63 protein-coding genes and 5 pseudogenes (1 of these 68 running past the window's edge) are annotated in these 53,633 nt (G+C 57.7%); 46 read left to right on the top strand and 22 right to left on the bottom strand.

The genetic code is table 11. The features are described from left to right. A protein-coding gene (locus KVQ82_RS30935; RefSeq protein WP_011475355.1) for a type II toxin-antitoxin system RelE/ParE family toxin crosses the window boundary here: on the bottom strand, positions 1 to 224 show its 5' portion. It extends 79 nt beyond the left edge of the window; the window shows 224 of its 303 coding nt (coding positions 1-224); it begins with the start codon at positions 222 to 224; its stop codon lies off the left edge, out of view. A gap of 209 nt (positions 225 to 433) precedes the next feature. Here KVQ82_RS30935 and KVQ82_RS30930 point away from each other — a divergent pair, with 209 nt between their 5' ends. The 16 genes from KVQ82_RS30930 to KVQ82_RS30855 all read left to right on the top strand — a co-directional run bounded on the left by KVQ82_RS30930 (position 434) and on the right by KVQ82_RS30855 (position 8,599). Next, entirely contained in the window at positions 434 to 652 is a 219-nt protein-coding gene (locus KVQ82_RS30930) for a hypothetical protein (protein WP_222019487.1), read from the top strand. A 59-nt stretch (positions 653 to 711) separates the two neighbouring features. After that, positions 712 to 873 carry a hypothetical protein gene (locus KVQ82_RS30925; RefSeq protein ID WP_169880999.1) on the top strand — a complete coding sequence of 54 codons (162 nt, stop codon included), beginning with the start codon at positions 712 to 714 and terminating at the stop codon, positions 871 to 873. A gap of 2 nt (positions 874 to 875) precedes the next feature. Beyond that, the gene (locus tag KVQ82_RS30920) at positions 876 to 1,028 is read left to right on the top strand and encodes a hypothetical protein (RefSeq protein WP_155511824.1); all 153 of its coding nucleotides are present in this window, start codon (positions 876 to 878) and stop codon (positions 1,026 to 1,028) included. 38 nt (positions 1,029 to 1,066) lie between these two features. Beyond that, a complete protein-coding gene (locus KVQ82_RS30915; RefSeq protein WP_155511825.1) occupies positions 1,067 to 1,363 on the top strand; it encodes a hypothetical protein in 297 nt (98 codons plus the stop codon). A 5-nt stretch (positions 1,364 to 1,368) separates the two neighbouring features. Beyond that, positions 1,369 to 1,671 (top strand): hypothetical protein, encoded by a 303-nt coding sequence (locus KVQ82_RS30910; protein ID WP_222019486.1) that lies wholly within the window; start codon positions 1,369 to 1,371, stop codon positions 1,669 to 1,671. A gap of 134 nt (positions 1,672 to 1,805) precedes the next feature. Next, complete coding sequence (locus KVQ82_RS30905) at positions 1,806 to 2,048, top strand: hypothetical protein (protein ID WP_172693471.1); 243 nt, start codon at positions 1,806 to 1,808, stop codon at positions 2,046 to 2,048. Positions 2,049 to 2,099: 51 nt separating this feature from the next. Next, positions 2,100 to 3,782, top strand: coding sequence for a DNA cytosine methyltransferase (locus KVQ82_RS30900; RefSeq protein WP_172693472.1), 1,683 nt, complete (start codon positions 2,100 to 2,102; stop codon positions 3,780 to 3,782). 81 nt (positions 3,783 to 3,863) lie between these two features. Next, complete coding sequence (locus tag KVQ82_RS30895; protein ID WP_172693473.1) at positions 3,864 to 4,082, top strand: hypothetical protein; 219 nt, start codon at positions 3,864 to 3,866, stop codon at positions 4,080 to 4,082. 11 nt (positions 4,083 to 4,093) lie between these two features. Then, positions 4,094 to 4,360 carry a hypothetical protein gene (locus KVQ82_RS30890; RefSeq protein WP_172693474.1) on the top strand — a complete coding sequence of 89 codons (267 nt, stop codon included), beginning with the start codon at positions 4,094 to 4,096 and terminating at the stop codon, positions 4,358 to 4,360. Positions 4,361 to 5,001: 641 nt separating this feature from the next. Beyond that, positions 5,002 to 5,388 (top strand): hypothetical protein, encoded by a 387-nt coding sequence (locus tag KVQ82_RS30885; protein WP_222019485.1) that lies wholly within the window; start codon positions 5,002 to 5,004, stop codon positions 5,386 to 5,388. 50 nt (positions 5,389 to 5,438) lie between these two features. Continuing rightward, positions 5,439 to 5,960: a single-stranded DNA-binding protein gene (locus tag KVQ82_RS30880; protein ID WP_054076652.1), complete on the top strand. Its 522-nt coding sequence runs from the start codon at positions 5,439 to 5,441 to the stop codon at positions 5,958 to 5,960. A 198-nt stretch (positions 5,961 to 6,158) separates the two neighbouring features. Continuing rightward, positions 6,159 to 6,986 carry a DUF932 domain-containing protein gene (locus KVQ82_RS30875; protein WP_222019484.1) on the top strand — a complete coding sequence of 276 codons (828 nt, stop codon included), beginning with the start codon at positions 6,159 to 6,161 and terminating at the stop codon, positions 6,984 to 6,986. Positions 6,987 to 7,040: 54 nt separating this feature from the next. Continuing rightward, the gene (locus tag KVQ82_RS30870; protein ID WP_172693476.1) at positions 7,041 to 7,463 is read left to right on the top strand and encodes a hypothetical protein; all 423 of its coding nucleotides are present in this window, start codon (positions 7,041 to 7,043) and stop codon (positions 7,461 to 7,463) included. Between the two features lie 23 nt (positions 7,464 to 7,486). Then, positions 7,487 to 7,816 (top strand): TrfB-related DNA-binding protein, encoded by a 330-nt coding sequence (locus KVQ82_RS30865; protein WP_054076655.1) that lies wholly within the window; start codon positions 7,487 to 7,489, stop codon positions 7,814 to 7,816. Further along, entirely contained in the window at positions 7,809 to 8,081 is a 273-nt protein-coding gene (locus KVQ82_RS30860) for a hypothetical protein (RefSeq protein ID WP_054076656.1), read from the top strand. The genes KVQ82_RS30865 and KVQ82_RS30860 overlap by 8 nt, the downstream gene beginning before the upstream one ends. 254 nt (positions 8,082 to 8,335) lie before the next feature. Next, positions 8,336 to 8,599 carry an antirestriction protein ArdR gene (locus KVQ82_RS30855; RefSeq protein WP_081003825.1) on the top strand — a complete coding sequence of 88 codons (264 nt, stop codon included), beginning with the start codon at positions 8,336 to 8,338 and terminating at the stop codon, positions 8,597 to 8,599. Between the two features lie 738 nt (positions 8,600 to 9,337). Here the strand turns inward: KVQ82_RS30855 and KVQ82_RS30850 are convergent. The 4 genes from KVQ82_RS30850 to KVQ82_RS30835 all read right to left on the bottom strand — a co-directional run bounded on the left by KVQ82_RS30850 (position 9,338) and on the right by KVQ82_RS30835 (position 11,835). Next, a complete protein-coding gene (locus tag KVQ82_RS30850) occupies positions 9,338 to 10,141 on the bottom strand; it encodes a SprT-like domain-containing protein (RefSeq protein ID WP_054076658.1) in 804 nt (267 codons plus the stop codon). 132 nt (positions 10,142 to 10,273) lie between these two features. Then, positions 10,274 to 10,660, bottom strand: a complete 387-nt coding sequence (locus tag KVQ82_RS30845; protein WP_172693477.1) for a hypothetical protein — start codon at positions 10,658 to 10,660, stop codon at positions 10,274 to 10,276. A 3-nt stretch (positions 10,661 to 10,663) separates the two neighbouring features. Beyond that, positions 10,664 to 11,383, bottom strand: a complete 720-nt coding sequence (gene stbB / locus KVQ82_RS30840) for a StbB family protein (protein WP_054076660.1) — start codon at positions 11,381 to 11,383, stop codon at positions 10,664 to 10,666. Beyond that, positions 11,380 to 11,835, bottom strand: coding sequence for a conjugal transfer protein TraD (locus KVQ82_RS30835; protein WP_172693478.1), 456 nt, complete (start codon positions 11,833 to 11,835; stop codon positions 11,380 to 11,382). Before KVQ82_RS30835 ends, stbB begins: the two co-directional genes overlap by 4 nt. Positions 11,836 to 12,262: 427 nt before the next feature. On the opposite strand from KVQ82_RS30835, the gene KVQ82_RS30830 reads away from it, so the two are divergent. The 10 genes from KVQ82_RS30830 to KVQ82_RS30785 all read left to right on the top strand — a co-directional run bounded on the left by KVQ82_RS30830 (position 12,263) and on the right by KVQ82_RS30785 (position 23,997). Continuing rightward, positions 12,263 to 12,655 (top strand): hypothetical protein, encoded by a 393-nt coding sequence (locus KVQ82_RS30830; protein ID WP_017124989.1) that lies wholly within the window; start codon positions 12,263 to 12,265, stop codon positions 12,653 to 12,655. Beyond that, complete coding sequence (locus KVQ82_RS30825; protein ID WP_017124988.1) at positions 12,648 to 14,204, top strand: type IV secretion system DNA-binding domain-containing protein; 1,557 nt, start codon at positions 12,648 to 12,650, stop codon at positions 14,202 to 14,204. Before KVQ82_RS30830 ends, KVQ82_RS30825 begins: the two co-directional genes overlap by 8 nt. A 10-nt stretch (positions 14,205 to 14,214) precedes the next feature. After that, positions 14,215 to 17,160, top strand: coding sequence for a MobF family relaxase (gene mobF / locus KVQ82_RS30820; protein WP_222019483.1), 2,946 nt, complete (start codon positions 14,215 to 14,217; stop codon positions 17,158 to 17,160). A 162-nt stretch (positions 17,161 to 17,322) separates the two neighbouring features. Next, the gene (locus tag KVQ82_RS30815) at positions 17,323 to 19,074 is read left to right on the top strand and encodes an ATP-dependent endonuclease (RefSeq protein ID WP_260688137.1); all 1,752 of its coding nucleotides are present in this window, start codon (positions 17,323 to 17,325) and stop codon (positions 19,072 to 19,074) included. Positions 19,075 to 19,214: 140 nt separating this feature from the next. Continuing rightward, on the top strand, positions 19,215 to 20,195 hold the full coding sequence (locus tag KVQ82_RS30810) for an IS5-like element ISPre1 family transposase (RefSeq protein ID WP_222019482.1): 981 nt from the start codon (positions 19,215 to 19,217) through the stop codon (positions 20,193 to 20,195). A 557-nt stretch (positions 20,196 to 20,752) separates the two neighbouring features. After that, positions 20,753 to 21,592, top strand: a complete 840-nt coding sequence (locus tag KVQ82_RS30805) for an MBL fold metallo-hydrolase (protein WP_260688136.1) — start codon at positions 20,753 to 20,755, stop codon at positions 21,590 to 21,592. Positions 21,593 to 21,606: 14 nt separating this feature from the next. Continuing rightward, positions 21,607 to 21,909 (top strand): hypothetical protein, encoded by a 303-nt coding sequence (locus tag KVQ82_RS30800; protein WP_222019481.1) that lies wholly within the window; start codon positions 21,607 to 21,609, stop codon positions 21,907 to 21,909. Next, on the top strand, positions 21,906 to 22,739 hold the full coding sequence (locus tag KVQ82_RS30795) for a DUF692 domain-containing protein (protein WP_222019480.1): 834 nt from the start codon (positions 21,906 to 21,908) through the stop codon (positions 22,737 to 22,739). The genes KVQ82_RS30800 and KVQ82_RS30795 overlap by 4 nt, the downstream gene beginning before the upstream one ends. Then, entirely contained in the window at positions 22,736 to 23,419 is a 684-nt protein-coding gene (locus KVQ82_RS30790; protein WP_222019479.1) for a hypothetical protein, read from the top strand. The genes KVQ82_RS30795 and KVQ82_RS30790 overlap by 4 nt, the downstream gene beginning before the upstream one ends. Next, positions 23,407 to 23,997: a DoxX family protein gene (locus tag KVQ82_RS30785; RefSeq protein ID WP_222019478.1), complete on the top strand. Its 591-nt coding sequence runs from the start codon at positions 23,407 to 23,409 to the stop codon at positions 23,995 to 23,997. Before KVQ82_RS30790 ends, KVQ82_RS30785 begins: the two co-directional genes overlap by 13 nt. A 264-nt stretch (positions 23,998 to 24,261) precedes the next feature. On the opposite strand, the gene KVQ82_RS30780 is transcribed toward KVQ82_RS30785, so the two are convergent. The 3 genes from KVQ82_RS30780 to merR (KVQ82_RS30770) form a co-directional block, all read right to left on the bottom strand. Then, the gene (locus KVQ82_RS30780) at positions 24,262 to 25,134 is read right to left on the bottom strand and encodes a LysR family transcriptional regulator (RefSeq protein WP_222019477.1); all 873 of its coding nucleotides are present in this window, start codon (positions 25,132 to 25,134) and stop codon (positions 24,262 to 24,264) included. 127 nt (positions 25,135 to 25,261) lie between these two features. After that, positions 25,262 to 26,242, bottom strand: a complete 981-nt coding sequence (locus KVQ82_RS30775) for an IS5 family transposase (RefSeq protein ID WP_096144393.1) — start codon at positions 26,240 to 26,242, stop codon at positions 25,262 to 25,264. Positions 26,243 to 26,326: 84 nt separating this feature from the next. Continuing rightward, complete coding sequence (merR, locus tag KVQ82_RS30770) at positions 26,327 to 26,761, bottom strand: Hg(II)-responsive transcriptional regulator (protein WP_005303925.1); 435 nt, start codon at positions 26,759 to 26,761, stop codon at positions 26,327 to 26,329. Positions 26,762 to 26,832: 71 nt separating this feature from the next. Here merR (KVQ82_RS30770) and KVQ82_RS30765 point away from each other — a divergent pair, with 71 nt between their 5' ends. The 9 genes from KVQ82_RS30765 to KVQ82_RS30725 all read left to right on the top strand — a co-directional run bounded on the left by KVQ82_RS30765 (position 26,833) and on the right by KVQ82_RS30725 (position 34,927). Continuing rightward, on the top strand, positions 26,833 to 27,183 hold the full coding sequence (locus KVQ82_RS30765; protein WP_001294663.1) for a mercuric transport protein MerT: 351 nt from the start codon (positions 26,833 to 26,835) through the stop codon (positions 27,181 to 27,183). A gap of 13 nt (positions 27,184 to 27,196) precedes the next feature. Next, entirely contained in the window at positions 27,197 to 27,472 is a 276-nt protein-coding gene (gene merP, locus KVQ82_RS30760) for a mercury resistance system periplasmic binding protein MerP (protein WP_000732292.1), read from the top strand. Positions 27,473 to 27,507: 35 nt separating this feature from the next. Next, positions 27,508 to 27,930, top strand: a complete 423-nt coding sequence (merC, locus tag KVQ82_RS30755; protein ID WP_001340589.1) for an organomercurial transporter MerC — start codon at positions 27,508 to 27,510, stop codon at positions 27,928 to 27,930. Positions 27,931 to 27,981: 51 nt separating this feature from the next. After that, the gene (merA, locus tag KVQ82_RS30750; RefSeq protein ID WP_000105636.1) at positions 27,982 to 29,676 is read left to right on the top strand and encodes a mercury(II) reductase; all 1,695 of its coding nucleotides are present in this window, start codon (positions 27,982 to 27,984) and stop codon (positions 29,674 to 29,676) included. Between the two features lie 17 nt (positions 29,677 to 29,693). Next, entirely contained in the window at positions 29,694 to 30,056 is a 363-nt protein-coding gene (gene merD, locus KVQ82_RS30745) for a mercury resistance co-regulator MerD (protein WP_001277456.1), read from the top strand. Continuing rightward, positions 30,053 to 30,289 carry a broad-spectrum mercury transporter MerE gene (merE, locus tag KVQ82_RS30740; RefSeq protein ID WP_000993386.1) on the top strand — a complete coding sequence of 79 codons (237 nt, stop codon included), beginning with the start codon at positions 30,053 to 30,055 and terminating at the stop codon, positions 30,287 to 30,289. The genes merD (KVQ82_RS30745) and merE (KVQ82_RS30740) overlap by 4 nt, the downstream gene beginning before the upstream one ends. Then, positions 30,286 to 31,272, top strand: coding sequence for a DUF3330 domain-containing protein (locus KVQ82_RS30735; RefSeq protein WP_016240397.1), 987 nt, complete (start codon positions 30,286 to 30,288; stop codon positions 31,270 to 31,272). Before merE (KVQ82_RS30740) ends, KVQ82_RS30735 begins: the two co-directional genes overlap by 4 nt. A 125-nt stretch (positions 31,273 to 31,397) precedes the next feature. Continuing rightward, complete coding sequence (locus tag KVQ82_RS30730; protein ID WP_000147567.1) at positions 31,398 to 31,958, top strand: recombinase family protein; 561 nt, start codon at positions 31,398 to 31,400, stop codon at positions 31,956 to 31,958. Positions 31,959 to 31,960: 2 nt separating this feature from the next. Beyond that, entirely contained in the window at positions 31,961 to 34,927 is a 2,967-nt protein-coding gene (locus tag KVQ82_RS30725; RefSeq protein ID WP_222019476.1) for a Tn3-like element TnAs3 family transposase, read from the top strand. A gap of 80 nt (positions 34,928 to 35,007) precedes the next feature. Here the strand turns inward: KVQ82_RS30725 and KVQ82_RS30720 are convergent, their stop codons facing one another. Beyond that, positions 35,008 to 35,517, bottom strand: a complete 510-nt coding sequence (locus tag KVQ82_RS30720) for a deoxycytidine deaminase (RefSeq protein ID WP_260688135.1) — start codon at positions 35,515 to 35,517, stop codon at positions 35,008 to 35,010. A gap of 529 nt (positions 35,518 to 36,046) precedes the next feature. Here KVQ82_RS30720 and KVQ82_RS30715 point away from each other — a divergent pair. Together KVQ82_RS30715 and KVQ82_RS30710 are read left to right on the top strand one after the other, a co-directional pair. Beyond that, positions 36,047 to 37,570 carry a UvrD-helicase domain-containing protein gene (locus KVQ82_RS30715; RefSeq protein WP_222019474.1) on the top strand — a complete coding sequence of 508 codons (1,524 nt, stop codon included), beginning with the start codon at positions 36,047 to 36,049 and terminating at the stop codon, positions 37,568 to 37,570. 216 nt (positions 37,571 to 37,786) lie between these two features. Then, positions 37,787 to 38,542, top strand: coding sequence for a hypothetical protein (locus tag KVQ82_RS30710; protein ID WP_254170384.1), 756 nt, complete (start codon positions 37,787 to 37,789; stop codon positions 38,540 to 38,542). A 322-nt stretch (positions 38,543 to 38,864) separates the two neighbouring features. Here the strand turns inward: KVQ82_RS30710 and KVQ82_RS30705 are convergent, their stop codons facing one another. Continuing rightward, entirely contained in the window at positions 38,865 to 39,467 is a 603-nt protein-coding gene (locus KVQ82_RS30705; RefSeq protein ID WP_222019473.1) for a hypothetical protein, read from the bottom strand. 57 nt (positions 39,468 to 39,524) lie between these two features. Between KVQ82_RS30705 and KVQ82_RS30700 the strand changes: the two genes are divergently transcribed. Together KVQ82_RS30700 and tnpC are read left to right on the top strand one after the other, a co-directional pair. Next, positions 39,525 to 42,542: a Tn3 family transposase gene (locus tag KVQ82_RS30700; RefSeq protein ID WP_026140367.1), complete on the top strand. Its 3,018-nt coding sequence runs from the start codon at positions 39,525 to 39,527 to the stop codon at positions 42,540 to 42,542. Next, positions 42,542 to 42,904: a Tn3 family transposase post-transcriptional regulator TnpC gene (gene tnpC, locus KVQ82_RS30695; RefSeq protein WP_017849612.1), complete on the top strand. Its 363-nt coding sequence runs from the start codon at positions 42,542 to 42,544 to the stop codon at positions 42,902 to 42,904. The genes KVQ82_RS30700 and tnpC overlap by 1 nt, the downstream gene beginning before the upstream one ends. Positions 42,905 to 43,197: 293 nt before the next feature. Here tnpC and KVQ82_RS30690 read toward each other — a convergent pair whose 3' ends face one another. From KVQ82_RS30690 to merT, 8 genes are all read right to left on the bottom strand, one after another. Further along, positions 43,198 to 43,410 carry a DUF3330 domain-containing protein gene (locus KVQ82_RS30690; protein WP_032805095.1) on the bottom strand — a complete coding sequence of 71 codons (213 nt, stop codon included), beginning with the start codon at positions 43,408 to 43,410 and terminating at the stop codon, positions 43,198 to 43,200. 161 nt (positions 43,411 to 43,571) lie between these two features. After that, complete coding sequence (gene merE / locus KVQ82_RS30685) at positions 43,572 to 43,808, bottom strand: broad-spectrum mercury transporter MerE (RefSeq protein ID WP_017849613.1); 237 nt, start codon at positions 43,806 to 43,808, stop codon at positions 43,572 to 43,574. Beyond that, positions 43,801 to 44,163 carry a mercuric resistance transcriptional repressor MerD gene (merD, locus tag KVQ82_RS30680; protein WP_017849614.1) on the bottom strand — a complete coding sequence of 121 codons (363 nt, stop codon included), beginning with the start codon at positions 44,161 to 44,163 and terminating at the stop codon, positions 43,801 to 43,803. The genes merE (KVQ82_RS30685) and merD (KVQ82_RS30680) overlap by 8 nt, the downstream gene beginning before the upstream one ends. Next, positions 44,160 to 44,579, bottom strand: a complete 420-nt coding sequence (locus KVQ82_RS30675; protein WP_017849615.1) for a hypothetical protein — start codon at positions 44,577 to 44,579, stop codon at positions 44,160 to 44,162. Before KVQ82_RS30675 ends, merD (KVQ82_RS30680) begins: the two co-directional genes overlap by 4 nt. Before the next feature lie 20 nt (positions 44,580 to 44,599). Beyond that, on the bottom strand, positions 44,600 to 46,279 hold the full coding sequence (gene merA / locus KVQ82_RS30670; RefSeq protein WP_031633059.1) for a mercury(II) reductase: 1,680 nt from the start codon (positions 46,277 to 46,279) through the stop codon (positions 44,600 to 44,602). A gap of 32 nt (positions 46,280 to 46,311) precedes the next feature. Then, complete coding sequence (gene merC, locus KVQ82_RS30665) at positions 46,312 to 46,746, bottom strand: organomercurial transporter MerC (protein WP_003131881.1); 435 nt, start codon at positions 46,744 to 46,746, stop codon at positions 46,312 to 46,314. A gap of 12 nt (positions 46,747 to 46,758) precedes the next feature. Next, positions 46,759 to 47,037, bottom strand: a complete 279-nt coding sequence (gene merP, locus KVQ82_RS30660) for a mercury resistance system periplasmic binding protein MerP (RefSeq protein WP_003131880.1) — start codon at positions 47,035 to 47,037, stop codon at positions 46,759 to 46,761. 13 nt (positions 47,038 to 47,050) lie between these two features. After that, positions 47,051 to 47,401, bottom strand: coding sequence for a mercuric ion transporter MerT (gene merT / locus KVQ82_RS30655; RefSeq protein ID WP_017849617.1), 351 nt, complete (start codon positions 47,399 to 47,401; stop codon positions 47,051 to 47,053). Between the two features lie 71 nt (positions 47,402 to 47,472). Between merT and merR (KVQ82_RS30650) the strand changes: the two genes are divergently transcribed. Beyond that, entirely contained in the window at positions 47,473 to 47,913 is a 441-nt protein-coding gene (gene merR / locus KVQ82_RS30650; RefSeq protein ID WP_003131870.1) for an Hg(II)-responsive transcriptional regulator, read from the top strand. Between the two features lie 162 nt (positions 47,914 to 48,075). Here merR (KVQ82_RS30650) and KVQ82_RS31840 read toward each other — a convergent pair whose 3' ends face one another. Further along, a complete protein-coding gene (locus KVQ82_RS31840; RefSeq protein ID WP_017849619.1) occupies positions 48,076 to 48,291 on the bottom strand; it encodes a co-regulatory protein PtrA N-terminal domain-containing protein in 216 nt (71 codons plus the stop codon). 195 nt (positions 48,292 to 48,486) lie between these two features. After that, positions 48,487 to 48,603, bottom strand: a pseudogene (locus KVQ82_RS31790) (type II toxin-antitoxin system RelE/ParE family toxin); the annotation flags it as partial. A gap of 262 nt (positions 48,604 to 48,865) precedes the next feature. Between KVQ82_RS31790 and KVQ82_RS30645 the strand changes: the two are divergent. The 5 genes and pseudogenes from KVQ82_RS30645 to KVQ82_RS30630 form a co-directional block, all read left to right on the top strand. Beyond that, positions 48,866 to 49,123, top strand: a pseudogene (locus tag KVQ82_RS30645) (MerR family DNA-binding protein); the annotation flags it as partial. Between the two features lie 43 nt (positions 49,124 to 49,166). Further along, positions 49,167 to 49,412, top strand: a pseudogene (locus KVQ82_RS30640) (transposase); the annotation flags it as partial. Positions 49,413 to 49,434: 22 nt separating this feature from the next. Beyond that, a pseudogene (locus KVQ82_RS31785) lies at positions 49,435 to 49,880 on the top strand (DDE-type integrase/transposase/recombinase); the annotation flags it as partial. A 314-nt stretch (positions 49,881 to 50,194) separates the two neighbouring features. Further along, entirely contained in the window at positions 50,195 to 50,527 is a 333-nt protein-coding gene (locus tag KVQ82_RS30635; protein WP_033979951.1) for a DUF2790 domain-containing protein, read from the top strand. A gap of 159 nt (positions 50,528 to 50,686) precedes the next feature. After that, positions 50,687 to 51,447: pseudogene (locus KVQ82_RS30630) on the top strand (OprD family outer membrane porin); the annotation flags it as partial. 36 nt (positions 51,448 to 51,483) lie between these two features. Here the strand turns inward: KVQ82_RS30630 and KVQ82_RS30625 are convergent. Both KVQ82_RS30625 and KVQ82_RS30620 read right to left on the bottom strand, forming a co-directional pair. Beyond that, positions 51,484 to 51,753, bottom strand: a complete 270-nt coding sequence (locus KVQ82_RS30625; RefSeq protein ID WP_033979952.1) for a hypothetical protein — start codon at positions 51,751 to 51,753, stop codon at positions 51,484 to 51,486. Between the two features lie 135 nt (positions 51,754 to 51,888). Further along, positions 51,889 to 52,938, bottom strand: a complete 1,050-nt coding sequence (locus tag KVQ82_RS30620; RefSeq protein WP_011154388.1) for a DNA-binding protein — start codon at positions 52,936 to 52,938, stop codon at positions 51,889 to 51,891. A gap of 186 nt (positions 52,939 to 53,124) precedes the next feature. Between KVQ82_RS30620 and KVQ82_RS30615 the strand changes: the two genes are divergently transcribed. Then, the gene (locus KVQ82_RS30615; protein ID WP_260688134.1) at positions 53,125 to 53,541 is read left to right on the top strand and encodes a hypothetical protein; all 417 of its coding nucleotides are present in this window, start codon (positions 53,125 to 53,127) and stop codon (positions 53,539 to 53,541) included. The last annotated feature ends 92 nt before the right edge of the window (positions 53,542 to 53,633 follow it).

The raw sequence follows: 53,633 nt of genomic DNA, 5'->3' as shown, positions 1-53,633 counted from the left end.
CAGAGCAATAGGACCAACTGATCGCCGCGCTGCTGGAAATACACCCGGTAGCCGGGGCCATGATGAATTCGCAACTCACTGACGCCTTGACCAACTGGCTGCACGTCACCGAGCAAGCCGTGGGCAACTCGCAACACCCGCGCCGCGATAATCAGTTTGGCCTTCTTGTCACGCAGTTTGCGTTCCCAAGTCATGTAAGTGGCGGTTTGGATAATCGTTTTCATGGGGTAAAGTGTATTATATATGTGACAGTCGGTCAAGCGGATTCACTGTTTCTCGCATGCGAGAAAGTAAATTATTAGTCTCATTCGATGATACTAAAGGTTGACTATGGTTTGAGATGTTGAGATAATTTCTCCGTCGAAGCAACCCCGCTTCGGCAGCTTGGAATAAGCGGCGGCAACCGCCCAAGCGAATTGCGAAGGAGACTGAAATGGCTGTTCATCGAGTAATTTGGGAAATGGACGTTGATGTAAAAGGTGGCCCGAAAGAAGCGGTGCAAGCTGTTGCGAAACAGTATTTCGCCAAGCACGTCGCAAATGGGGAACCAGGTAGCGCATGCGTATTCACCGTCATCGATCCAAAGGGGAAACGTGCGTTGGTCGACCTGGCACCGAGTCTCAGTGACCTGGAAGGCGACGACACCGAATAACGTCCTCAAGCGCCCGGCGTGTGTGTGCGCCGGGTGCCTCAATCAGATAGGTGAACCCCATGACACTTGATGAAGCCCTCGACGAAGACACCGTGGTCAGCAGAAGTGAGGCAATGGCCGAGTGCGAAAAACATTCCCTCGCCTTTGCAGATCTCGTTGACGAGCTGGGCGACCACACCGAGTACAAATCCCGCGACGTGATGCATTGGCTCGGGTACTGATCATGACCACGACTAAACCGGCTGGGCTCACTGAAATCCCGCTTACCCTCGCCATTGCAAAGCGAGACGCGCTGCGCGCTCAAGGCGTCAAATGCCAGTTGCGCTTTGTGAGCGGCGACCTTTGGAACGTGCTGTTGGCAGGCACAGACTACTAATTCGATAAGCCCGGTTCGCCGGGCATTCGGGTGCAATCATGAATCAGACACCACGCCAAGAACGTATGTTGTTCGGCGACGAGGCTGACGCTCACGCATTCTGGAAAGACAAAGAGTGGAAGACCTTCGCGGTTGATCTAATCGCTCATACCGGCAGGAAACAGAAAGTCATTCACACCATGTACGTGCGTGCGCGCTCAAGTGGTGATGCTGCACAATGTGCGAAAGACAACGACTGGACCCGCAAGCCGAAGCCGCGTTATGTCGCTCGGCTTGCAGGCCCCCGCGAACTGGGCTGCACTCCAGCCCCTAAATCGATCAATGATCAGGGATGAGTACCGTGAGAAATAATCAAAACACCCCAGCTCCAACGAGCATGCAGAACGCTGAGAAACCCAAACGCAAAACCGAAACGGATGGCATGTTCATAGCCTCAATGGTCGGGTGCGGTGCGCTCTTTTTGATCTTCCTGGGCGGCATTGGATCCTTGGTGAATGATTTTGCACTAACAAACAAACAAGAGTGGCTAAGTGTTTGCTCAGCATTTGCAAGCTCACTGGGCATTGCAGCCGGTTTTCTCTCCACGTTCATCGTTGCCGACTATCTGTGCAACAAAGATGACAAGCAAAAAAACAAATCTTAGTAAAATCGGATGATACTAATAGTTGACTCCGTATCGATCCTTTGAGATAATGAATCTGTCGAGGCAATCCCGCCTCGGCAGCTTGGAACAAAGCGGCGGCAACCGCTCCAAGCCACTCGAAGGAGATACAACCAATGACTACCGAAACCCACCTCCTGTATTTCAGCGATGCGAAAAACCTTCGCGACTACAGCGGTTTTACCGTTGAACCTTCCTACCAAGCCCGTCCTGGGCAAATCCCTTCCACCGTCACCCTGTACATGGTTGTCGCGCAGCGTTCCGGCATCGGCCAGCGCGAAGTTCTCGCAGAGTTCCCATTGGAACTGCACGCCGAAATCTTCCGCGACATGGCCGAAGCAACAGCCTCAGCCATCTGACCTCAGCACGCCCAGACCTCACGGTCTGGGCATCAGTGACGGAATGCGATCATGCCTATCAGGTACGTGCTCAAGCACTTTCATTTCTGCTGCGGTCTAGGCGGCGGGGCAAAGGGTTTCAATCAAAACAAACAGGTAGTCGGAAAGCTGCAGGCCGATTGGCGTTGCGTGGGTGGCGTCGACGTTGACGCTGGAGCGCTCAAAGATTTTGAGCGTTTGGCAGGTGTACCAGGTACACAGATGGATCTGTTCACCCGCGAGCAATACATCGCCTTTCATGGCAAACAGCCCCCATCGGACTGGCGAGAGGCTACGCCGGACGACATTCGGCGCGCAGCTGGCTACCAAGATCCTGACGTAGTGTTCATCAGCAGCCCATGCAAAGGCGCATCCGGCCTATTGTCCGAGGCTTTGAGCCTCACCCCCAAATATCAGGCGCTGAACGAGCTGACGCTACGCTGCGTATGGCTCATGTGCGAGGCATGGCAGCACAACCCGGTTAGCTTGATCGTGTTCGAAAACGTGCCACGACTTGCAAGCCGTGGTCGTCACTTGCTGGATCAGATTGGCCAGATCCTAGAGTTCTTCGGCTATGCCGTTGCGGAGACAACCCACGATTGCGGCGAACTGGGCGGGCTGGCCCAAAGTCGCAAACGGTTCTTGCTGGTAGCCCGGCACATCGAGAAGGTTCCGCCGTTTCTGTACGAACCTGAGAAGAAGTCGCTGCAGTCAGTTGGTGCCGTCCTTGGCCGTATGCCAATGCCGGGAGACATCGAGCGCGCAGGCCCGATGCACCGTGTGCCTTCGCTGCAATGGAAAACATGGGTACGGCTCGCCCTTGTCGAAGCTGGCAAGGATTGGCGCAGCCTTGATCAACTGGCTATCGAAGACGGATATCTGCGGGACTTTGTGATCGTGCCAGAGGCGTTTTCCGGCTACTTAGGTGTCAACGCCTGGAACAAGTCAGTCGGCACCGTGGCGGGCCAATCAGGCCCAACCAATGGCGCATTTTCGGTCGCCGATCCGCGCAGCCCTGCAGACGCTCCCCAATACCACCAGTACGGCGTGCGCAAGTGGGAGGACACCAGCGGCGCGATCATCGGCATCAAGTCACCAGGTCAAGGCACTTTCAGCGTGGCGGATCCGCGCGGCGCAGCTGGAGGCCACGGCAAATACAACGTTACTCGTTGGGATGGATCAGCCCGAACTGTGATTGCGGGAAGCACAACAGGGCAGGGGGCCTTTGCGGTACAGGATCCGCGCTCCGGTCTGCGCCGCGTCAAAGGGGATGCCTACCTAACTGGGGGGCATTACGGCGTAGTCCCGTGGGACAGCACCGCAGGTGCTGTATCCGCCAGTGCGCGCTTGGACAATGGCCGTTGGAGTGTTGCAGATCCTCGCATGCCTGCAGCGAATGAGCGCCTGACGTGTGTGATCAGAAGCCTTGACGGCACATGGCACCGACCTTTCACCACACTGGAAATGGCAGCACTGCAAAGCCTTGTCGAACCGGAGGAAATGCTAGAGCTGGACGGGTTGAGCGATCAGGCATGGCGGGAACGTATCGGCAATGCGGTTCCTCCGGACGCCGCCGAAGCCATCGCCGGCGTAATGGCCCAAACCATTCTGCTGGCCAAGCAAGGAGAAACCTTCTTGCTTAGCCACATGCCGGTATGGGTGCGGCCTGTAGCTGTCGGGCTGTCTTTGGCCAATCACCTCGATAACGCAGCATAAAACCGCGCCCCTAATGGGGCGCTACCTTCCCGGCCTACGCGGCGGCAACCGCCCCGGGAATTCAGCGAAGGAGATCCACAAATGCAATTTCGTGACCTCACTCAAAGCAAAGCCGAACGTTCATGCAATGCACTGCAATCCGCTGCGCGGCTGGCAGAACTGCACAAAAAGTGGTATTCAGCCGCCGAACTGTACGAAGCCGCCGCCTCGATCTGGCCAGGTAATGGTCAGACCTACATGCGACGAGCAGAACAATGTCGATCACTGAGTGATTGCGCTCGCGATGAAATGGACCTCTGAGGAACGAATTCATGGAAACTACACATGCGGAGCGCTCGGCTGATTACCTCGAACTACTGCTGTGGCTCGAAACCGCGTCCGAAGATGAAATCGTCGGTGCGTACTGGCTGGCAACAGGGGTTACGAAGGAAGACTTGCGCGTCGGGATACAAAGCTTGATCGAGTCTGACCGACCATCGTTGGCCAACCGATTCCCGGAACTGGGAAACGCGCCATTCAACAACGGAAAGTTCGTTCGCGAAGTGATCAACGAATGTCGGGCTTTGACCACCAAATAATCTCCCTCTTGCGTGCCCCCTTCGGGGGGCGGCTCTCGTGAACCAAGCCCCGGCCAAAAGCACGCCGGGTCTTGGCCCTTCGGGCTTCGATCCTCACGTCTCCGGCCTGCGGCCTGCGCGCTCCGCTTGCCGGTCCTTCCGCATCACCAGGTAGGCTCATCAGCATCGGTAGGTAGCGGATCGCCCCAATGGCCTATCCGCCGCCTGGCCTTGCCTGCAAGGGGCTTTCGCGGCATATCCTTGTCGCTGCGCGCCTGCGGTATTCCACGACCCCTTGCACGCGGCCAGGCTCTGGATAGTCCGGGCTTACCGCGACCTACCGACGCTGACGAGCAGACCCACCACCGGCAGCGCGCTCCAGTTCCCCAAAGGCTTGATGCAGCCTGCGGCTGCTGCTTTAGAAGCGTTTATTTCCCGCTCCCAAACCTCGGCATCCAAGCAGTACCGACAGAGCGGCGTTGGCAAGCCCTTTTGCTATTTTCTCGCACGCGAGAATGGCGACAAGCGGTCAACTTGGATTTTACTAACAGTTGACTTGCGTTCGATGATTTGCGATAATTTCTACGTCGAAGCAATACCGCCTCGGCAACCCGGAACCAGCGGCGGCAACCGCTCCGGGTAAATCGCGAAGGAGACACACCATGACTTTAGTTTTCGGCTCTTGCATCGAACCCGGTGGCATGGAACTGGACAACGACCGTGACGAAGTGGAATGCCCAGTGTGCAACGGCAAAGCCATCTCTCGTACCTGGGAAGCTTGCGAAGGGGGCTCGCTGAACGTTTACAGCAACCTGCATTGCACCGAGTGCAATCACTTCGAGGGGGACACTGGAGAAGGTGACGATTACGATCACCTCTTTAGCAGCGAAGAGTCAGATTATATCAAAGGCATTTATGCCGAAATTCTGGCCGATGAAGACGAGTGGGCCGCGTCTCAAGCCCAAGCGGAACAACCGCCTACCGACCTGGGCTGGCTGACAAAATCTGACTTCCTCACATTTGCCGCAGGCGTGCGCCAGGCAGCATAAACCCACCCTACAGCCCCGGTACGCCGGGGCATCGAAAAGGAGTTTCAATCATGGCCCGTGGCGTAAACAAAGTGATTCTGGTCGGGACTTGCGGTCAAGATCCCGAGGTGCGTTACCTACCCAACGGCAATGCCGTTACCAATCTGAGCTTGGCCACCAGTGAGCAATGGACGGACAAGCAGACCGGGCAGAAAGTTGAAAAGACCGAATGGCACCGGGTGTCGCTGTTCGGCAAAGTGGCCGAGATTGCCGGCGAATACTTGCGCAAAGGTTCTCAGGTCTACATCGAAGGAAAGTTGCAAACCCGCGAATGGGAAAAAGACGGGATCAAGCGTTACACGACAGAAATTGTCGTCGACATGCAAGGCACCATGCAGCTGTTAGGCGGCAGACCGCAGAACCAGGACGGCTCTAGCCAGGCACCGAGGCAGCAGGCGCCACGGCCTCAGCAACAACGGTCGGCACCGCAGCAAGCCCCGCAGCCGTCGCCACAGCCTGCGCCTGATTTCGATTCGATGGACGATGACATCCCCTTCATGGATCCCTACCGTTTTTCGTGTTTGCTGCAGTAGATCCGCAAAGCACCACAAAAGCCCGGCCAAGCGCCGGGTTTTTTGCGCTCATGCCGACAAATGGTAAAAATAGATTTTACTAACAGTTGACTCCTAATCCTGCTTTTGCGATACTAACCACGTCGAAGCAATACCGCATCGACAGCCCGGAACCAGCGGCGGCAACCGCTCCGGGCAAATCGCGAAGGAGATTCAAAAATGCGTCTATCCAGCAACTTCCGCAACCCTTGCATGGTTCGCAGCAACGTCCCATTGACCAATGATGAGATCGCTCACGTTGCGCCTTCCATCTTCGCAGTCGAAGCGCACGACAGCCGCTCCGATCGCTACCGCTACATCCCAACCGTCGACGTGCTCACCGCACTGCGCCAGGAAGGTTTTGAACCCTTCATGGCCTGCCAAACCCGCGTTCGCAACTCCGACAAGATCCAGCACACCAAGCACATGATCCGTCTGCGCCATGCGTCGAACATCATGGACAAAGAGGCGAACGAAATCATCCTGCTGAACAGCCACGATGGCACCAGCAGTTACCAGATGATGGGCGGTTGCTTCCGCTTTGTGTGTGCCAACGGCCTTGTACTGGGCGAAGCCGCGATGGATCAGAAAGTCCGTCACAGTGGCCGCCAAGACGTGATCGGCGAAGTCATCGAGGGGGCTTACGAAGTGCTGAATCAGTTCGCACTGATCGAGGATCAGCGCGAAACCATGAAAGAAATCCAGATCCGTCCCGAGCTGCAACACGCCTTCGCCGAGGCTGCTTTGGCGTACCGCTACGACCCAGCCGAAGGCCCGGCGCCGGTGACTGCTAGCCAGTTACTGCGCCCACGTCGCGCCGAGGATCGGGCCGATGATCTCTGGACCACCTTCAACCGAGTACAGGAAAACACCATCAAGGGAGGGCTTACAGGCCGCAACAAGCAAGGTCGCCGCACCACTACCCGCGCCGTCTCCGGCATTGACCAGGACGTGAAATTGAATCGCGCCCTGTGGGTACTGGCTCAGCACATTCGCCAAGCCGCCTAACAAGTCCAGGCCGGGCGCGCTGCGCCCGGCCAACCCCGCAAGGAGAAAGCCGCCATGCAAAAAGTTTTCTTTGTACCAGGGCAAACCACGATCATTGACTACGCACGCGAGATCGGCCCCAACATGTGGGCCGCTCGTTGCAGCTATCTGATGTTGCCGGAGATCCGCATTCGTCACCCCGGCGCTGTGCTGGACGATCAAGCGGCCTTCCTGCAGGCGCAGGAAGCGGCCAACGGCACCAAACCCGAGCGCATCACAGAGGCCCGCTTTGATTTTGCGATCAGCCGCGGCCAGGTGCTGGACTACTTCGCCGACGATGCCGGCGATTCATTCATACTGCAGGCCCCCGAGGTCGGTGATTTGGTGCGCGTGTATGCCCGTTGTTACGGTCATTGCTGGTCGTTCCTGAGTTTGCCGATCATCACCCATAGCGAGATCCGTTCCCGGATCCGCGCAGCGGTGGCCACAAATCATTGACCACTGAAAAACGGAGTAACTACATGCAGCCGATCTACACCGCCGAGGACTGGAAACGAATATCGCCGGTATTCGCCTCGCGCCGCTTGGCGGTCTCTACGGTAGAGATCGCCAAGGCCATCTTGGTAGATGGCCAGCGACCGCAAGACGTGGCCAACGCTAGAGACATGTCGAAACAGACCGTTCATGCGGCGGTAAAGCGGGTGCGTGCCATCTTGGACGAACACGGGGCCAGCGAGCTGGTTCCCGTTATGGTTTGGTTGCCACCCGAGCTGGCCGCGCAAGTCATGGAGATGGCCAAGCCCTATATGGACGCCAAACCGGCACCGAAAAAGGGTGGCAAGGATGCGTAAGACCGACTTCAAATCATGGCTCAAAGACAACGGTATGGCACTGCCGGTACTGTTTGAAGATGACCCGGTGGCCTACACGTTCGCGCCAATGACAGTCACCCTCACGCCGGAGCTGCTGCACCAGCTCGACCGCGTGCGCCTCTTACAAGACGCTGCCGATGATCACAACTGCCCGGATCGGCAAGCGCTGGAAAGCGAGATTGAACAAGCGCACCGCTTTGTGAGCTGGACGCTACAAGGTATCGTTTTCCCCGAATCAAAGTGAATGGTACTCACCAATGAAAACAGCCACAACGCGACGCCAGAAAATCCTATTTGTTGGGCTGGTCATCTTTGTAGTTACCGGATGGATTCAACAAAAATACGCTAAGTACCGCGCCCAAGCTGACTATGAAAATCACTGTGCGGAGATTGCGAAAAACCCGGCGCGGGTGCCATGCCTAACCCCGACGCCGCCCGACATTCCATTGCCTGCACAGGGTTAGAGTCTCCCACTGATCTCGGTTAAGAGAGGTGCAAATGCAACACTCAATCGCTGAACTTCGAAATATTGCCAGTGAATGGCGGCAAAACAACCAGGAACACACTGGGGGGATTGTGTGCATTTGGGAGCGCTCAGCCTACTGTTGGAAAAACGAGCTGCGCGATCCGAACCATGAAAGACCAGGTGTGTACGCAGTTTTAGAAGATGGCCAAGTGTTTATTGCCCAAGGTGGTGATTACTCGAACGGGGCCAAACAGTGGGTAGAAGTTGCCCCTGCAGCAATCAAAAATCCCGCCTAGATCTACCTCAAAATTCTTGTCCTGCGCGTGCCCCCTTCGGGGGGCGGCTGTCGTGAACCAAGCCCTGGCCAAAAGCGCGCCAGGTCTTGGCCCTTCGGGCTTCCATCCTCACGCCTCCGGCCTTCGGCCTGCGCGCTCCGCTTGCTTTGTAACGTACGGCACAGGGTTTTCTTTGCCGCCCTGCCGGGCGGATTTGAAAACCTACCGGCCATGCGGCCGGGCGCTGCAGAAACTCACGTCCAAGGACAGTGCACGACTCAGGAAATCGCCCTGCAGTTACCCACCGTCCAGGCATGAAGCGCGCCTGGCCCGTGGATAACTGCACCGCTCGCTCTGGCCTTTGATGGGCCCCGCTCGCTGGGCGATTTGTCGTGCGTGAATTCCTGCAGCGCAAGAGCAACCTTCGGCGACCAAGAGCTGCGCCCTTGGATCCGCAGACCAATTCCCCGGCCACATGGCCGGTCGCCGCTGAGCTCACGTCCAAAGACAGCGCACGGCTCAGGAAATCGTCCTGCAGTTACCCACCGCCCAGGCATAAAACGCGCCTGGCCCGTGGATAACTGCACCGCTCGCTTTGGGCCTTTGTTGGGCCCCGCTCGCTGGACGATTTTTCATGCGTGAGCCCACCGGCGAAAGAGCAGCCTTCGGCGACCAAGAGCTGCGCCCTTGGATCCGCAGCCATAAAGTCGCCTGACCGGCAGCGGCCAGACTCAAATACCTGGCGTTCATCCTGAATCGTCAGGTATTTGCGACCGGCTCAACTGAGGGTTGTTCTGCAGGCACTTCGACCAGCTCTTTCGCATCAACGAACAGCACTTTGCAATCCACGCATTGCACGCGACCGCTCAAGCCCGGTTTGCCCCACAAGTTCAGGTGACAGCTCGGGCAGGTGTATTTGCGCTTGTTCTTTGGATCTTCGGGATTTGTCGCCGGGGTCAACAATCCGGCAGAAGTCAGGGCAAGCAGATCTATCGTAGGATCGCCCACGGGCTGCTCCACGGGTTGACCATCCGGTCCGTAAAGCTGTGTAGCTGACATGGCTACCCGTTGGGTAACCACGTCGATCCAAGAAAGCATGCCGCCCTGCTCAATGAGTTCCTGACATGCGACAGCAAATGGCCCGCCGTCAATGATGTAGTGCGTCATCTGCTGGCCGCATTGCTTCCCACCAGGTTCACCCGTATCGGACGGCATCAATCCGATGGACTTCATTTTGTTGGCCCACTCGCGGTTGTGGTAGCCGCTGCGTGAGCGCGTGCCGAAATGGTCTTGCCACTGGTGCACCTGTTCGTGTGCCAGTGTCGAAAGTGTTTGATCGATCCGGCGATGCGCGAAGTACGCGCAGTTCAGTGCGATCTCATCGCTTTTTCCCGCGCCGTTCCGGCGCAGGAACCGCGATGGCGAGAAGTACCCAAACGTGTTCGCTTTCCGTTGCAGGGTGAAAATGCAGCCGGGGAGCTGACCGCCGAATAACTTCTCGTTGAACCAGTCGTAAGCACCCTCGATTTCTTCGTAAAGCTGCTGACTTGGCGTGGCCGACATATGGACTCCTTTCTCGCATGCGAGAAAACCCCCGCGCCTGTTTACAAGCGGCGGGGTGGGTGAAATTCGTGCAAAGCTTATCCTGTATCGTACGATACAGAATGCACCCGAAAAAAGGGGGTTGCCCCCCTCTCAACCAAAGATTCCAAGCAGGTGGCCAACGACCATCAGCAGTGCGCCGATGGCCATGCCGGAACCTATGAGCAGCGCGCAAAATCCCACGGCCCGGCGCTGCGCTTGGGCCGTGAGCAGATTTGCGGAACTCCGGTTTATCTCGTTACCAATCCTTGCGACCGCTTCGCGGCCAGCAAGGACTAGCGCGTTACGCTCCTTTTCCATCATGGACTCAAAGTTCATTTGCGACTGCAGCAGTGCTTTGCCGGAACCATCACGCACAGCCTCGGAAATCTTCGCCGCCAACTCGCCGTCGACCTGTTCCAGGCGACGGACGAGCGCGTCGAAGTCTTCCATCATCTGCCCGACCATCGCCTCTCGTGCTGTCGTCGCGTCTTTGGCCATCGCTTACTTCCCCTTCCCGAACAGAGCGCCATAAACCTGATCCAGGTTCTGCCAGGCCGACTTGGCGAGACGCTGAACCGATATCATCCGCTTGGCCTGTTCCTTTGCCGCATCGTCTTGCGCTGCGCGCAACTGCTCGCGGTAATCCGTGGTGTCCTGCACCACAGCGGCGATGTTGGTTTTCAAAGCCCGCAAGCGTTCGAACACTTCGTTCGAATAAATCACCGCATCACGCTTGAGCGTGAATTTCTTCTCCATCTCATGGAACCCCAGCACAGCGGCGAACGTATGAGGCAGGTCGTCAGCGTCATCAATTTCAACCTTGTTGAACACCACCAAAATGCGGCTGCGTGGCACGCCCAACGCGGCAAGTGTCTTGATCGTGTTGATGGTGTCGGCTTGCTGTTTCTTCTCCGATACCGTTGGAACCAGGAAGTAATCGAAATCTTCATGGGAGCCCGCGAACTGGCCCATGTATTTGAAAAAATCCTCGACGTTGGATGCTCCAACGTCTACTACGGCGTTGTCCTCGGTCAGCAAGATCTCTGACAACTCACCGAACTGGCGGCCTTTCATTCGCTCGATCTCGGCGGCATCGTCTGATGCGCCGGCGTTAATCGTCTCGATTGCGAAACGCACGCCACCCATTCGCGGCGACAACAACGAGTCGGATACGGTGGTCTTTCCGGTGTTACCGCTGAAATTGACTACTGCGACTTTCATTTTGGCGTCCTTTTTCGACGGCCTGCACTCTCGTACATGGCCAAATCTGAGGCGTTCTTATCGTCCCCAGGGTTCATAATCTTGCTCAGCTCACTCGGCCCCAACGGGGCCGTTTGACTGACCGGTGATTCTGCATCTGTATCGTACGATACACCTCCTTCCTTTTCCGGCGCCTCACGTTCGATCACAGGTTGCACGCTTGGCACTTGGCTCGACGTTGCAGCCTGTTTCTCCGGGTTCTGTTTCTGAGCTTTGCGATACCGATACAGGTAGCTTTTCAGCGTCTCCATACTCAGTTCGATACCCTGTTGCTTCAACACATCCAGGATCACTTGGCGACGTACACCCGCACTTAGTTGCTGCTCAATCAATGGCATCACCTGGCGTATTTTCGCTGCCTTTGTCTCAGGCTCTACCGCCATCAGGGCATTCGTTAGATCTTTGTCGTTCATTTTGCACCCTACCTGCACCCCTGTTGCACTCTATGTGCATCTTACCTGCCCCCTACCTGTAGTCAAGTTGCACTGCTCTTGCACTCTTGTAGCACCCTTCCTGCACCCTTCCTGCACCCTTTCTGCATACCACCCTACGGCCTTCGGCCTAAACAGTGGATACGCCCTTAACAAGAGCTTCGATTTTTCCCCTTAACAGGGTCAAAATCTCAATACACATCACGCACCCCCCTAGCGGGAGGCGCAAGCCGCGCAGAGCGCGGCCTACAGCGAAATCCATGCAATTTATTACGCTATACAATTGCTATACAAAAGTACCATCTAGACCAGCAAAATCAAGCTTTTTTTGTATTACATTTGCTATACGCGGTTCGGACCGATATTGTACCTGTGAAAATGCGTCAATTTCGGCTCAGAGAGGACCACCGTGGCGAAGACACTTCCCATACGTTTGAACGACGAGCAAGAGGCTCGGCTTGAGCAAGCGGCGGCATTGGCAGGGTACAAACACCTGTCGACTTATGTGCGTGACAGGGCTCTGGCGAGCGAGAAATCGAGTGGCCGTCAGAGTGATTTGGACAGCTGGGCAGATCAGCAACGCACACTCGGTTTGCTCGAAAGTATCAGCCAGGCTCAGGCGGAAAATCGAACCCTTCTAACCATCGCCGTGCATCTGCTTCGACAAGGGTTGCAGCAAGGAAAGGTCAACGAGTTGCGCGCCGAACTCAGCCATTTGGCTGATCCCGATCAGCTAATCAGCAGGCTATTGCCCGAGCTGGCCAGCGACATTGAACGTCTATCAGGAGAGGACAATGCATAAAAGAGAAGTCGATTCTGCAACGATGACAGCGGGTTTCGGTTTGCCGATCGCTGGATGGGGAGCGGGGGTCTACTTGGCACAGATGCCACTGACCCCCTTCCCTGCAGCTTTCAAGGAAACACTCCACAACGGCTGGCACAATCCAATTGTGTTGGGAGCGACAATCGCCACATCAGTAGCCGCCGCCTCTCTGGTCTACTACCTGCAGGAATATTGTGACGATGGGTTCCGGGGAGAGCAGTACCAGGAATTCCTACGGGGTTCGCAGATAAAGAACTGGCACACCGTCAAGGCCAAGGTAAATCGCCGCAACGCGCAGACCAATCGCGAACGTAAGAAAAAAGGGCTGGCCAAGTCTGATCCCATCATGATTGGCAAGCTGCCAATGCCTCTGCACCTCGAAGATCGAAACACGATGATTTGCGCATCTATCGGCGCCGGTAAATCTGTGACGATGGAAGGAATGATTGCCTCGGCGTTGAAGCGTGGGGATCGCATGGCTGTCGTCGACCCGAACGGGACGTTCTATTCCAAGTTCAGTTTCAAAGGGGATTACATCCTCAATCCCTTTGATGTTCGGTCTGCGGGCTGGACGATCTTCAACGAGATCCGTGGCATCCATGACTTCAACCGGATGGCCAAGTCGATAATCCCGCCCCAGGTTGACCCAAGCGATGAACAATGGTGCGCGTACGCACGCGACGTGCTGTCAGACACCATGCGGAAGCTCAAAGAAACCAACAACCCAAACCAAGACACGTTGGTAAACCTGCTTGTGCGTGAGGATGGCGACACCATCCGCGCCTTCCTGGCCAACACGGATTCCGAAGGCTACTTCCGGGACAACGCAGAAAAAGCCATCGCAAGCATTCAGTTCATGATGAACAAATACATTCGCCCTCTGCGCTACATGAGCAAGGGTGAATTCTCTATCTATCAATGGGTAAACGATCCAAACGCCGGCAATCTGTTTATCACTTGGCGGGAGGACATGCGCGACACCATGAAACCGCTTGTGGCCACGTGGATTGACACCATCTGCGCCACGATTCTCAGCTCGGAACCGATGACGGGTAAACGCCTCTGGCTGTTCCTCGATGAGCTGCAATCACTCGGGAAACTGGAAAGCTTTGTTCCAGCGGCAACCAAAGGCCGTAAGCATGGCTTGCGAATGGTCGGCAGTCTGCAGGACTGGTCGCAGCTCAACGCCAGTTATGGCCGCGACGATGCGGAGACGCTGCTGTCGTGCTTCCGGAACTACGTCATTCTTGCTGCAGCGAACGCCAAAAACGCAGGCATGGCCAGCGAAATCCTCGGCTCTCACGATGTTAAGCGCTGGAGGAAATCACACACGGCAGGCAAGTTGACCAGGACTGAGGAAGTCACGCGGGATGAGCCGGTGGTACAGGCTTCTGAAATATCCAACCTTCCGGATCTGGTCGCCTACGTGAAATTCGGTGAAGACTTCCCAATCACCAAAGTGAAGACGCCATACATCGATTACAAAGAGCGCGCCCAAGCAATCATGATCACCGGTCAGGCGGCGTAGCGAGGTAGCCATGTTCAACGTTACCTCTATCAAGGGGAGCAACCAGTACGCTGCAGCTGGGTACTACACAGCTGCAGACGACTACTACGCAAAAGAGTCCCCTGGCGAATGGCAGGGAATAGGTGCCGAACTTTTGGGATTGGAAGGACCCATCGACCAACAAGAGCTGGCCAAGCTGTTTGACGGCAAGCTTCCGAACGGCGAAATGATGCCGAAGCCCGTCAACAAGGAAACCGGTGAAATAGTCACTCGCCGTATGGGCTTGGACCTGACCTTTTCAGCACCAAAATCTGTCTCGATGCAGGCACTCATTGCCGGTGATAAGGACGTGGTAGCGGCCCACGACCGTGCCGTTACCAAAGCTATGGAGCATGTCGAGAAACTGGCGCAGACCCGCAGAAAGGAACATGGCAAGTCCATGCTCGAAAGGACGGGCAATCTGATTATCGGTAAGTTCCGGCATGAACTCAGCCGGGCCAAAGACCCTCAGCTGCACACACACGCTGTCGTCATGAACGCAACACGGCGTGCGGACGGCAAGTGGCGAGCGATTCATAACGACGACATTTTCAAGATCCAACCGCAGATTGACGCCATGTACAAAGGCGAGCTGGCCAAAGAGCTGCGCGAGCTGGGTTATGAGATCCGAGTGTTGGACAAGGACGGAAATTTCGAGCTGGCCCATATCTCAAGGGACCAGATCGAAGCGTTTTCAAGCAGGGCCAAAGTGATCGAGGACGCGCTGGCCAAGGACGGCAAAACGCGGAGCAACGCTACTGCATTGGAAAAGCAGATCATTGCGATGGCCACCAGGCCACGGAAGGACGAGCGCGACCGGCATCTGGTCAAAGAATATTGGGTCACGAAAGCGCGAGAACTGGGTATTGAGTTCGGCGGCCGCAGTCAGCTTGATAACCGTGAATATGGCAGGCGATCAGAGAGCATTCATGCGGAACACAACCTTCCAGAAGGAATCTCGGCTGGCCAGGCAGTTGTTCAGTACGCAATAAACCACCTGACCGAACGTGAGCAGGTTGTCGGTGAATCAGATCTGCGCACAGCGGCGTTAAGACGCGCCGTTGGGTTGGCTTCACCAACAGAGGTCGACGACGAAATCAAACGTCTGGTGAAACAAGGATCGCTAATCGAGTCGCCACCTGCTTACAGGATGGCTACCGCACCTGACGGGGCGGCGCTGTCACCTGCAGGGTGGCGCGCCCTGTTGAAAGAGCAAAAGGGATGGTCTGAGAAAGAAGCCCAGCAGTACGTCAAGAAGGCTATCGACCGCGGCTCATTGGTTGAAGTCGAAAAACGCTACACCACTCAAAGGGCGTTGAAGCGCGAGAAAGCAATTCTTGCCATCGAGCGCACTGGTCGCGGGCAGGTCACGCCTCTATTGACCAAAGAACAGGTAGCGAAAGCGCTTGAGGGTTCAACGCTTTCGGCTGGCCAATACCAGGCCGTGGAAGTGATTGTCAGTACAAGCAATCGTTTTGTCGGCATCCAGGGCGACGCGGGCACCGGGAAAACTTACTCTGTTGATCGCGCTGTGAAGCTGATCGAATCCGTCAACAACGCCATGACTGAGCGTTCGACAACGACCGACGCAACGTTTCGTGTGGTAGCACTGGCCCCCTACGGCAACCAGGTGACCGCGTTGAAAAACGAAGGGCTTGATGCACACACACTTGCCAGTTTCTTCCATACGAAAGACAAGAAGCTAGACGAGCGAACAATCGTTGTTCTCGATGAAGCAGGGGTGGTCGGAGCTCGCCAGATGGAGCAGCTGATGCGAATTATTGAGCAATCAGGTGCACGACTGGTCCAGCTGGGTGACACCAAACAAACAGAGGCCATCGAGGCTGGTAAGCCATTTGCTCAGCTGCAGCAAAACGGCATGGAAACAGCGCGTATCAAAGAGATCCAGCGTCAGAAAAATCAGGAATTGAAAATCGCTGTACAGCATGCCGCAGAGGGAAATCCCGGGAAGTCCCTTGCTCACGTAAATCATGTCGAGGAATTTCGCGACCCTGCCCTTCGGCATGAAGCCATCGTCCGAGACTACATATCGCTGACTCCAGAGGAACGCAAAGAAGTGCTGATCGTTGCGGGTACGAACAAAGACCGCAAACAGATCAACACCATGACGCGAGAAGCGCTCGGCTTTGTAGGCAAAGGTCTAGAGCTACCGACGCTCAACCGCGTGGACACGACACAGGCGGAACGCCGGTATGCGCCCAGCTACAAAAAAGGGATGATCGTTCAGCCAGAGAAGGACTACATAAGGGCTGGCCTGACGCGAGGCGAGCTGTACACCGTTGACCAGGCCCTGCCCGGCAACGTCCTTGTAGTGAAGGATAAAAACGGAAACCGCGTCGAGTTCAACCCCCGGAAATTGACCAAACTCAGCGTCTACAACCTTGAGAAGCCAGAATTTTCCGTTGGCGATCTGGTACGAATTACCCGCAACGATCAAAAGCTGGATCTCACCAACGGCGACCGAATGCGAGTGGTCGGTAACGTCAATGGAGTGATCGAGCTGGCCTCCGTCAAAGAAAGGGACGGCAAGCCGGAAAGGGTTGTAACGCTGCCAACCAATCGGCCATTGCATCTGGAACATGCCTACTCTGCGACTGTTCACAGCGCACAGGGGCTCACAAATGATCGGGTAATGATCTCCATCAACACCAAAAGCCGGACCACTTCCCAAAACCTCTGGTACGTGGCCATCAGCCGGGCCAGATACGAGGCTCGCATCTACACCGACAAAATTGCTCACCTACCAGCTGCAATTGCCAACCGTTATGACAAAACAACTGCGCTCTCGCTGCAGCAGGAACGTGAGCGTCAGCGTAAAGAACCTATCAAGCCGCGCACGGTCTTGGACGGCAAGGCGATGGAAAAGAAACAGCGTACCGCGCTGGACGGTGCAAGCGCCGGTAAATCAGGCGTGTAGGTGGGGTCTGGGGAGTTACGGAACAGAAAGTGCACTTAAGCCCAGCACCTTCCCGCAACCCCTTGCGACGTCTGGTGGTTCGGGAATAACCATCCATTGACTGATATCGCGCACAGGTCTTCACTGCTGCCCTACCCTAATCGGGAACAGAGGATGGAACCCATGGCTGCATACCTTCACTATCTCAAAATTGAAAAATTCAGAGGCATTCGCTCGCTAAGATGGCACCCAAGTGCCGGGGTCAACGTGATTCTAGGGGGAGGTAATGTAGGGAAGTCGACGTTACTGGAGTCTATCGCACTCCTGCTCAGCCCTACCAACAGCTACACCTTGGCGGATGCTGACTACTGGAGTCGAGACGTTGAAGCCGAATTCCTGATCGAAGCAGTTATATCGTTACCCGGCGAAAGCGCTATCAATCAGCAGGGAGCGATGGCTTGGCCATGGGAATGGGACGGCCGCAATGCCGTCCTTCCTGAAGTCGCCGGAGATACGGAGCAAGCACCTAGACCGGCCGTTTACAAGATAAGAGTGAGAGGTACTGCCGAGCTGGAGTTGGCATATGAAATAGTGCAGCCCGATGGGAACTGCGCTTCATTGTCAGTGGCTCTGCGTCGATCCATCGGAGTCGTTAGGCTCTCCGGTGATGATCGCAGCGATCGGGATTTGCGTTTAGTGTACGGCGCCGGCTTGGACAGACTGCTGGCTGACCGGGGGCTGCGTGCACGCTTGGGCAGGGAGATTGCGGCAGATCAAATTGAGCAGCATCTGGATCAGCCGGCGAGAGAAAAGTTGGATGCGCTGGATTTACTGTTCGGGCGTAGAGCGCTTCCAACCGAGTTGGGATTGGCATTTGTTGGCAATGCAGGGGTGTCGGTAAACGCGCTGGTCGGCTTGACCTCAGATAAAAACGGGGTTGCTCTCCCGCTAATCAGCTGGGGGTCGGGAACTCGACGATTAGCTGCACTGGCTATTGCGGACTCCTTACAGGACGGCCATCCGATCACAGTCGTAGACGAGTTGGAACGCGGACTAGAGCCCTACAGGCAGCGACAACTAATGAAAACGCTTATCGAAGGCGCTGGCCAGGCGTTCGTCACGACCCACAGCGCCACCGTCGTCAGCGCCTCTGAGCCAGCATCCCTTTGGTACATCGATTCGGCCGGCAGCATTGGCAATTTGCCCAAAAGTAAAATTGCGCGACACCAATCGGTGGACCCAGAAGCGTTCCTCTCCAGACTGACTATCGTTGCTGAGGGCGCAACAGAGGTAGGTTTTCTGGCTGCGCTACTGGACAGATACGTACCTGACTGGAGCGATCATGGTATTTACATCAGCGACGCGACTGGAAACGACAATGTTTTAAACCTGTTGGAAGCTCTGTCTACGGGCGGTTTGAAATTCGCGGGCTTCGCCGACTTTGAAGGGCGATTCGATGGGCGCTGGCGAGTACTGAGAGATCGAATTGGTCATCTTCTTTTCCAATGGGAACGGGGTTGCTTGGAAGAAAACATCATTCCTCTAATCCCTCATGCTCGTATATTTCGATTCATCGAAGACCCGGCCGCAGAAAAAACCACCATGCGCCTTAGGACGCTAGCCGACCGGCTTGGAATCGAGTCTGTCGATTTCGATGTAATCTCGGACCGCTCCGATGAAGAATTAATGGCCTTGATCGTTGCTGCTGCTACCGGCCAGATACCCGAACACTTGGTGGATGCTGAAAAAACCGTAAAGAACCCCTACAAAGGACACTCATCCGTCTGGTTCAAGTCCGTAGTAGGCGGCCGTGAATTGGCTGAAAAGGTCCACGAGTTGGGGATCTGGCCACTTTTGCAGGCCCGTATGGTTCCATTCCTAAACGCCATTCGAGCTAGCGTTGGACTTGAGCCTTTGCCAGAGGTGGAGCAATGAGTGATGCTTCCGTTGCAGCCGCTCTTCGTTCAGATGCCCGCTTAGTCGTAATAGAAGCTCTCAGCGAACAGCTAAGGAAACTCTGAAGAAGACTTCCAGATTTTGGCAAAATACCCGGATTCCACCCGCTGAGTTTCCCCATGAAGCAGATGACCTTCGCTGACGCCGAGTACGCCGGTAAGCGCAAACAAACCCGCAAAGAGTTGTTCCTGATCGAGATGGATCGGGTGGTGCCGTGGAAGGGTTTGATTGCCTTGATCGAGCCGCATTATCCCAAGGGTGAAGGCGGTCGTCCGGCCTATCCGCTGATGGCGATGCTGCGCGTGCACCTGATGCAAAACTGGTTCGGTTACAGCGATCCAGCGATGGAAGAGGCGCTGTACGAGACCACCATCCTGCGCCAGTTCGCGGGGCTGAGCTTGGAGCGTATCCCCGATGAAACCACCATCCTCAACTTCCGTCGTTTGCTGGAGAAGCACGAACTAGCCGCCGGCATCTTGGCTGTCATCAATGGCTATCTGGGCGACCGAGGGCTGTCGCTGCGCCAAGGCACGATCGTCGATGCCACGCTGATCAATGCGCCGAGTTCGACCAAGAACAAGGACGGTAAGCGCGACCCGGAAATGCATCAGACCAAGAAGGGTAACCAGTACTACTTCGGCATGAAGGCGCACATCGGTGTCGATGATGAGTCGGGCTTGGTGCACAACGTGGTGGGCACGGCGGCCAACGTGGCCGATGTCACCCAGGTCGATAAGCTGCTGCACGGCGATGAGAACATGGTCGGTGCCGACGCGGGTTACACCGGCGTCGAGAAACGCCCTGAACATGAAGGCCGGGAGGTCATCTGGCAGATCGCCGCCCGCCGTAGTACTTACAAGAAGCTTAATAAGCGCAGTGCTTTGTACAAAGCCGCGCGCAAGATTGAGAAGGCCAAGGCTCAGGTACGAGCCAAGGTCGAGCATCCGTTCCGGGTGATCAAGCGCCAGTTCGGTTATGTGAAGGTGCGCTTCCGTGGTCTGGCGAAGAACACGGCGCAACTGGTGACGCTGTTCGCGCTGTCGAACCTGTGGATGGCGCGCCGACATTTACTGGCGAATGCAGGAGAGGTGCGCCTGTAATGTGGGAAATGGCTGCCGCGAGGTGCTCGCGGCGGCTAAAAACACAGAAATAAGCGGGTGATCTGAGCGTTTTTGATCGATTTGCCGCTTTTAAAATCGGCAGGGGCTGAAGTCAGCCAGAAATACACAACTACTTCAGACCATCCTTAGCAAGTAATGCGGGATGGGTCGGTGATTAATTCGAATTTATTCTTCCACTTTCACCCGACATGCACGATGACATTTTTCGCATGTGCGCCATGCCCTATCGGCATGGCTTGCGTCCCCCTGCCCAACGAGAGTTTGAAATCTACCTATGCGGCAACATCGCCTTAATGCATACCAAAAAGGCATGCGACCTATCAAAAACAAGCAATGGTGCATATGTCAGCTATCGATAACGATATGTCACACCTCATTGGTGCTGCTCGGCACCACTCCGTGACCCGCACATTCCACTTCAGTCCGCTTGGAGCTTCACTGTGAAAACAATCTTGCGAATCGCCACCGCTCTTAGTTTGGCGGCACTCTCCTGCGGTGCATCCGCCGCTACAACTAGCTGTGACACATCGCATTCCATGAGCATTCAACTGCTCGGTTCTGGTGGCCCAATCTCTGACGACGCTCGTGCATCATCGGGGGAGATAGTCTGGATTGATGGAAAGTCGCGACTGCTCATTGACGCTGGCGGTGGTACGTACCTGCGCTTTGGCCAGGCGCATGCCCGATTGGAAGACCTGAACTTCATCGGCATTTCGCATTTCCACACAGACCATAGCGTCGACTTACCCGCCATCTTGAAGGGCGCGTATTTTATGGCCTCGGGTCACACAACCGCACTGGTCGGTCCGGATGGATCTGACTCATTCCCGAGCATGACGGAATTCTTCCATGACACGTTTGCTGCCAAAACGGGCTCGTTTGCCTATCTCGAGGGTCTGCATGATGGCAGTGATGGGCTGAATCTGAAGATCAGCCCGATTATCAACGTGGATCGCCACGCCGAGAAAGCCTCCCTCGTCTATCAAGACGCCGAGGTTAAGGTTTATGCGTACGGCATTCCGCACGGTGATGTGCCGACCTTGGCATTTCGCATCGAAGGCAAGTGCGGCACGATCGTGATCTCCGCGGATCAGAACGGCAGCCGTGCCGGGTTCGTCGACTTTGCCAAGGGCGCTGACATTTTGGTTATGCCAGCTGCCATCGATGACGATGCCGACGACACCTCTAAATTCCTCCATGCAACACCCACGGTCGTTGGCAAGATTGCCGCAGCCGTCAATCCCAAAATGCTCATCCTCAATCACTTCATGGGTAAGTCTTTGAAGAATAAGGATAGCAACGTCGAAATTATCAAACGCTACTACCACGGCCCGGTTTACGCAGGTCGTGATCTGTCGCGCTTCGAAATGCCATGACTCAGGAGCATCCAATGAAACAGACCCTCGCACTATCCATCGCCGTAGCTTCGCTCGCCTCGCTCGCCGTCATCAGCCAGCCGGCTCACGCCGGTGAAACCCCACCACCGGCCACTGCCAAGACCACCACGGGTGGCGGCAAGTGTGCCAGCGGTAAGTGTGGCACCGAGAAGATCTACGGCCAGGCGAAACTCAGTCAGGACCCACAAGGTCGCTTGGTCCGCACACGGGACGGTAAATGTGGCCTGACCGCTGAGGGTTACGACATCGCCGAAACGACCCAAAAGAAGCTCTCCGAAGGGGTTTGTGGCCAATGATCATCCAAGGACGAGGGCTTGGGCTCCGACGTGAGTTTGCCTCGTCTCTCGCCAACGGCCCCATCCGGAATGACTTCGACTTTTTGGAAGTCGTACCCGACAACTGGATGGGGTTGGGTGGAGAGAGCATGGAACAACTCGACGCCATCGCGGATAAATATCCAATGGTTGCACACAGCTTGAGCCTGTCCATCGGCGATGCACAACCGCTGGATATGAATTACTTGAGCGCAGTGAAGATCTTCCTGGACAACTACAACATTGCGATCTATAGCGATCACGTCAGCATGTCACGCGATAGTCGCGGCTACCTTTACGAGCTGATTCCGGTGCGTCGCACGCAGGCCAGCCTGCATCTGATGGTCGATAAGATCAAGGCAGTGCAGGATTACCTGTCCCGGCGTATCGCGCTGGAGAACATCTCCTACTACTACGATGAGGAGGGGCAGATGGCCGAGACCGAATTCATCACTCGGCTGATCGACGCCTCAAGCTGCGGGCTGCTATTGGATGTCAACAATGCGTATGTGAACTCGCGCAATCACGGATTCGATCCGCACGCATTCATAGATGCATTACCAACGGATGCGGTGACTTACTTTCACGTTGCTGGCCATCTGGATAATGGTCCTCAAGAGCGGGTCCTGGATACCCATGGAACCGACGTTTCGGTCGCCGTGCTTAATCTTGGTGCCTATGCGGTTCATCGGTTCGGTGAGCAGCCCATTGTGCTGGAGCGCGACAACAATATACCCAGCCTTGACGAGCTATGTGAGGAACTGCGCGGCATCCATGAGGCCATGACCGGCTCGACCGGGAAACTGCAATGAACGTTCGTCTCGCACCAGAGGTCACCAGCGACGCAGAGCGTCGGTGTCAGGCCGTTCGCCGCGGTGATCTCGGCCCGTATGGCGAGTTGGTCCGGGTGAACGCGCAAGAGCTAGTCACCACGATGTTCCCACGGTTTACCAAACATCGCGGTGCCGAGCGCCTGCGCCAAGATATCGACGCATTTTACAAATGCTTTGGCGCAACGCGGGCCGAATTCATTCACCTTGCGACCGAGTTTGTCCGCTTCATGCAGCCGCGCCTGCCGCCAGGTATCGGGCGGCCCCTTATCGAGTACGAATGGATGCTGTTTGACGTTGAGGTCGATAAGGCCCCAGTCCCCTATCCCGATGGACAGGAGGCGCGTCGCCCAACCCATGTTTACCTCAACCCCACCGTGCGATGGCTGGCCACTCCCTTTGATCTGCATATGGACGACCAACATGCGGCGCAGGCACTGTTAAACCACGATGCGCCTTATGCCTATGCCATCTTTCGCACATTCGACCATAGGGTCATGACGCAAAGGCTTTCAAATCACGACATCGCAAAACTGTCCTCCTTCACAGACGGCGAGCGGCTCATATCGCCACAAGAGTCAGCACACTGGTTCACCCACGCGCTTGCGCACGAACTCATTACTTCACACCCGAATAGTAAGGCATCACCATGGCTAAACTGATCGCACTTCTGAATCGCGGCCTCGAAAAGTCCAAAAAGTTGGATTTTGTAGCGCTGCTTTCCATCCGTTTGTATCTGCTGCCGACCCTCTACGAGGGCGCCCACGCCAAAGTTACCGGTTTCAGTGGACTGGTCGAGTGGTTCGCCACTCCAGCGGCTCAAGGCGGTCTCGGCATGCCGTTGCCCACGCTGATGGCCACGCTTGCTACGGGAACCGAAGTAGCAGGACTGATCTGCATTGCCCTAGGTCTGTTCACCCGCATCGTCACTATCCCATTGGCGATATTGATGACCGTCGCCGGTCTGGCCGTCCATTGGTCCCACGGCTGGGCCGCGATTGCCGGCAAATCCACCGAAGCCAGTATGCGGCTCAGTGGTCTCATGACTTGGCTGCAACAATCCTTTCCGGGCCGCTTCAACTATGTAACGGAATTGGGTGACCCAATAATCCTCAACAACGGCATCGAATTCACGGTGACCTACGCCATCATGATTATGGTGCTGTTCTTCTATGGCGCAGGTCGCTATGTCAGCGCAGACCATTGGCTGGCCAAGATCTTCCCGCGTTGGCCGAAGTGACCATACGGCTAGCGTGGCGGTTCATTCAGGACGCGCTAGGTAGCCCATGGTCAATGTCACCAGGCATTTTCCAACGGCCGGCGACGGGTAACAGCTAAACCCAAGCCGGGCCCGTGGGTTCCGTTTAATTAGCTTTGGGCTGAGTTCGCTACTCAACCCTTTTTTTGCCTCTTCACAAAGTTCCAAAAGACACAGAACGAGAACACCATTTGATTGATGATATTCGCGCGAGCACATACATCTGATAAGGCGCTCTCATCCGGCTCACCCGAGCAAGGAGATTAATTCGCGCTCGGCCGGCCCATCAGGGACAGCCGCGCGACGCACAATACTCAACGTTCGGCGAAGCGTGAGCTGCGCGCAGGGTAGAGGGATGAGTAAGTCATTGGCCACTTCATCGGTGATACTGATGGAAGGCAGCCAAGCGATACCGCCACCATGAATGGCAGCCTGTTTGATGGCCTCGGTGTTGCCAAACTCCATGATTGGTCCTTGCTGCACACCTAGGTTTTCGAGTACTGCCGCCACCAATTCGCGGGTGCCCGATCCCACCTCGCGCATCAGCAATGGCTCGTCATCGATATCCCCGGGTTTAATGGCGGTAGCATCGGCCAACCGGTGCCACGCGGCGACCACTGGCAACAAGTCGTCCTCGCGAAAACGGGTAGCGGTCAATCCTTTTATATGCAAAGGACCTTCAATAAAGCCAAGCGAATAGCGCATATCTGCAACGGCTTCAGAAACCTGTTCCGTGTTATTCACGAAAAGACTGACCTTTACACCTGGGTTGTTATTGCGAAAACGTGCAAGAACGCGCGGCAAGACATAGATGCCGATAGTGCTGCTCGCCGCTATGGATAAGTGCCCAATCTTGGCGCTTTCGAGTTCCTTCATTGCTAGGTCAGCCGTTCTGGCAATATCAAAGAGCCGATCGGCATATCCGGCAAGAACGTCGCCGGCATGCGTCAAACGCATACCACGCGGTTGGCGTTCAAAAAGTGTTAGACCGAAGCGCTCCTCAAGTTTTCGCAATTCGCGAGACAACGCTGGTTGCGAAATGTGCAACGCCTTTGCACAGGCAGTGATGCTGCCGGTCTTGGTAATCGTATGAAAGATTAAGAGATGATGAAGGTTCATTTAAGGATGCTCCGATCAATTTGCCGCGCAGCGATGGCAGGCCGTAATTCACCAGACAATCAGCGCTATTCCCTGAAAACGGCCTAATACAGTGTGCAGCGGAGCGTTTTCCGCCCGGTTCTCCGTGTTAAGTGCGCAACTCACCCAAACCCATCAGTCGTTTTCGAGCCATCCACAGGTTCGACAGGGCGAACAGCGTGGTCAGTTGGGCCGTGTTTTTCATCAGCCCACGAAAGCGTACTTTCACGTAACCAAACTGGCGCTTGATAACCCGAAACGGATGCTCAACCTTGGCGCGTGTCTGCGCTTTGCAGTACTCGATCTTGCGCTTGGCTTTGTACAACAGGCTGCGTTTGTTCAGCTTGGAATACGTGCTGCGCCGAGCCGCGATTTGCCAGATCACGTCACGATTTTCGTGCTCTTCACGCTTCTCGACACCGGTGTAACCTGCGTCCGCATAGACCGCGTTTTCGTCCCCGTGGAGCAGTTCAGCGACTTGGGTGACATCGGCCACATTGGCAGCGGTGCCATGGACGTGATGAACCAGTCCAGACTCAACGTCAGCGCCGATGTGGGCCTTCATACCGAAGAAATACTGGTTACCCTTCTTGGTCTGATGCATCTCGGGATCGCGCTCGCCGTCTTTGTTCTTGGTCGAGCTTGGGGCATGAATAATGGTCGCGTCGACGATGGTGCCCTGGCGCAGTGACAAGCCTTTGTCCTGCAAATAACCGTTGATGACCGCGAGGATCGCAGGAGCCAGTTGATGTTTCTCCAGCAGGTGCCGGAAGTTCATGATCGTGGTGTCTTCCGGTATCGGCGCACTCAACGTCAGGCGTGCAAACTGGCGCATGGGGGTGATTTCGTAGAGCGCTTCTTCCATGGCTGGATCGCTGAGGGAGAACCAGTTCTGCAGCAGGTGAATGCGCAGCATGGTTTCCAGTGGGTAAGGTTTTCGACCGCCACCGGCCTTGGGGTAGAACGGCTCGATCAGGCCGAGCAGACCTGCCCAGGGCACGACCTGATCCATCTCGGCAAGGAAGCGTTCGCGGCGGGTTTGCTTGCGCTTGCCGGCGTACTCGAAGTCGGAAAAGCTCATCTGGCTCATGGGAGGCTCGGATCAGGTGGTCGGGCGATTTTCGCATATCCGGGACTTGTTGGGGGCACCTCAGAAAACGGAAAATAAAGCACGCTAAGGCATAGCTGACCTTGCCAGGCCTGCTTCGCCCTGTAGTGACGCGATCAACGGGCAGGAAACATTCCCCTTTCGTGCATGGCAGGCGCACACGAGTTCAGACAGCACGGTTTCCATGCGCGCCAAGTCGGCCATCTTCTCGCGCACGTCCTTGAGCTTGTGTTCGGCCAGGCTGCTGGCCTCCTCGCAGTGGGTGCCATCGTCGAGCCGCAACAGCTCGGCAATCTCGTCCAGACTGAACCCCAGCCGCTGTGCCGATTTCACGAATTTCACCCGAACCACGTCCGCCTCCCCATAGCGGCGGATGCTGCCGTAAGGCTTGTCCGGTTCCGGCAACAGGCCCTTGCGCTGATAGAAGCGGATTGTCTCCACGTTGACCCCGGCCGCCTTGGCAAAAACGCCAATGGTCAGGTTTTCCAAATTATTTTCCATATCGCTTGACTCCGTACATGAGTACGGAAGTAAGGTTACGCTATCCAATCCAAATTCAAAAGGGCCAACGTATGTCTGAACCACAAAACGGGCGCGGTGCGCTCTTCGCCGGCGGGCTGGCCGCCATTCTTGCATCGACCTGCTGCCTGGGGCCGCTAGTACTGGTCGCCCTGGGCTTCTCCGGTGCTTGGATCGGCAACCTGACGGTGCTGGAACCCTATCGACCGTTGTTCATCGGCGCGGCGCTAGTGGCGCTGTTCTTCGCCTGGAAGCGGATTTACCGGCCCGTGCAGGCATGCAAGCCAGGTGAGGTCTGCGCGATTCCGCAGGTGCGCGCCACCTACAAGCTGATTTTCTGGATCGTGGCCGTGCTGGTCCTGGTCGCGCTTGGATTTCCCTATGTCGTTCCATTTTTCTATTAACCAGGAGTTCATCATGAAGAAACTGTTTGCCTCCCTTGCCCTCGCCGCCGCTGTTGCCCCGGTGTGGGCCGCTACCCAGACCGTCACGCTAGCGGTTCCCGGCATGACTTGCGCCGCCTGCCCGATCACAGTCAAGAAAGCGCTCTCCAAGGTCGAAGGCGTGAGCAAGGTCGATGTGGGCTTCGAGAAGCGCGAGGCCGTCGTCACTTTTGACGACACCAAGGCCAGCGTACAGAAGCTGACCAAGGCCACCGCAGACGCCGGCTATCCGTCCAGCGTCAAGCAGTGAGCCAGCAAGCCAACGACAACAGCGAGAGCCGCTTCATGGGACTGATGACACGCATTGCCGATAAAACCGGCGCGCTCGGCAGCGTCGTTTCCGCGATGGGCTGCGCCGCCTGCTTTCCAGCCCTCGCCAGCTTCGGCGCGGCCATCGGGCTGGGCTTCTTGAGCCAGTACGAGGGACTGTTCATCAGCCGCCTGCTGCCGCTGTTTGCCGCGCTGGCCTTCCTGGCGAACGCGCTGGGTTGGTTCAGTCATCGGCAATGGCTGCGCAGTCTGCTCGGCATGATCGGCCCGGCCATCGTGTTTGCGGCCACGGTCTGGCTGCTCGGCAACTGGTGGACGGCGAACCTGATGTACGTCGGCCTGGCCTTGATGATTGGGGTGTCGATCTGGGACTTCGTGTCGCCGGCGCATCGCCGTTGCGGACCGGACGGCTGCGAACTCCCCGCCAAGCGCTTGTGAAAGACGGCTGACCGTGCGACACGGCGGCCCACACGAATAAGGAACGATGGTATGAGCACTCTCAAAATCACCGGCATGACTTGCGACTCGTGCGCAGTGCATGTCAAGGACGCCCTGGAGAAAGTGCCCGGCGTGCAATCAGCGGATGTCTCCTACGCCAAGGGCAGCGCCAAGCTCGCCATTGAGGTCGGCACGTCACCCGACGCGCTGACGGCCGCTGTAGCTGGACTCGGTTATCGGGCCACGCTGGCCGATGCCCCCTCAGTTTCGACGCCGGGCGGATTGCTCGACAAGATGCGCGATCTGCTGGGCAGAAACGACAAGACGGGTAGCAGCGGCGCATTGCATATCGCCGTCATCGGCAGCGGCGGGGCCGCGATGGCAGCGGCGCTGAAGGCCGTCGAGCAAGGCGCACGTGTCACGCTGATCGAGCGCGGCACCATCGGCGGCACCTGCGTCAATGTCGGTTGTGTGCCGTCCAAGATCATGATCCGCGCCGCCCATATCGCCCATCTGCGCCGGGAAAGCCCGTTCGATGGCGGCATCGCCGCTACCACGCCGACCATCCAGCGCACGGCGCTGCTGGCCCAGCAGCAGGCCCGCGTCGATGAACTGCGCCACGCCAAGTACGAAGGCATCTTGGAGGGCAATCCGGCGATCACTGTGCTGCACGGCTCCGCCCGCTTTAAGGACAATCGCAACCTGATCGTGCAACTCAACGACGGCGGCGAGCGCGTGGTGGCATTCGACCGCTGCCTGATCGCCACCGGCGCGAGCCCGGCCGTGCCGCCGATTCCCGGCCTGAAAGACACTCCGTACTGGACTTCCACTGAAGCGCTGGTCAGCGAGACGATTCCTAAGCGCCTGGCCGTGATTGGCTCATCAGTGGTGGCGCTGGAGCTGGCGCAGGCGTTCGCCCGACTCGGAGCGAAGGTGACGATCCTGGCTCGCAGCACGCTGTTCTTCCGCGAAGACCCAGCTATAGGCGAAGCCGTCACGGCCGCATTCCGCATGGAGGGCATCGAGGTGAGGGAACACACCCAGGCCAGCCAGGTCGCGTATATCAATGGTGAAGGGGACGGCGAATTCGTGCTCACCACGGCGCACGGCGAACTGCGCGCCGACAAGCTGCTGGTCGCCACCGGCCGCGCGCCCAACACACGCAAGCTGGCACTGGATGCGACGGGCGTCACGCTCACCCCGCAAGGCGCTATCGTCATCGACCCCGGCATGCGTACAAGCGTGGAACACATCTACGCCGCAGGCGACTGCACCGACCAGCCGCAGTTCGTCTATGTGGCGGCAGCGGCCGGCACTCGCGCCGCGATCAACATGACCGGCGGTGACGCGGCCCTGAACCTGACCGCGATGCCGGCCGTGGTGTTCACCGACCCGCAAGTGGCGACCGTAGGCTACAGCGAGGCGGAAGCGCACCATGACGGCATCAAAACTGATAGTCGCACGCTAACGCTGGACAACGTGCCGCGCGCGCTCGCCAACTTCGACACGCGCGGCTTCATCAAACTGGTGGTTGAAGAAGGCAGCGGACGACTGATCGGCGTGCAGGCAGTGGCCCCGGAAGCGGGCGAACTGATCCAGACGGCCGCACTGGCGATTCGCAACCGGATGACGGTGCAGGAACTGGCCGACCAGTTGTTCCCCTACCTGACGATGGTCGAAGGGTTGAAGCTCGCGGCGCAGACCTTCAACAAGGATGTGAAGCAGCTTTCCTGCTGCGCCGGGTGAGGACAAGGAGGTGTGCGATGAGCGCCTACACGGTATCGCAACTGGCCCATAACGCTGGGGTGAGCGTACATATCGTGCGCGACTACCTGGTGCGCGGCTTGTTACGGCCGGTGGCCTGCACCACGGGCGGCTACGGCGTGTTCGACGATGCGGCCTTGCAACGGCTGTGCTTCGTGCGCGCGGCCTTCGAGGCGGGTATCGGCCTGGATGCCCTGGCGCGGCTGTGCCGTGCGCTCGACGCAGCGGACGGCGCACAAGCCGCAGCGCAGCTTGCCGTGCTGCGCCAGTTGGTCGAGCGGCGGCGCGCGGCGTTGGCCCATCTGGACGCGCAACTGGCCTCCATGCCAGCCGAGCGGGCGCACGAGGAGGCATTGCCGTGAACGCCCCTGACAAACTGCCGCCCGAGACGCGCCAACCCGTTTCCGGCTACCTGTGGGGTGCGCTGGCCGTGTTGACCTGCCCCTGCCATCTGCCGATTCTCGCCGCCGTGCTGGCCGGGACGACCGCCGGTGCCTTCCTTGGCGAGCATTGGGGTGTTGCCGCGCTCGCGCTGACCGGCTTGTTCGTTCTGGCCGTAACGCGGCTGCTGCGCGCCTTCCGGGGCGGATCATGACGAGTTCGCAGCCCGCCGGATGGACGGCGGCCGAGTTGGCGCAGGCGGCGGCGCGCGGACAGCTTGACCTGCATTACCAGCCGCTGGTCGATCTGCGCGATCACCGGATCGCTGGCGCGGAAGCGTTGATGCGCTGGCGGCATCCGAGGCTTGGCCTGTTGCCGCCCGGCCAGTTCCTGCCGCTGGCCGAGTCGTTCGGCCTGATGCCGGAAATAGGCGCGTGGGTGCTGGGCGAGGCCTGTCGCCAGATGCACAAGTGGCAAGGACCGGCATGGCAACCGTTCCGTCTTGCCGTCAATGTGTCCGCCAGCCAGGTTGGGCCAACGTTCGACGACGAGGTAAAGCGGGTGCTGGCCGATATGGCCCTGCCCGCCGAGCTTCTGGAGATCGAACTGACCGAATCGGTCGCATTCGGCAATCCAGCCCTGTTCGCCAGTTTCGACGCCTTGCGCGCCATCGGCGTGCGCTTCGCCGCCGACGACTTCGGCACCGGCTATTCCTGCCTGCAACATCTGAAATGCTGCCCCATCACCACATTGAAAATCGACCAATCCTTTGTCGCCAGGCTCCCGGATGATGCCCGTGACCAAACTATCGTGCGGGCGGTGATCCAGCTCGCGCACGGGCTGGGCATGGAGGTGGTAGCCGAGGGTGTGGAAACACCCGACTGCCTTGCGTGGTTGCGGCAGGCGGGTTGCGACACGGTGCAGGGTTTCCTGTTCGCCAGGCCGATGCCGGCGGCGGCCTTCGTCGGCTTCGTCAACCAATGGAGGAACACCACCATGAACGCCAATGAACCGAGCACCAGTTGCTGCGTGTGCTGCAAGGAAATCCCGCTCGATGCCGCCTTCACGCCGGAAGGGGCCGAGTACGTGGAGCATTTCTGCGGGCTGGAGTGCTATCAGCGCTTCCAGGCGCGGGCCAGCACTGCGACCGAAACCAGCGTCAAACCGGACGCTTGTGATTCGCCGCCGTCAGGTTGAGGCATACCCTAACCTGATGTCAGATGCCATGTGTAAATTGCGTCAGGATAGGATTGAATTTTGAATTTATTGACATATCTCGTTGAAGGTCATAGAGTCTTCCCTGACATTTTGCAGGGAATTCCATGACTGGACAGCGCATTGGGTATATCAGGGTCAGCACCTTCGACCAGAACCCGGAACGGCAACTGGAAGGCGTCAAGGTTGATCGCGCTTTTAGCGACAAGGCATCCGGCAAGGATGTCAAGCGTCCGCAACTGGAAGCGCTGATAAGCTTCGCCCGCACCGGCGACACCGTGGTGGTGCATAGCATGGATCGCCTGGCGCGCAATCTCGATGATTTGCGCCGGATCGTGCAAACGCTGACACAACGCGGCGTGCATATCGAATTCGTCAAGGAACACCTCAGTTTTACTGGCGAAGACTCTCCGATGGCGAACCTGATGCTCTCGGTGATGGGCGCGTTCGCCGAGTTCGAGCGCGCCCTGATCCGCGAGCGTCAGCGCGAGGGTATTGCGCTCGCCAAGCAACGCGGGGCTTACCGTGGCAGGAAGAAATCCCTGTCGTCTGAGCGTATTGCCGAACTGCGCCAACGTGTCGAGGCTGGCGAGCAAAAGACCAAGCTTGCTCGTGAATTCGGAATCAGTCGCGAAACCCTGTATCAATACTTGAGAACGGATCAGTAAATATGCCACGTCGTTCCATCCTGTCCGCCGCCGAGCGGGAAAGCCTGCTGGCGTTGCCGGACTCCAAGGACGACCTGATCCGACATTACACATTCAACGATACCGACCTCTCGATCATCCGACAGCGGCGCGGGCCAGCCAATCGGCTGGGCTTCGCGGTGCAGCTCTGTTACCTGCGCTTTCCCGGCGTCATCCTGGGCGTCGATGAACTACCGTTCCCGCCCTTGTTGAAGCTGGTCGCCGACCAGCTCAAGGTCGGCGTCGAAAGCTGGAACGAGTACGGCCAGCGGGAGCAGACCCGGCGCGAGCACCTGAGCGAGCTGCAAACCGTGTTCGGTTTCCGGCCCTTCACCATGAGCCATTACCGGCAGGCCGTCCAGATGCTGACCGAGCTGGCGATGCAAACCGACAAAGGCATCGTGCTGGCCAGCGCCTTGATCGGGCACCTGCGGCGGCAGTCGGTCATTCTGCCCGCCCTCAACGCCGTCGAGCGGGCGAGTGCCGAGGCGATCACCCGTGCTAACCGGCGCATCTACGACGCCTTGGCCGAACCACTGGCGGACGCGCATCGCCGCCGCCTCGACGATCTGCTCAAGCGCCGGGACAACGGCAAGACGACCTGGTTGGCTTGGTTGCGCCAGTCTCCGGCCAATCCAAATTCGCGGCATATGCTGGAACACATCGAACGCCTCAAGGCATGGCAGGCACTCGATCTGCCTACCGGCATCGAGCGGCTGGTTCACCAGAACCGCCTGCTCAAGATTGCCCGCGAGGGCGGCCAGATGACACCCGCCGACCTGGCCAAATTCGAGCCGCAACGGCGCTACGCCACTCTCGTGGCGCTGGCCACCGAGGGCATGGCCACCGTCACCGACGAAATCATCGACCTGCACGACCGCATCCTGGGTAAGCTGTTTAACGCTGCCAAGAATAAGCATCAGCAGCAGTTCCAGGCGTCAGGCAAGGCCATCAACGCCAAGGTACGTCTGTACGGGCGCATCGGTCAGGCGCTGATCGACGCCAAGCAATCAGGCCGCGATGCGTTTGCCGCCATCGAGGCCGTCATGTCCTGGGATTCCTTTGCCGAGAGCGTCACCGAGGCGCAGAAGCTCGCGCAACCCGATGACTTCGATTTCCTGCATCGCATCGGCGAGAGCTACGCCACCCTGCGCCGCTATGCACCGGAATTCCTTGCCGTGCTCAAGCTGCGGGCCGCGCCCGCCGCCAAAAACGTGCTTGATGCCATTGAGGTGCTGCGCGGCATGAACACCGACAACGCCCGCAAGCTGCCAGCCGATGCACCGACCGGCTTCATCAAGCCGCGCTGGCAGAAACTGGTGATGACCGACGCCGGCATCGACCGGCGCTACTACGAACTGTGCGCGCTGTCCGAGTTGAAGAACTCCCTGCGCTCGGGCGACATCTGGGTGCAGGGTTCACGCCAGTTCAAGGACTTCGAGGACTACCTGGTACCGCCCGAGAAGTTCACCAGCCTCAAGCAGTCCAGCGAATTGCCGCTGGCCGTGGCCACCGACTGCGAACAATATCTGCATGAGCGGCTGACGCTGCTGGAAGCACAACTTGCCACCGTCAACCGCATGGCGGCAGCCAACGACCTGCCGGATGCCATCATCACCGAGTCGGGCTTGAAGATCACGCCGCTGGATGCGGCGGTGCCCGACACCGCGCAGGCGCTGATAGACCAGACAGCCATGGTCCTGCCGCACGTCAAGATCACCGAACTGCTGCTCGAAGTCGATGAGTGGACGGGCTTCACCCGGCACTTCACGCACTTGAAATCGGGCGATCTGGCCAAGGACAAGAACCTGTTGTTGACCACGATCCTGGCCGACGCGATCAACCTGGGCCTGACCAAGATGGCCGAGTCCTGCCCCGGCACGACCTACGCGAAGCTCGCTTGGCTGCAAGCCTGGCATACCCGCGACGAAACGTACTCGACAGCGTTGGCTGAACTGGTCAACGCTCAGTTTCGGCATCCCTTTGCCGGGCACTGGGGCGATGGCACCACATCATCATCGGACGGACAGAATTTCCGAACCGCTAGCAAGGCAAAGAGCACGGGGCACATCAACCCAAAATATGGCAGCAGCCCAGGACGGACTTTCTACACCCACATCTCCGACCAATACGCGCCATTCCACACCAAGGTGGTCAATGTCGGCCTGCGCGACTCAACCTACGTGCTCGACGGCCTGCTGTACCACGAATCCGACCTGCGGATCGAGGAGCACTACACCGACACGGCGGGCTTCACCGATCACGTCTTCGCCCTGATGCACCTCTTGGGCTTCCGCTTCGCGCCGCGCATCCGCGACCTGGGCGACACCAAGCTCTACATCCCGAAGGGCGATGCCGCCTATGACGCGCTCAAGCCGATGATCGGCGGCACGCTCAACATCAAGCACGTCCGCGCCCATTGGGACGAAATCCTGCGGCTGGCCACCTCGATCAAGCAGGGCACGGTGACGGCCTCGCTGATGCTCAGGAAACTCGGCAGCTACCCGCGCCAGAACGGCTTGGCCGTCGCGCTGCGCGAGTTGGGCCGCATCGAGCGCACGCTGTTCATCCTCGACTGGCTGCAAAGCGTCGAGCTACGCCGCCGCGTGCATGCCGGGCTGAACAAGGGCGAGGCGCGCAATGCGCTGGCCCGTGCCGTGTTCTTCAACCGCCTTGGTGAAATCCGTGACCGCAGTTTCGAGCAGCAGCGCTACCGGGCCAGCGGCCTCAACCTGGTGACGGCGGCCATCGTGCTGTGGAACACGGTCTACCTGGAGCGTGCGGCGCATGCGTTGCGCGGCAATGGTCATGCCGTCGATGACTCGCTATTGCAGTACCTGTCGCCACTCGGCTGGGAGCACATCAACCTGACCGGTGATTACCTATGGCGCAGCAGCGCCAAGATCGGCGCGGGGAAGTTCAGGCCGCTACGGCCTCTGCAACCGGCTTAGCGTGCTTTATTTTCCGTTTTCTGAGACGACCCCCAATTCAATGACCGTGTTGCACTCAGCTCCTGCAACCGCCCACTCATTTATATCTGATCCTCATCCTTGGGCTGTGAAATGCGACCTCCCTGCCATTGCCCCCTGTACAGCTCAACGTCCCCGGAAACTGTGTGAAATATTGCATGGGCGAAGCGGGCGCCAATTTCGATCTCAAACGGGTCGTGATGATGATTGGTCAACGCGAACGTCATCGCTCCAATGTAACCCGGAGGCAGAACACTGGAAGCAAACGACACGCCGCTTCTAAACAACGTGCTTCGTGGAAAAAACTGTGCTGCCAAGTACTCAGGCAGGTCAAACTCTTCCATAGTGGTGGCAAGGTACGTTTTGCCAGGCTTTAGCATCACGCAGCCGTCCGCTCCAGCCCCCAAGGGCTTGCTCGATGGCGTGCGTCTTGTCGTAATTTTCAGACTTCCGCCACCTTCAGTCAGGCACGAAACACTTTTGAGCCGCAAATCGAAGCCAACTCCTTCTGGCAAAATAAGCTCACGATCGGAAAGATTTCGGATTACTTTGCCATCTCGCACCAATTCCATAAGAGATTTCGGTGAGTAAATCATTCGGAGGGCCTCGAAAAAGGGCTAGCTTTCGACCTTTGCAGTATCAAGAACGCAAGCTGGTAGCAGGCAGAGGCACGATGCTCAGCCACAAAGGTCCCATTTTGCGTTTGCTTCTATGGCACTAGCAAGGACAAAACCGGGCTGACAGCTAACGAAATGGTGCGGCCCGACGTGTCGTTCGCTGAACTCACAGCCAAAGGCCATCGACTCCCGCCCGATTTTCGCCGACAGTATTATGGCGTAATGCTCCACTGCGAGGCCGTGTGACGAGTAAATGGATGTCCGGTTTCATTAGACCACTACAAACTGAATGAATCGCCCCGGTTTCGTAGGCATCCCAACCTGCTTTAATAGGTCGATTTCTGCCGGTCAAGGCGCAACCTGTGCGTTGGTTAGATCGGATGCAAACAACTGGTCAAGCCGAATGCAAAAGGGTGCTCTAGTCCATGCGATGACGGGGTTATGGACAATGTCCATGCATTAATCGTTTAAGCCATGGACAACCATGGTTCGGTTTCACATCCGGAATCATGGCTTATCTCCAAGTGTCCATGCCCCGCATGAAGCGGGTAATGCTCCCGCTGGCTGCGGAAAAACCTTCCAGGCAGCTGAATATGCTAGAGAGGCTGCGAGTGCAGTCCGACAGGGACAGCGAATCTTGATTCTGACTCATACCCACGCCGCTTGTAGCGTGTTTACGGCCAGAACCAAAGGAGCAGGCCCCCGGGTGCAAATTGGCACCATTGACTCGCTCATTGTCCAAATCGCGACGGCTTATCACCACGTACTCGATCTACCATTGGATGTTTCTGCCTGGGCGTTCGCTCAGGGTGCTTCTGGCTTTGATCAGCTTGCTCATAAGGTCTCTACGTTATTAGGTCGCTCTTCTGCGATATGCGGTGCGCTGGCAAGTCGCTATCCCATTGTTATCTGCGATGAGCACCAAGACGCTAGCGAGGGACAGCATGGCGTCATCATGGCTATCGGTAGCGCCGGATCGCGGTTGCTAGTGTTTGCAGATCCGATGCAAGCTATCTACGGTTCTGACGCGGAAACGGCGGCCCGGTGGGCGCATCTCCAGGAAGCAAGCAGCGCGGTAGAACTTCTAGACTATCCACATCGATGGGATCGAGGGTCTCGCACGTTGGGCGAGTGGATTCTGGGGGCGCGTGAGACGTTACGACAGGGAAACGCTATCGATTTGCGAGGGAGGCTTCCGCAAGGCCTTTCAATAATCTACGCAGATAACCAAGCCCAGCGGCATGGGCAATACCAGGTCTCCACAGACGAAGGACGGCAGATCAAAAGCGTATTGCGAAGGGATGGTGGTCTTCTCATCCTTTCCGCTCACAACACGACAATTCGCGGCCTGAATGCTATGTGGTGGCGCACCATTCCTATTTGGGAAGGCTTTACCAGATCGGCGTTATCACTGCTCGCGATTCGTTGCCGTCAGCAGGTCGGAGACGCTCATGCGTTGGCCGAAACCTTTTGCGATTTCGTTGGAGAGGTTGGTATCGGCTTCACGCTGTCTGGCTTTGGAAATCGGTTGAAGCAGGAAGTCCAAACAGGATGCGAGGCTAAATGCCGTGGAAAGCCAGCGTTAATCCAACGACTCGCACGTTGTATTCTGGAAGCGCCTGACCATAGGGGGGTCGGAACAGCTCTAACCTTGTTACATGGATTTATCAAGGATGAAGAGGCCTTCAGCGGCGTGAAGATAGATCTTCGACGTGAGTTTTATGAGGCACTCCAGCTGGGAAGTTTCGATGACCCGGAGCAAGGCTTCACCCAGCTAAGTAGCCGTAGAGCTCAAATGCAACCGTCCATACCGCCCCGCGCTATCAGTACCATCCACAAGGCAAAAGGTCTTGAATGCGCCAATGTGTTGCTGATGCCCTGTGATAGACATCACTTCTCTGCGGCAGAGAAAAATCGCTGCCTTCTTTACGTCGGATTGAGTCGGGCCAGTAGCTCGTTGACGCTAGTCCTGTCGCCTACCACGCCGAGTCCGTGGTTTACGACATGAAGGTAAAACGCGCCCCATCCGAAATGGGCTGTACATGCTGAGAATGTACAGCCAACGTTCTGAACAAACCAAAGGCAGAGTAGGGGTGCGGGAAGGTGCTGGGCTTAAGTGCACTTTCTGTTCCGTTACTCCCCAGACCCCTAGGTGAATACTCGTTTGTAAAGGAATTCGAGGTTCCGGGGCTGCCCGAACCTCTCTTAGTAGGTCACAGGATTTATGGCTGACTGGAAGAACATAGGCGTGCCCAGGTGGTTTGATTGCAAACTCGGGACGATGAAAGACGGGGATCTGGCTAAATTGGTCGGGATCCCCAAAAGTAAGATTCGGTATCGCCGTCAGTTGTTCGGGATTGATGCGTGGCAGGCGAAGATGGCCATTGAGCCCTACAGGCATCTACTGGGCATAGAATCGACCCGCACGGTAGCGCGGCTTTGCGGGGTTTCGGCCCACAGTATTGATCAATATCGAAAGTCTCTAGGCGTAAAGGCCAGACCAGGACCAACCCCAAGCCCACTCCCAAAGCCAAAGCGTTTTCCGGTCGATCACCCATTGCGTCCCTACAAGCCTCTACTTGGCTTTGTGCACGACAAGGAGGTGGCAGATCTGGCAGGCGTATCACAAACCACAGTGAGAAATTGGCGCGAAGCGTTGGGCCGTTCAGCCGCCAAGCCATTACCCAAAGAGCCCAAACCGCGCCGGATAAAAAACTATGTTGGCCCGTGGCTCGGTTACGAATCTCTATTCGGATCAATGTCAGCGGCAAAGATCAGTCGTGCCGTAGGTGTGCCCTTTGCTGTAGTAGAGCAGCGGCAGATATTTTTAGGGGTCACACCCTATCAGCGCGTGTCAAAACTAGTCCGGTACCAACATTTAATCGGACTCATCCCGATTGGCTTGTTAGCAAAACTCGCCGGCGTTTCCATCAGTTGTGCAAGCGAATTCCGAAACAAGGTAATCGCCGAGAACCGCTAAAATCGCCTCCGGCGGCCAGGGGTGACCCCTGGACGGCATACTCAAACCAAGGGCGCTGCCCTTGTAATCCCGATGGGGTCGCCCATGGCTCAGGTGCGCGGGGTGGTGAAGCTACCCCACACACCCTCACCGAGACTGGGGGTCACTGCGCACCGTCAAGCAGAATACGCCTGCGGCGGTCCTGCGGACGCGGAACCCACCTTCGGCGGGGCCCCCGCCATTCCACTTGACCGCGCTTCGTTCAAACCGCATGACCGGCAATCACCCTTGTGGCAGGCAGAAAAAAGGGGGCAAAGCCCCCTTTCTACCTATCGACCCCGGATCAGACTCGACCCACTCCGCCAAACCCTTTGGGCTGATGGGACGGCACCTTCTGTTCATGCTGCAGCTGACGGTCTTTGACAATGCCCACACCGGCGAATGGGTAACGAATGGACAAGTCTTTGCCAGGGTGAACAAGGCCGGACTTTGCACTGCTTAGCGCGGAGCGCTCATGCGCAACGTGCGTAACGCGATCACCATGGACGATCTGCTGTATGACTTGGTTCTCTTTGAACCCTACGACCTTGCCTTCGTAGGTTTTGCCAGCTTCTGCACGCTCGTACGCAGGCATGTCCATAGGCTTGGACTTCACCAGTTCGGTATCTGCAGGCTTGCCCGCTGCAGCAGCGGCAAGCTCTTTCTTGCTCAGTTCTAGCGCATCCTTGAATGACGCCTTGAACTCAGCTGCACCAGGTGCGTTATCAAATGGCAAATCCTTGTACGGCTTGCCTTCATGCACCCCAGTGCCCGCGTACATCTTTGGACGATCACCAGGTTCCTGCACCAACATGGGGTTATGCCGAGATAAGGCAAAAATTAGGACATTCGTTCTGCAAGATATTGAACTAAAAGGAAATTTATTGAGTTCTTGATTGCTGGTCATCCCCGGCCTGACTAGCCGTCTATGCTGATGTTTTGCCTTACTTGGGGGATGAACTCAATGGCTTCGGTGGAAAGGACAGCCTACCCGCTCTTGCCCAGTCAGTTGCCAGCTAAGGAGCTGCATCGATGCTATTCCCTGTCTGATTCAGAGATCGAATGGGTCAATAACACCGCTAAGAGTCCAGCGCTATCGATTGGGCTGGCAATCCAACTAAAGGTGTTTCAGCAGCTACACTATTTTGTTCCGTTCGAGGAGCTTCCTCAGGAGCTCATCAGTCATGTCCGACAATGCCTTCGCTACGGCGCACGAATAGCTCCGCGCTACAGCAACCCCCGCACCCTTTACCGACACCAAGCGGCGGTTCGGCAGTACCTGCAGGTTACACCCTTCTATAGCAGCGACGGGCTAGCGATCACTGAGGAAATCGCACGTGACTGCGCTGTAGTGCTTGAGCAGCGAGTCGATCTCATTAATGCCATGCTTGATGAGCTGATTCAGCGTGGCTATGAGCTTCCGGCTTATTCGACGCTCAACAACATCGCAGAAACCGCTTTGGCGAGTGCTCAGGAAGTTACCTTCAACCTGATCGTGCTCCGAGCGCCAATCGAGGTGATCTACAAGCTAAAGGAGCTGCTCGACACGGATTTCGGGCGTCGGCAGAGTGACTTCAACGCACTCAAGCAGGCACCCAAGAAGCCTTCCCGCAAGCACCTGGAGGTGTTGATCGACCACCTGGCGTGGTTAGAGAGCTTCGGAGATCTGGATGCCATTCTTGAGGGGGTCGTCGATGCTAAGATCCGCCACTTCGCCACCCAAGCCGCCGCGTCGGACGTCGCCGAGCTGAAGGACTGCTCGCTGCCGAAACGCTACACACTGATGCTGGCCTTGATCTATCGGATGCGGGTGCGAACTCGGGATCACCTGGCCGAGATGTTCATCCGACGGATTTCGACGATCCACAAACGCGCCAAGGAGGAGTTGGAGCAAATCCAGGCGCGGCAACGCCAGAAGCTGGAGCAACTGGCGGCCACCCTGGATGGCGTGGTGCAGATTCTTGTTCAGGAACCGGATGACCAGGAGGCTGGCAGTCTGATCCGGGAATTCCTCTCTCCCGATGGCAACCTGGATCGGTTGCGCGAGACTTGCGCCGAAGTCCAGGCTACGGGCGGTAACAACTACCTGCCGCTGATCTGGAAGCACTTCAAGTCCCATCGCTCGCTGTTGTTCCGTCTGAGCCACCTTCTTCAACTGGAACCCACGACTCAGGATCGCTCACTTATCCAGGCGCTTCAGCTCATCCAGGACAGCGAAAATCTACACCGCGAGTGGATCGACGAGCATGTCGACTTGTCGTTTGCGTCGGAGCGCTGGGTTAAGGTCGTGCGTCGTCCTGCCAGTGAAGGGCCACCTACCAACCGGCGCTATCTGGAAGTCTGCGTGTTCTCTTACCTGGCCAGTGAGCTGCGCTCGGGTGATATGTGCGTGCTGGGGTCGGAATCTTTCGCCGACTACCGTAAGCAGTTGCTGCCCTGGGAAGAATGTTTCCATCGTCTACCGGCCTACTGCGAAAAGGTGGGGCTGCCTGGCACGGCGAAGGAGTTTGTCGCCTCCCTCAAGATTCAGCTGGAGGAAACCGCGCAGCATCTGGATGAAAAATTCCCTTCTTGCCGAGGTGACGTATCGATCAATGAAGCCGGCGAACCGGTGCTACGCCGAGTGATAGCGCGGGACATCCCGCCTTCGGCCATCTCGCTACAGACGGCGCTTATGCAGCGCATGCCGGCCAGGCACGTGCTCGACATCATGGCCAACATTGAGCATTGGATTCAGTTCACTCGGCATTTCGGGCCGATGTCCGGCAACGAGCCAAAGCTCAAAGAACCGGCCGAGCGCTACCTGATGACGATCTTCGCCATGGGCTGCAACCTTGGCCCCAACCAGGCCGCACGGCATCTGGCCGGTAATGTCACGCCGCACATGCTGTCCTATACGAATCGCCGCCATCTCTCGCTTGAGAAGTTAGACAAGGCTAACCGCGAGCTGGTGGAACTCTATCTGCAACTTGACCTGCCCAAGCTCTGGGGCGATGGCAAGGCGGTGGCCGCGGACGGTACGCAGTTCGACTTCTATGACGACAATCTGCTGGCCGGCTACCACTTCCGCTATCGCAAGATGGGGGCCGTGGCGTACCGACACGTGGCCAATAACTACATCGCGGTGTTCCAGCACTTCATCCCGCCTGGTATCTGGGAGGCAATCTATGTGATTGAGGGGTTGCTCAAGGTCGACCTCAGCGTCGAACCCGATACGGTGTACTCTGACACCCAGGGCCAGTCGGCCACGGTGTTCGCCTTCACTCATCTGCTGGGCATCAATCTGATGCCGCGTATCCGCAACTGGCGCGACCTGGTGATGTGCCGGCCAGATCGCGGCGTTTCGTATAAACACATCAACCGTCTGTTCACCGACACCGCCGACTGGCACCTGATCGAAACCCACTGGCAGGATCTGATGCAGGTCGCGTTGTCAATCCAGGCCGGCAAGATTTCCTCACCTATGCTGCTGCGCAAACTTGGCTCCTACAGTCGGCGCAACAAGCTCTATCATGCCGCGCAAGCGCTGGGCAGCGTGATCCGGACGATCTTCCTACTCAACTGGATCGGCAGCCGCGAGTTGCGCCAGGAAGTCACCGCCAACACCAATAAGATCGAGTCCTACAACGGCTTCTCTAAGTGGCTGTCCTTTGGCGGTGACGTGATCGCCGAAAACGATCCGGACGAGCAACAGAAACGCCTGCGCTACAACGACATGGTGGCCTCGTCGGTGATCCTGCAGAACACCGTGGACATGATGCGCATCCTGCAGAAGCTCGCCCGTGATGGCTGGCAGTTCACTGACGACGACGTATCGTTTCTCAGCCCCTACCTAACCAGCAATGTCAAACGTTTTGGGGAGTTCAACCTGAAACTCAAACGCCCACCGGAACCCTGGATCAAGGATTCCATTTTCCAGCAGGCTGCGGGATCAATGCGTGCGAAACAGATGTCTGACAGCAACGTTGAGGTGACGAACTGATGCATATCCCGCCAGCTTCGTTCCGCGTGACACCTTATGGGGACGTCGATACCAAGGTACTCGACTCTCTGCGTGCAAGCTACGACACCGCTCAGTTGCTCAACTTGGTCGACCGGCTGGATGCCTGCCTTGCTGAAATCGGAGGGGTCGGCAGCATTCGAGAAGACTTCCTACGCCTGCATGGCATGGCCATGACGGTACTGGAAGGTTTCCCCCTCACTGTGGCTACCAGTGATGTCGACAGTATTTGGGCGCAGGCGATGGCCCTTCAAGAGGATATTTCTGCTTTATGTTCATGCTTGCAGGCGGGTTCTAAACACGTTGCTCCTTTGGCAGCGCTTGCTCCTGACTATCAGGACTAGACTATTCGTGCAAATGGGCTGCCGGCAGACTGAATACAATGGAGGTGCAGAGTAAAACTGATGCTGCAGGACTGACGAGTAACTCTATAGCATCGCTGTACTGTGGGGTGAATTTGACTCTGGGTAGCCGGTTTTGACGCCCTGTAGGCACGCTGCCATCCTCCCGGGCATCGGCCTAGATAAAACTACTGACGAAGCCTTCGGGCTTACATTAGCCACGAGCGGACTTGCATTAAATCTCAATGGACTCACGCTTTCTAAAAAAAACCAGAGCCACTTTCCAGAGGCAAAGATTAGTCGTCGTGACGGGTACTGACCTCTGGTGTGCAGGGGTGATCAGGCTCGGATGCCGCTCTCTTATCCGCGCGCGATATGAAGCGCTGATAGCATTCAAGGCCACAGAAGTGCACGACGTACTCGGTACCTTCCGGCGTCAGTGCGGCGTCAAGGGAAATTTCCTTGCAACATTCGCAGCAACTGATAGTGGGGGTGTCGTTTGCGTTCATGATGGGGTTTCTCCATCGTCCAAGAAAACCTAGTAACTCTTCCACACCTGCGATCGAACCTGCGCGCAGATCGACCTGCGGCTGGCAGTGCAGCAACAATTCCCAACGCTCCCAAGCCTGCCGCAACTCGGCAGCGGAGACCGCGCCGTGCTCCGAGCGGGTCACGCCCGCTTCCGAAAGGCCCGTAGAGCCGCTCTCAGGAAGAGGACGAAGAGAACCGTCAGCACGAGCGTCGCGAGGCTCCAATGCTCGCTGACGAAGGCCCCGGCCGCAGTCCCCGAGAGCAGTAATGCCAGCACCGGCAGATGGCAGGGGCAAGTGAGCGCGGCGAGCACACCCCACGTGTAGGCGTGCCAGCGGGGCATCTTGATTGATTCGGATTGGTTGGTATTACGCATGGGTGTGACCTTCGATGGCACGATGAGTCAGCCCGGCCAACTCCGTTTTCACTGCGTCTAAAGCTGCCAGCCGGGTCGCGATTTGCCCAAGCAAGCGGTCGATACACCCGATCACATCGGTACTATCGTCTGCATCGAGCGCTCGACAGAGCCGCGCCAATTCGTCGAGCCCGATACCGGACTCAAAGGCGGCACGTACGAAGCACAGCCGCGCCAGGGACCGCTCATCGAAAATGCCGTAACCGCTTTCCGTGCGCCGCGCGGGGTGCAGCAAGCCGCGCAGCATATAATCTCGGACTATATGGACACTGACGCCCGCGTCCTCGGCCAATCTGGATATGGAGTAGGCATTCATCGCCGACACTCCCGACCTTCACCGCAAACTGGGGCGCTCAGATATTTCCTTCCGGCTAGGCGCTCAGGTAGCCAGATGAGCAACGGTGCAGCTCCCAGAGCCAGTAGCAGCCACAACCTGGAGAGATGCTCGCCGTTTTGGTCAAACACATAAGCCAATAGCGCACCAACTGCGAGCAACAGGAAGTGAGGCCCCGTTATGTAGCAGTGAAGGCGGCGACAACGCGTGGCGTTGACCAGGCAGGCGCCGCCCATCACGGCCAGCGCGGCGCCTGCTGCCAGGAACAACGCGGGGCGTCGATTAGACAGAACAATCGCTATCGTCGCCACGACGGCAGGCAGGCCCCAGAAGCTGACCAACTGCCATGTCTTGCGTAGGCTGTCGCACCTACCGAGATCGTCTGCCGTGTTGCTCATGTTTCAACCTCCCTCTCTCATTACCCTGCGCAGCAGGACAATTGTTTGACGTCTTTGTTAAAGGTCTGTGCGGCGAGTTTCAGTCCCTCGACCATCGTCAGGTAGGGGAACAACTGGTCAGCCAATTCCTGCACGGTCATACGGTTGCGGATGGCGAGTACCGCCGTCTGGATCAGTTCTCCTGCTTCCGGGGCCACAGCCTGCACTCCCAGCAGTCGGCCGGAGCCCGCTTCGGCAACCAACTTGATGAAACCCCGCGTGTCGAAGTTGGCCAACGCGCGCGGCACGTTGTCCAGGGTCAAGGTGCGGCTGTCGGTTTCGATCCCGGCGTGCTGCGCTTCGGCTTCGCTGTAGCCGACGGTGGCCACTTGCGGATCGGTGAACACCACGGCCGGCATGACGTCGAGATTGAGCTTGGCCTCGCCGCCGGTCATGTTGATTGCCGCGCGGGTGCCAGCCGCTGCCGCGACGTAGACGAACTGCGGTTGGTCGGTGCAGTCGCCGGCCGCATAGATATCCGCTGCGCTGGTGCGCATGCGCTCGTCGATCTGGATGCCGCCGCGCTCGTCCAGCTGCACGTCGGCCGCTTCCAGGTTCAGGCCCTGGGTATTGGGCGTGCGGCCGGTGGCGACGAGCAGTTGGTCGGCACGTAACTCACCATGGTTGGTGGCCAGTACGAACTCGCCGTTGGCGTGGGACACCTGGCTGGCTTGCGTTTGCTCCAGCACTTCGATGCCCTCCATACGGAAGGCCTCCGTCACCGCCGCGCCGATGGCCGGGTCTTCGTGGAAGAACATCGCACTGCGTGCCAGGATCGTGACCTCGCTACCCAGCCGGGCGAAGGCCTGCGCCAGTTCCACTGCCACTACGGAGGCGCCGATCACGGCGAGCCGCTTAGGGATTGTATCGCTCGCCAGTGCCTGGTCTGAGGTCCAGTACGGCGTGTCTTTCAGTCCTGGAATCGGTGGAACGGCCGCGCTTGCGCCGGTGGCGACCAGGCAGCGGTCGAAGGCTACGATGTGCTCGCCACCCTCGGCCAGTTTCACGCTGAGCGTGTGGCCGTCCTGGAAACGGGCGGTGCCGCGCAGCACGCTGATCGCCGGCGTGCTCTCCAGGATGCTTTCGTACTTGGCGTGGCGCAGTTCGGCGACACGGTCTTGTTGCTGCGCGAGCAGACGTTCGCGTAGGACGGTCGGCGTCATGGCGGAAAGCCCGGCGTCGAACGGGCTCTCGCGGCGCAGATGGGCCACATGCGCGGCACGAATCATGATCTTGGAGGGCACGCAGCCCACGTTGACGCAGGTGCCGCCGATGATGCCGCGCTCGATCAGGGTGACGCGGGCACCGCCTTCCACCGCCTTGAGCGCGGCCGCCATGGCGGCGCCACCACTGCCGATGACCGCGACGTGGAGCTTGTCGCCCTCTTTCCCGGCGTCAGTGCTGCTCAACCAACCCCGTGCCTTATCGAGCAGGCCAGGACGGGCTTGTACCATGGCGTCTTCGAACGCCGCTCGATACCCCAGGGCCTCGACAGCGGCCTGCATCTGCTCACGGCTTGCGCCCTCGTCGACCTTCAGTTCGGCCTTCCCGCTGGCGTAGGAAACATCCGCCCGATGCACGCCCGGAATCTTCTCCAAGGCCTCTTTCACATGCACGACACAGGAGGCGCAGGTCATACCAATGATTTTCAGTTCGGTCATTTCGTTACTCATTAGATCGTCTCTTGTCAGGTTCACTGGTTTGGCGGCGTCGGACAGGCATCCGGCCCACAACGGCGATGAGCGGGCGACACGAGATCCCATATCGACACCCCAAACATGAGGGCCAGGCCGATATAGAGCAGCCAACCGCTCCGCCAGCCATAAGCCCGCATAAAAAATACCGCTGCCAGTACCAGGGTAGGACCGATCAGGCCGAGCGCAGTCCGTCGCCACTGCCGATGATTGAGCCAGCCGAGGGCATTGACGAGCAGAGCCAGTCCAGCAAACAGAGGCAGCAGCGTGGTGATGAACAGGCCTTCCCACTGGCTCAAAAAGCCCAGACCGAACGCGGCCCCCAGACTAGCAAGGGCGGGAAAGCACATGGCGCAGCCTATGGCAGAAATCAGCACGCCGACGGAGCCGGCTTTGTCACCGATCCGCGTGAACAGATTGAGAGGATTTGCCATCGGAAGTCCCTCCTATTGCTTGACGCTGGACGGATAGCCAGCGTCCTCGGTCGCCTTAGTCAGCGCCAGGGCATTGGTCTTGGTATCGTCGAAGGTGACGATGGCCTCGCGGTTCTCGAAACTCACCTCAGCCTTGGTCACGCCATCGACCTTGGTCAACGCCGTCTTCACCGTAATCGGGCAGGCGGCGCAGGTCATGCCCGGCACCGCCAGGGTGACGGTCTGCGTGGCCGCCCAGACGGGTGTGGCGACCAGGCTGGCGAGGGCTAAGGATGCGAGCAGTTTTCTCATGGTGAACTCCTGATCAGTAGAACAAGGGAAGGATGTAGGGGAAGCCGAGCGCGACCAGCACCAAGGCCGCCACCAGCCAGTACAGCAGCTTGTAGGAGGTACGTACCTGAGGGATGGCGCAGACCTCGCCCGGTGCGCAGGCTTGAGCGGGGCGGAAAATGCGCCGGTAGGCGAAGAACAGCGCCACCAGTGCCGCGCCGATGAAGAGCGGGCGGTACGGTTCCAGCACGGTCAGGTTACCGATCCAGGCCCCGCTGAATCCCAGTGCGATCAGAATCAGCGGCCCGAGACAGCAAGCCGAGGCGAGAATCGCCGCAAGCCCCCCGGCGACAAGAGGGGCGCGCCCGTTTGATGGTTCAGACATGCATTTCTCCTTTCGAGCATTTGATCGATGGTTTAAGGTTAGTCCCGTAGTCATGTACGGAATCAAGCGGTATGAAAAACAATTTGGAAAGCCTGACCATTGGCGCTTTCGCCAAGGCGGCCGGGGTCAACGTGGAAACCATCCGGTTCTATCAACGCAAGGCGCTGTTACCCGAACCGGACAAGCCCTACGGCAGCATTCGCCGTTACGGTGAGGCGGATGTCGCCCGGGTGAAATTCGTTAAATCCGCGCAACGGCTGGGCTTTAGCCTCGATGAAGTGGCCGGGCTGTTGAGGCTGGATGACGGTGCTCACTGCGATGAAGCGCGTGTGCTCGCCGAGCAGAAGCTTGGGGATGTGCGTGGCAAGCTCGCGGATCTGCGACGGATCGAGTCAGTTTTGGAGCAACTGGTTCACGACTGTTGTGCGAGCCACGGGACTGTTTCCTGTCCGCTGATCGTTTCGCTGCATGGGGACAACTCGGGCGTTAACCGAGGATTTCCCGTTGCGTAAGGCGCCCCTGTTGGTCGGCTTGCGCTTAGAAAAAAGCGGCGCTCAATGAGCGCCGCTGAATGGCCAAAGGAGCACTTGCAAAGGGCACAGTTTGGTATTGCTATTTGCCCTCGCGCCTCAGCAGAGTGGGCTCACGTTGCATCTGGTCGAGTAGCACAGGCTCTACTTTGCAGGCGGACAGGCGGGCTGCGCTTCGCTACGGCCTGCCGCCGTGGGGCCCAGTTGCTTAATCTCCTTGACGGTTTCCGCCACCAGGGTCGCTTCAGCCCTCTCGCGTGCAGCAATTCGCTCAATCGCTCGGTCGCTCCCGCCCTCGGCCCATACGGTGGATGACAGCAGAGTCGCACCCACTACCAGCAGCAGTCTTAGGTGTTTCATAACGGCGATCTCCTCTCGGGTTTTCGATCCACGATTCAACTCTACCTCCGTAGTTAAGTACGGAATCAAGGAGAGAGGAGATGAAGGTCCTGGATTATGGCGCTGAGAGGAAATGGCAGGGCTCCGCCATGAAGACGGCGATTGCTTCAGGGCCGTCTAGGGCTGCTGCTGGGTCGTAGTCGTAAATTTTTTCGCTCATTCTGACCTCCACTCGCTGGCGAGTTTTTTAGCCGCTTCAATATCACGGCTTTGGCTGCTTTTGTCGCCGCCGCACAACAGCAAAACGAATTCATCACCTCGCTGCTGGAAATAGGGGTTGGGGGAGCAACGGAACAGAAAGTGCACTTAAGCTCAGTCGCTGCCCCGCAAACCCTTGCAACGTCTGGATAGTTTCGAAAAACGACCGTTTTATGAAACCGTTTCCGCTATCGCGAGGAAAGGTCACCAACACCCGAAAATCAGTGCAATAAACCTTTCTCACGAATCAAAGTTCGTTAATTCGCAGTCGCTGACGAGTAAAACGAACTCTAATTCGGCTTACGTTGGTTTTCAGTTCCATTGCTCCCCAACCCCCGATGTCGCCCGGGTGAAATTCGTAAAGTCCGCGCAACGGCTGGGCTTTAGCCTCGAAGAAGTGGCCGGGCTGTTGAGGCTCGATGACGGCGCTCACTGTGATGAAGCGCGCGTGCTCGCCGAGCAGAAGCTTGGGGATGTGCGTGGCAAGCTCGCGGATCTGCGACGGATCGAGTCTGTTTTGGTGCAACTGGTTCACGACTGTTGTGCGAGCCACGGGACCGTTTCCTGTCCGCTAATCGTTTCGCTGCATGGGTAAAACGCTCTGCGTTGGCCAGTGGTTGTGAAGGGAACCAGCGGACAAGGTCTACGGCTGCCGCGGCTGTGAAGCCGCACCGGTCACCGCCGACAAACCGGCTCAACTGATCGAAAAGAGCATGGCCAGTCCTAGCGTCCTGGCGATGCTGTTGATCACCAAATACGTCGATGGTCTGCCGCTGCACCGCTTCAAAAAAATCCTCGGTCGTCACGGCGTCGATATCCCCCGCCAAACCCTGGCGCGCTGGGTGATCCAGTGCGGCGAGCACCTGCAACCGCTGCTGAATCTGTCTACGAAAACAGCCCGGCGTGCCGCGTCGGCACGAAGGCCGTATTGCGGTGCAAACCAGCGATACGCGTTGGTGCTCGGACGGCTTTGAGTTCCGCTGCGAGGACGGAGCCAAATTGAGCGTAACCTTCGCCCTGGACTGCTGTGATCGCGAGGCCATCGGCTAGGTCGCGAGCCCGACCGGGTACAGCGGCGATGATATCCGCGACTTGATGCTGGAAAGCGTGGAGAGGCGCTTCGGTGATCAACTGCCCGCCACGCCGGTGCAATGGCTAAGCGATAACGGCTCGGCGTACACCGCCGACCAGACGTGCCTGTTTGCTCGACAGATCGGCTTGCAGCCGGTGACCCCCCAGTTCGCAGCCCGCAGAGCAACGGCATGGCCGAGAGCTTCGTGAAGACGATCAAGCGTGATTACGTGGCGCACATACCTAAGCCGGATCGAGAAACGGCACTACGTAACTTGGCCAATCCCTGTGATCCTGCGTGGTCGTCTTACTTTGCCCAACGTCGAGCTGCGATAGACGTGGATTGATTGCCCGGTACTAGACCATGGTGCTGACGAAAGACTTGAGCCGGATGAGGCGCGACTCTCATGCCCGGTTCTTTGGGGGCGGTGGCGCAGTAATGCGCTGCTGTTACCCGACGAAAGTGTACTTAAGCCCTACCATCTTATCTCGGCGCCATAAACCAGGACCTTCATCTCCTCCCTCCTTGATTCCGTACTTAACTACGGAGGTAGAGTTGAATCGTGGATCGAAAACCCGAGAGGAGATCGCCGTTATGAAACACCTAAGACTGCTGCTGATAGTGAGTGCGACTCTGCTGTCATCCACCGTATGGGCCGATGGCAGTTCCGATCGCCTGTACGGTAAGATGATCCAGGCCAACGAGCAATCCATGCGCGAATACGCTAGCGCCCAAGGCAAGAACCCGCCAGAAGTCACTCACTACCGCTATGGCATGAAGCTCGACATCGCCAAGGTCATTCACGTCACGTCGACCAATGGCAACTGCGATGTGATGCCTGCGCAAATGACCTACGAGGATTCGAGCGGAAACCTGCATATTCTGGAGTACCGCGTATCAGGAACGGATTGCAGGAGCCAGCACTGAGCATTGTTGACGTGTTGCTGACGGAAAAGTAATTTTCACGTCACCCTGACGTTATTTTGCATGTGGAAGTATGTAAGAAGCGCACCCGGCTATGCCCGGCGCGCTTCGGCATATACACAACCGCACAATGAAAAATCTGCCAAAACATCAAGAGCGTTTATGAACAACAAGGCCCTGTTGGGACTTTCTCAGATCGTCTTGAGCATCAGCGCTGCGCAGGCTGCAATGGCCGCCGAGGAAAAAGGCGAGGGATTCATCGAAGGCAGCAGCCTGAGCATCCTCAATCGAAATTTCTACTTCAACCGTGATTTTCGCAAAGGCCAGTCCAGCAGTACAGGAAATGGCTACTCGGAAGAATGGGCCCACGGAGTCATAGGCCGATTCGAGTCGGGCTCGGCCAGGCCGAGGACAATTACTCCAAGCTCGGCGGCGCCGTAAAGACCCGTTTCCTGGACACTGAAATCAAAGTAGGCGATGTCTTCCCTGTCACGCCTGTCGTGCAGTACGGCGATTCGCGACTGCTTCCGGAAAGCTTCCGCGGCGTCACCGCATACAACACCAGTGTCGAGGGCTTGGTGCTACAGGGCGGACGCCTGCACGCGATGAGCCAACCCAGCTCCAGCAGCATGCGGGATGATTTTGCAACCTTCTACGCAGGCGAAGTCGGCTCTCCGTGGATAGTCGGCGGTGATTACACACCCAACGACAACCTTGGCTTCAGCCTTTACACCAGTTGTCTCAAGGATGCCTGAAACCAATACTATACCGGCACTACCTGGAGCTACCCGCTTGCAGATGATGTCGCCTTGGTCGGTGGTTTGAATTACTACAAGGCCGTCGATGAGGGGAAGCAGCTCCTCGGCAGTTTTGAGAACGATACCTGGAGCGGCAAGGTCGGCCTCCGTGTCGGGGCGCACACCGGCGAGGGACGGAGACGGCCGACGTGAACCAGATCGCTATTGTGCCTTGCTATCGCCCTTCGGGGACTCCATTCCAATGTGTTGGTTCATGTTCTCCATCATTGTATTGCAGTTTTTCATCATCTTGGACATTTCCTGCATGTCCATCATCGGCATATGGTTGCCGTCCATCATGTGCATGTCCTCACCCTTATTTGTCTCGGCACTGCTTTGGGCGGGGGCTTTGGCCTGTTCGGCAAATCCCGTGGCAACAGTTCCAAGGGCTATGAAGGTAGCAAGGACGGTGTAGGTAATGGCGTTACGCATGGCGACTCTCCTCATCTACGACCTTGGTTTCCAGCCAGGCTGTGTATTGAAGAGTTGATTGCTCCACTGTCCTCCTGTTTGGCTCCTTTGGTTTGGAGGATGGTTTCAGGCGCCTGAGGTAGGCGCCTTTTTCGGTCAACAAGTCTTCGGCTTCATCGCTCTGGACTCTGCGAGCTGGCTTGACAGCACCGCGTTGTCTTGCACGAGAAGCTGCTTTTCTGTGGCCAACTGGCTCAATTGGCTTTCAGTTTGGCTTAAGCGTTCCGCCAGCAGGCTTCGCTCCCGTTCATTGACGGCCAGGTAAGTCCGCGTCTCAGCCAAACGCTGCTCACCTTGGCCATGGCGCTGCTCCAGTGCCTGATGCGACTGTTGCAAGTCGGTGAATTGAAGTAAGACGTGTTCATGCGCAATCTGACTCTGCGCGAGCGTCGCTTGCGTCGTGAGCAGGGTGCTCTCTAGACGATCATGGTCCTGCACCAGGCGTTGTTCCTGCGCCTGCAGTTCGCCCAGGCGGGTTTGCTGCGCGAGCAGACGCTGCCGGAGCGCTGCCAATTCGTGTTCCAGGCGCTGCTGGCGTTGCTCAGTGGCCTGGCGCTCGTCGCTGCGTTGTTGCGCGACCGATGCCTGGTAGTGCTCAAACTGCTCCCGCGCTTGTTGCAGTTGCCGGGTCAGTGCGGCCGCCTCGGCGGCGCGGTCAGCCAGACGTTGTTCGAGCCCGGTCTTTTCACTGCCCAGGCTGGCCAGGGCGATCTCCTGACGCTGCAGGGTGTCAGCCAGCCCCTGGCTGCGCGTAGTGGCTACGGCAAGTGCCTGGGCCTGCTGCTCCTGAACGCTGAGTTGCGCGTCGCGCTCGACGAATGCCTGCTGCAACTGTTCCTGCAACGCGTCGGCCTCTGCCTGGTGAGCCGCTACGGCCTGCTGGAGTTGGACGGCCGCCTCCGCCTGAACTTTTTCGTACAGTCCTTTCAGCGCCAGGACCAGCTCCGCGGGCAATCCCAGTTCGGCCTGGGCCAGCGTGCCGGGATGCGCGGCTTTCCAACGCTTTAACAACGGAGCAATCGTGCTTTTGCTGCCCGTCCCACCCAGGGCGACGCGGATGCTGTCAATGGTGGGGTTGTGGCCCGCAGCCACCAGTTGGGTGGCCGCCTGGGCAACATGCAGGTAGAGGACGCCGGAACGGGCCATGAACACCTCGGATTTTTTCGTACCGTATTATGGAAAACGTAATACAGCAATTTAAGTACAGAATAGCTCAACCTTGAGTAACTGCTGCTTGGCCCACGATAAGCGCGGTTATCGTGAGTTAAGTCATCGCGATCGAGGGTTGTGTCTATAATCTGCGGTACACATGGCCTAAACAGGCGCTTCGTGATGACAGCCGGCAATAATGACGAAAACCTCCCCACCAGGCGGCACGAAGAGCCGACAGTACTTGCGCGTACCCCCGGTACGCTCACCACCCCCGAACAATTGGCTGAGCAACATCAGCGTTTTCTCGCCGCCGCGACAACCGACAACACCCGGCGCACCTACCGCTCGGCCATTCGCCACTTTCTCGCCTGGGGCGGCGTGCTGCCGTGCGATGAAGCCGCGCTGATTCGTTATCTATTGTCTTTTGCGGAAGTATTGAACCCGCGCACCCTGGCCCTGCGCCTCACGGCGCTGTCGCAATGGCACCGTTATCAGGGTTTTCCTGACCCTACCGCCAGCGCCACCGTGGGCAAAACCTTGCGCGGTATTGAGCGGGTGAACGGGCGGCCTCGACAAAAGCCAAGGCCCTGGTCCTAGAGGATCTCGAACGCATCGTGGTGCACCTGAACACGCTCGACGGACTGGCGACACTGCGGGACAGTGCACTGCTCCAGGTCGGGTATTTTGGT

This window comes from Pseudomonas sp. AO-1, from assembly GCF_019775695.1.
Lineage (GTDB): Bacteria > Pseudomonadota > Gammaproteobacteria > Pseudomonadales > Pseudomonadaceae > Aquipseudomonas > Aquipseudomonas parakoreensis.
This window is presented reverse-complemented; position numbering and strand designations above follow the sequence as displayed.

Bases quoted from the DNA above. Each gene is read 5' to 3' on its own strand.
- KVQ82_RS30930 (WP_222019487.1), top strand. From the start codon at position 434: ATGGCTGTTCATCGAGTAATTTGGGAAATGGACGTTGATGTAAAAGGT.
- KVQ82_RS30925 (WP_169880999.1), top strand. From the start codon at position 712: ATGACACTTGATGAAGCCCTCGACGAAGACACCGTGGTCAGCAGAAGT.
- KVQ82_RS30920 (WP_155511824.1), top strand. From the start codon at position 876: ATGACCACGACTAAACCGGCTGGGCTCACTGAAATCCCGCTTACCCTC.
- KVQ82_RS30915 (WP_155511825.1), top strand. From the start codon at position 1,067: ATGAATCAGACACCACGCCAAGAACGTATGTTGTTCGGCGACGAGGCT.
- KVQ82_RS30905 (WP_172693471.1), top strand. From the start codon at position 1,806: ATGACTACCGAAACCCACCTCCTGTATTTCAGCGATGCGAAAAACCTT.
- KVQ82_RS30900 (WP_172693472.1), top strand. From the start codon at position 2,100: ATGCCTATCAGGTACGTGCTCAAGCACTTTCATTTCTGCTGCGGTCTA.
- KVQ82_RS30895 (WP_172693473.1), top strand. From the start codon at position 3,864: ATGCAATTTCGTGACCTCACTCAAAGCAAAGCCGAACGTTCATGCAAT.
- KVQ82_RS30890 (WP_172693474.1), top strand. From the start codon at position 4,094: ATGGAAACTACACATGCGGAGCGCTCGGCTGATTACCTCGAACTACTG.
- KVQ82_RS30885 (WP_222019485.1), top strand. From the start codon at position 5,002: ATGACTTTAGTTTTCGGCTCTTGCATCGAACCCGGTGGCATGGAACTG.
- KVQ82_RS30880 (WP_054076652.1), top strand. From the start codon at position 5,439: ATGGCCCGTGGCGTAAACAAAGTGATTCTGGTCGGGACTTGCGGTCAA.
- KVQ82_RS30875 (WP_222019484.1), top strand. From the start codon at position 6,159: ATGCGTCTATCCAGCAACTTCCGCAACCCTTGCATGGTTCGCAGCAAC.
- KVQ82_RS30870 (WP_172693476.1), top strand. From the start codon at position 7,041: ATGCAAAAAGTTTTCTTTGTACCAGGGCAAACCACGATCATTGACTAC.
- KVQ82_RS30865 (WP_054076655.1), top strand. From the start codon at position 7,487: ATGCAGCCGATCTACACCGCCGAGGACTGGAAACGAATATCGCCGGTA.
- KVQ82_RS30860 (WP_054076656.1), top strand. From the start codon at position 7,809: ATGCGTAAGACCGACTTCAAATCATGGCTCAAAGACAACGGTATGGCA.
- KVQ82_RS30855 (WP_081003825.1), top strand. From the start codon at position 8,336: ATGCAACACTCAATCGCTGAACTTCGAAATATTGCCAGTGAATGGCGG.
- KVQ82_RS30850 (WP_054076658.1), bottom strand. From the start codon at position 10,141: ATGTCGGCCACGCCAAGTCAGCAGCTTTACGAAGAAATCGAGGGTGCT.
- KVQ82_RS30845 (WP_172693477.1), bottom strand. From the start codon at position 10,660: ATGGCCAAAGACGCGACGACAGCACGAGAGGCGATGGTCGGGCAGATG.
- stbB (WP_054076660.1), bottom strand. From the start codon at position 11,383: ATGAAAGTCGCAGTAGTCAATTTCAGCGGTAACACCGGAAAGACCACC.
- KVQ82_RS30835 (WP_172693478.1), bottom strand. From the start codon at position 11,835: ATGAACGACAAAGATCTAACGAATGCCCTGATGGCGGTAGAGCCTGAG.
- KVQ82_RS30825 (WP_017124988.1), top strand. From the start codon at position 12,648: ATGCATAAAAGAGAAGTCGATTCTGCAACGATGACAGCGGGTTTCGGT.
- mobF (WP_222019483.1), top strand. From the start codon at position 14,215: ATGTTCAACGTTACCTCTATCAAGGGGAGCAACCAGTACGCTGCAGCT.
- KVQ82_RS30815 (WP_260688137.1), top strand. From the start codon at position 17,323: ATGGCTGCATACCTTCACTATCTCAAAATTGAAAAATTCAGAGGCATT.
- KVQ82_RS30810 (WP_222019482.1), top strand. From the start codon at position 19,215: ATGAAGCAGATGACCTTCGCTGACGCCGAGTACGCCGGTAAGCGCAAA.
- KVQ82_RS30805 (WP_260688136.1), top strand. From the start codon at position 20,753: ATGAGCATTCAACTGCTCGGTTCTGGTGGCCCAATCTCTGACGACGCT.
- KVQ82_RS30800 (WP_222019481.1), top strand. From the start codon at position 21,607: ATGAAACAGACCCTCGCACTATCCATCGCCGTAGCTTCGCTCGCCTCG.
- KVQ82_RS30795 (WP_222019480.1), top strand. From the start codon at position 21,906: ATGATCATCCAAGGACGAGGGCTTGGGCTCCGACGTGAGTTTGCCTCG.
- KVQ82_RS30790 (WP_222019479.1), top strand. From the start codon at position 22,736: ATGAACGTTCGTCTCGCACCAGAGGTCACCAGCGACGCAGAGCGTCGG.
- KVQ82_RS30785 (WP_222019478.1), top strand. From the start codon at position 23,407: ATGGCTAAACTGATCGCACTTCTGAATCGCGGCCTCGAAAAGTCCAAA.
- KVQ82_RS30780 (WP_222019477.1), bottom strand. From the start codon at position 25,134: ATGAACCTTCATCATCTCTTAATCTTTCATACGATTACCAAGACCGGC.
- KVQ82_RS30775 (WP_096144393.1), bottom strand. From the start codon at position 26,242: ATGAGCCAGATGAGCTTTTCCGACTTCGAGTACGCCGGCAAGCGCAAG.
- merR (WP_005303925.1), bottom strand. From the start codon at position 26,761: ATGGAAAATAATTTGGAAAACCTGACCATTGGCGTTTTTGCCAAGGCG.
- KVQ82_RS30765 (WP_001294663.1), top strand. From the start codon at position 26,833: ATGTCTGAACCACAAAACGGGCGCGGTGCGCTCTTCGCCGGCGGGCTG.
- merP (WP_000732292.1), top strand. From the start codon at position 27,197: ATGAAGAAACTGTTTGCCTCCCTTGCCCTCGCCGCCGCTGTTGCCCCG.
- merC (WP_001340589.1), top strand. From the start codon at position 27,508: ATGGGACTGATGACACGCATTGCCGATAAAACCGGCGCGCTCGGCAGC.
- merA (WP_000105636.1), top strand. From the start codon at position 27,982: ATGAGCACTCTCAAAATCACCGGCATGACTTGCGACTCGTGCGCAGTG.
- merD (WP_001277456.1), top strand. From the start codon at position 29,694: ATGAGCGCCTACACGGTATCGCAACTGGCCCATAACGCTGGGGTGAGC.
- KVQ82_RS30735 (WP_016240397.1), top strand. From the start codon at position 30,286: ATGACGAGTTCGCAGCCCGCCGGATGGACGGCGGCCGAGTTGGCGCAG.
- KVQ82_RS30730 (WP_000147567.1), top strand. From the start codon at position 31,398: ATGACTGGACAGCGCATTGGGTATATCAGGGTCAGCACCTTCGACCAG.
- KVQ82_RS30725 (WP_222019476.1), top strand. From the start codon at position 31,961: ATGCCACGTCGTTCCATCCTGTCCGCCGCCGAGCGGGAAAGCCTGCTG.
- KVQ82_RS30720 (WP_260688135.1), bottom strand. From the start codon at position 35,517: ATGGAATTGGTGCGAGATGGCAAAGTAATCCGAAATCTTTCCGATCGT.
- KVQ82_RS30715 (WP_222019474.1), top strand. From the start codon at position 36,047: ATGGTTCGGTTTCACATCCGGAATCATGGCTTATCTCCAAGTGTCCAT.
- KVQ82_RS30710 (WP_254170384.1), top strand. From the start codon at position 37,787: ATGGCTGACTGGAAGAACATAGGCGTGCCCAGGTGGTTTGATTGCAAA.
- KVQ82_RS30705 (WP_222019473.1), bottom strand. From the start codon at position 39,467: ATGACCAGCAATCAAGAACTCAATAAATTTCCTTTTAGTTCAATATCT.
- KVQ82_RS30700 (WP_026140367.1), top strand. From the start codon at position 39,525: ATGGCTTCGGTGGAAAGGACAGCCTACCCGCTCTTGCCCAGTCAGTTG.
- tnpC (WP_017849612.1), top strand. From the start codon at position 42,542: ATGCATATCCCGCCAGCTTCGTTCCGCGTGACACCTTATGGGGACGTC.
- KVQ82_RS30690 (WP_032805095.1), bottom strand. From the start codon at position 43,410: ATGAACGCAAACGACACCCCCACTATCAGTTGCTGCGAATGTTGCAAG.
- merE (WP_017849613.1), bottom strand. From the start codon at position 43,808: ATGCGTAATACCAACCAATCCGAATCAATCAAGATGCCCCGCTGGCAC.
- merD (WP_017849614.1), bottom strand. From the start codon at position 44,163: ATGAATGCCTACTCCATATCCAGATTGGCCGAGGACGCGGGCGTCAGT.
- KVQ82_RS30675 (WP_017849615.1), bottom strand. From the start codon at position 44,579: ATGAGCAACACGGCAGACGATCTCGGTAGGTGCGACAGCCTACGCAAG.
- merA (WP_031633059.1), bottom strand. From the start codon at position 46,279: ATGACCGAACTGAAAATCATTGGTATGACCTGCGCCTCCTGTGTCGTG.
- merC (WP_003131881.1), bottom strand. From the start codon at position 46,746: ATGGCAAATCCTCTCAATCTGTTCACGCGGATCGGTGACAAAGCCGGC.
- merP (WP_003131880.1), bottom strand. From the start codon at position 47,037: ATGAGAAAACTGCTCGCATCCTTAGCCCTCGCCAGCCTGGTCGCCACA.
- merT (WP_017849617.1), bottom strand. From the start codon at position 47,401: ATGTCTGAACCATCAAACGGGCGCGCCCCTCTTGTCGCCGGGGGGCTT.
- merR (WP_003131870.1), top strand. From the start codon at position 47,473: ATGAAAAACAATTTGGAAAGCCTGACCATTGGCGCTTTCGCCAAGGCG.
- KVQ82_RS31840 (WP_017849619.1), bottom strand. From the start codon at position 48,291: ATGAAACACCTAAGACTGCTGCTGGTAGTGGGTGCGACTCTGCTGTCA.
- KVQ82_RS30635 (WP_033979951.1), top strand. From the start codon at position 50,195: ATGAAACACCTAAGACTGCTGCTGATAGTGAGTGCGACTCTGCTGTCA.
- KVQ82_RS30625 (WP_033979952.1), bottom strand. From the start codon at position 51,753: ATGCGTAACGCCATTACCTACACCGTCCTTGCTACCTTCATAGCCCTT.
- KVQ82_RS30620 (WP_011154388.1), bottom strand. From the start codon at position 52,938: ATGGCCCGTTCCGGCGTCCTCTACCTGCATGTTGCCCAGGCGGCCACC.
- KVQ82_RS30615 (WP_260688134.1), top strand. From the start codon at position 53,125: ATGACAGCCGGCAATAATGACGAAAACCTCCCCACCAGGCGGCACGAA.